At 67.3% G+C, this 57,394-nt stretch carries 54 protein-coding genes (2 of these 54 only partly in view); 11 read left to right on the top strand and 43 right to left on the bottom strand.

All coding sequences use genetic code 11. The annotated features are described in order from the left end of the window. Positions 1-1,022, bottom strand: the 5' portion of a protein-coding gene (locus WS61_RS09575; RefSeq protein WP_059500244.1) for an amidase. It extends 463 nt beyond the left edge of the window; 1,022 of the gene's 1,485 nt are visible here — the first part of the coding sequence; it begins with the start codon at positions 1,020-1,022; the stop codon falls past the left edge of the window. Between the two features lie 342 nt (positions 1,023-1,364). Between WS61_RS09575 and WS61_RS09570 the strand changes: the two genes are divergently transcribed. The 4 genes from WS61_RS09570 (at position 1,365) to acnB (ending at position 6,148) form a co-directional block, all read left to right on the top strand. Continuing rightward, entirely contained in the window at positions 1,365-1,799 is a 435-nt protein-coding gene (locus tag WS61_RS09570) for a universal stress protein (protein WP_059500243.1), read from the top strand. A gap of 478 nt (positions 1,800-2,277) precedes the next feature. Then, positions 2,278-2,526, top strand: coding sequence for a hypothetical protein (locus WS61_RS09565; RefSeq protein WP_059500242.1), 249 nt, complete (start codon positions 2,278-2,280; stop codon positions 2,524-2,526). Positions 2,527-2,650: 124 nt separating this feature from the next. After that, positions 2,651-3,124 (top strand): nuclear transport factor 2 family protein, encoded by a 474-nt coding sequence (locus tag WS61_RS09560; RefSeq protein WP_059500241.1) that lies wholly within the window; start codon positions 2,651-2,653, stop codon positions 3,122-3,124. Positions 3,125-3,562: 438 nt separating this feature from the next. Then, a complete protein-coding gene (gene acnB / locus WS61_RS09555; RefSeq protein ID WP_059500240.1) occupies positions 3,563-6,148 on the top strand; it encodes a bifunctional aconitate hydratase 2/2-methylisocitrate dehydratase in 2,586 nt (861 codons plus the stop codon). A 161-nt stretch (positions 6,149-6,309) separates the two neighbouring features. Here acnB and WS61_RS09550 read toward each other — a convergent pair whose 3' ends face one another. From WS61_RS09550 to WS61_RS09475, 16 genes are all read right to left on the bottom strand, one after another. Beyond that, positions 6,310-6,723: a PPC domain-containing DNA-binding protein gene (locus WS61_RS09550; RefSeq protein ID WP_059500239.1), complete on the bottom strand. Its 414-nt coding sequence runs from the start codon at positions 6,721-6,723 to the stop codon at positions 6,310-6,312. Positions 6,724-6,796: 73 nt separating this feature from the next. Then, positions 6,797-7,348: a GNAT family N-acetyltransferase gene (locus WS61_RS09545; protein WP_059500238.1), complete on the bottom strand. Its 552-nt coding sequence runs from the start codon at positions 7,346-7,348 to the stop codon at positions 6,797-6,799. Between the two features lie 170 nt (positions 7,349-7,518). Beyond that, the gene (locus WS61_RS09540) at positions 7,519-8,919 is read right to left on the bottom strand and encodes an MFS transporter (protein WP_059500237.1); all 1,401 of its coding nucleotides are present in this window, start codon (positions 8,917-8,919) and stop codon (positions 7,519-7,521) included. A 37-nt stretch (positions 8,920-8,956) separates the two neighbouring features. Further along, positions 8,957-10,201, bottom strand: a complete 1,245-nt coding sequence (locus WS61_RS09535; protein ID WP_059500361.1) for an NAD(P)/FAD-dependent oxidoreductase — start codon at positions 10,199-10,201, stop codon at positions 8,957-8,959. Beyond that, positions 10,201-11,160: a VOC family protein gene (locus WS61_RS09530; RefSeq protein ID WP_059500236.1), complete on the bottom strand. Its 960-nt coding sequence runs from the start codon at positions 11,158-11,160 to the stop codon at positions 10,201-10,203. The genes WS61_RS09535 and WS61_RS09530 overlap by 1 nt, the downstream gene beginning before the upstream one ends. 18 nt (positions 11,161-11,178) lie before the next feature. Next, on the bottom strand, positions 11,179-12,669 hold the full coding sequence (locus WS61_RS09525; protein ID WP_059500235.1) for an aldehyde dehydrogenase: 1,491 nt from the start codon (positions 12,667-12,669) through the stop codon (positions 11,179-11,181). 72 nt (positions 12,670-12,741) lie between these two features. Beyond that, a complete protein-coding gene (locus tag WS61_RS09520) occupies positions 12,742-13,569 on the bottom strand; it encodes an aspartate dehydrogenase (protein WP_059500234.1) in 828 nt (275 codons plus the stop codon). Beyond that, the gene (locus WS61_RS09515; protein WP_059500233.1) at positions 13,562-15,229 is read right to left on the bottom strand and encodes a thiamine pyrophosphate-binding protein; all 1,668 of its coding nucleotides are present in this window, start codon (positions 15,227-15,229) and stop codon (positions 13,562-13,564) included. Before WS61_RS09515 ends, WS61_RS09520 begins: the two co-directional genes overlap by 8 nt. Beyond that, positions 15,222-16,019: an SDR family oxidoreductase gene (locus WS61_RS09510; RefSeq protein ID WP_059500232.1), complete on the bottom strand. Its 798-nt coding sequence runs from the start codon at positions 16,017-16,019 to the stop codon at positions 15,222-15,224. Before WS61_RS09510 ends, WS61_RS09515 begins: the two co-directional genes overlap by 8 nt. Continuing rightward, entirely contained in the window at positions 16,016-16,873 is an 858-nt protein-coding gene (locus WS61_RS09505; RefSeq protein ID WP_059500231.1) for an IclR family transcriptional regulator, read from the bottom strand. Before WS61_RS09505 ends, WS61_RS09510 begins: the two co-directional genes overlap by 4 nt. A 100-nt stretch (positions 16,874-16,973) precedes the next feature. Further along, on the bottom strand, positions 16,974-17,870 hold the full coding sequence (locus WS61_RS09500) for an alpha/beta fold hydrolase (RefSeq protein ID WP_059500230.1): 897 nt from the start codon (positions 17,868-17,870) through the stop codon (positions 16,974-16,976). Positions 17,871-17,888: 18 nt separating this feature from the next. Further along, positions 17,889-18,416 carry a cupin domain-containing protein gene (locus tag WS61_RS09495; protein WP_034204576.1) on the bottom strand — a complete coding sequence of 176 codons (528 nt, stop codon included), beginning with the start codon at positions 18,414-18,416 and terminating at the stop codon, positions 17,889-17,891. 34 nt (positions 18,417-18,450) lie between these two features. Further along, the gene (locus WS61_RS09490; protein WP_059500229.1) at positions 18,451-19,221 is read right to left on the bottom strand and encodes an SDR family oxidoreductase; all 771 of its coding nucleotides are present in this window, start codon (positions 19,219-19,221) and stop codon (positions 18,451-18,453) included. Beyond that, positions 19,214-20,284, bottom strand: a complete 1,071-nt coding sequence (locus tag WS61_RS09485; RefSeq protein WP_059500228.1) for an aromatic ring-hydroxylating dioxygenase subunit alpha — start codon at positions 20,282-20,284, stop codon at positions 19,214-19,216. The genes WS61_RS09490 and WS61_RS09485 overlap by 8 nt, the downstream gene beginning before the upstream one ends. A gap of 54 nt (positions 20,285-20,338) precedes the next feature. Next, the gene (locus WS61_RS09480; RefSeq protein ID WP_059500227.1) at positions 20,339-20,650 is read right to left on the bottom strand and encodes a recombinase-like helix-turn-helix domain-containing protein; all 312 of its coding nucleotides are present in this window, start codon (positions 20,648-20,650) and stop codon (positions 20,339-20,341) included. A 1-nt stretch (position 20,651) separates the two neighbouring features. After that, positions 20,652-20,969, bottom strand: a complete 318-nt coding sequence (locus WS61_RS09475) for a non-heme iron oxygenase ferredoxin subunit (RefSeq protein ID WP_006489883.1) — start codon at positions 20,967-20,969, stop codon at positions 20,652-20,654. 435 nt (positions 20,970-21,404) lie between these two features. Here WS61_RS09475 and WS61_RS09470 point away from each other — a divergent pair, with 435 nt between their 5' ends. Then, positions 21,405-22,484, top strand: a complete 1,080-nt coding sequence (locus WS61_RS09470) for a porin (protein ID WP_059500226.1) — start codon at positions 21,405-21,407, stop codon at positions 22,482-22,484. Between the two features lie 123 nt (positions 22,485-22,607). On the opposite strand, the gene WS61_RS09465 is transcribed toward WS61_RS09470, so the two are convergent. The 17 genes from WS61_RS09465 to WS61_RS09385 form a co-directional block, all read right to left on the bottom strand. After that, on the bottom strand, positions 22,608-23,501 hold the full coding sequence (locus WS61_RS09465; protein WP_027780959.1) for an IclR family transcriptional regulator: 894 nt from the start codon (positions 23,499-23,501) through the stop codon (positions 22,608-22,610). Positions 23,502-23,789: 288 nt separating this feature from the next. Further along, on the bottom strand, positions 23,790-24,269 hold the full coding sequence (tecA, locus tag WS61_RS09460) for a type 6 secretion system effector deamidase TecA (RefSeq protein WP_059500225.1): 480 nt from the start codon (positions 24,267-24,269) through the stop codon (positions 23,790-23,792). A gap of 99 nt (positions 24,270-24,368) precedes the next feature. Continuing rightward, positions 24,369-24,854 (bottom strand): hypothetical protein, encoded by a 486-nt coding sequence (locus WS61_RS09455; protein WP_059500224.1) that lies wholly within the window; start codon positions 24,852-24,854, stop codon positions 24,369-24,371. Then, the gene (locus WS61_RS09450) at positions 24,851-26,293 is read right to left on the bottom strand and encodes a Do family serine endopeptidase (protein WP_059500360.1); all 1,443 of its coding nucleotides are present in this window, start codon (positions 26,291-26,293) and stop codon (positions 24,851-24,853) included. Before WS61_RS09450 ends, WS61_RS09455 begins: the two co-directional genes overlap by 4 nt. Positions 26,294-26,396: 103 nt before the next feature. Then, positions 26,397-26,759: a hypothetical protein gene (locus WS61_RS09445; protein WP_059500223.1), complete on the bottom strand. Its 363-nt coding sequence runs from the start codon at positions 26,757-26,759 to the stop codon at positions 26,397-26,399. 40 nt (positions 26,760-26,799) lie between these two features. Next, a complete protein-coding gene (locus tag WS61_RS09440) occupies positions 26,800-27,696 on the bottom strand; it encodes a hypothetical protein (RefSeq protein ID WP_059500222.1) in 897 nt (298 codons plus the stop codon). 8 nt (positions 27,697-27,704) lie between these two features. Next, complete coding sequence (locus WS61_RS09435) at positions 27,705-28,595, bottom strand: peptidylprolyl isomerase (protein ID WP_059500221.1); 891 nt, start codon at positions 28,593-28,595, stop codon at positions 27,705-27,707. 47 nt (positions 28,596-28,642) lie between these two features. Then, the gene (locus WS61_RS09430; RefSeq protein ID WP_257127226.1) at positions 28,643-29,062 is read right to left on the bottom strand and encodes a hypothetical protein; all 420 of its coding nucleotides are present in this window, start codon (positions 29,060-29,062) and stop codon (positions 28,643-28,645) included. Further along, entirely contained in the window at positions 29,059-29,631 is a 573-nt protein-coding gene (locus tag WS61_RS09425; protein WP_059500359.1) for a YbjN domain-containing protein, read from the bottom strand. The genes WS61_RS09430 and WS61_RS09425 overlap by 4 nt, the downstream gene beginning before the upstream one ends. 59 nt (positions 29,632-29,690) lie before the next feature. Then, entirely contained in the window at positions 29,691-30,362 is a 672-nt protein-coding gene (locus WS61_RS09420) for a hypothetical protein (protein WP_059500219.1), read from the bottom strand. A gap of 12 nt (positions 30,363-30,374) precedes the next feature. After that, positions 30,375-32,186, bottom strand: coding sequence for a putative porin (locus WS61_RS09415; RefSeq protein WP_082741781.1), 1,812 nt, complete (start codon positions 32,184-32,186; stop codon positions 30,375-30,377). A 92-nt stretch (positions 32,187-32,278) separates the two neighbouring features. After that, positions 32,279-32,977, bottom strand: coding sequence for an energy transducer TonB (locus WS61_RS09410; RefSeq protein WP_059500218.1), 699 nt, complete (start codon positions 32,975-32,977; stop codon positions 32,279-32,281). Between the two features lie 2 nt (positions 32,978-32,979). Further along, positions 32,980-33,390, bottom strand: a complete 411-nt coding sequence (locus tag WS61_RS09405) for a biopolymer transporter ExbD (RefSeq protein WP_027780971.1) — start codon at positions 33,388-33,390, stop codon at positions 32,980-32,982. A gap of 19 nt (positions 33,391-33,409) precedes the next feature. Further along, positions 33,410-35,215 carry a DUF2341 domain-containing protein gene (locus tag WS61_RS09400; protein WP_059500357.1) on the bottom strand — a complete coding sequence of 602 codons (1,806 nt, stop codon included), beginning with the start codon at positions 35,213-35,215 and terminating at the stop codon, positions 33,410-33,412. A 65-nt stretch (positions 35,216-35,280) separates the two neighbouring features. Beyond that, positions 35,281-36,936, bottom strand: a complete 1,656-nt coding sequence (locus tag WS61_RS09395; RefSeq protein ID WP_257127225.1) for a ShlB/FhaC/HecB family hemolysin secretion/activation protein — start codon at positions 36,934-36,936, stop codon at positions 35,281-35,283. A 151-nt stretch (positions 36,937-37,087) separates the two neighbouring features. Next, positions 37,088-37,735 (bottom strand): adenylyl-sulfate kinase, encoded by a 648-nt coding sequence (cysC, locus tag WS61_RS09390; RefSeq protein WP_059500217.1) that lies wholly within the window; start codon positions 37,733-37,735, stop codon positions 37,088-37,090. After that, entirely contained in the window at positions 37,732-38,907 is a 1,176-nt protein-coding gene (locus WS61_RS09385; protein ID WP_059500216.1) for a TIGR03032 family protein, read from the bottom strand. The genes cysC and WS61_RS09385 overlap by 4 nt, the downstream gene beginning before the upstream one ends. A gap of 601 nt (positions 38,908-39,508) precedes the next feature. Here WS61_RS09385 and WS61_RS09380 point away from each other — a divergent pair. Then, positions 39,509-40,072: a hypothetical protein gene (locus tag WS61_RS09380; RefSeq protein ID WP_059500215.1), complete on the top strand. Its 564-nt coding sequence runs from the start codon at positions 39,509-39,511 to the stop codon at positions 40,070-40,072. A gap of 32 nt (positions 40,073-40,104) precedes the next feature. Beyond that, on the top strand, positions 40,105-41,100 hold the full coding sequence (gene gspK / locus WS61_RS09375) for a type II secretion system minor pseudopilin GspK (protein WP_059500355.1): 996 nt from the start codon (positions 40,105-40,107) through the stop codon (positions 41,098-41,100). 72 nt (positions 41,101-41,172) lie between these two features. Here the strand turns inward: gspK and WS61_RS09370 are convergent, their stop codons facing one another. Further along, positions 41,173-42,825: a transposase gene (locus WS61_RS09370; protein WP_059500214.1), complete on the bottom strand. Its 1,653-nt coding sequence runs from the start codon at positions 42,823-42,825 to the stop codon at positions 41,173-41,175. A gap of 182 nt (positions 42,826-43,007) precedes the next feature. Here WS61_RS09370 and WS61_RS09365 point away from each other — a divergent pair, with 182 nt between their 5' ends. Beyond that, complete coding sequence (locus WS61_RS09365; protein WP_059500354.1) at positions 43,008-43,820, top strand: hypothetical protein; 813 nt, start codon at positions 43,008-43,010, stop codon at positions 43,818-43,820. A gap of 142 nt (positions 43,821-43,962) precedes the next feature. On the opposite strand, the gene WS61_RS09360 is transcribed toward WS61_RS09365, so the two are convergent. From WS61_RS09360 to gspG, 6 genes are all read right to left on the bottom strand, one after another. Further along, a complete protein-coding gene (locus WS61_RS09360) occupies positions 43,963-44,223 on the bottom strand; it encodes a DUF4880 domain-containing protein (protein ID WP_257127224.1) in 261 nt (86 codons plus the stop codon). Between the two features lie 263 nt (positions 44,224-44,486). After that, positions 44,487-45,482 (bottom strand): FecR domain-containing protein, encoded by a 996-nt coding sequence (locus tag WS61_RS09355; RefSeq protein WP_059500353.1) that lies wholly within the window; start codon positions 45,480-45,482, stop codon positions 44,487-44,489. 11 nt (positions 45,483-45,493) lie between these two features. Continuing rightward, positions 45,494-46,042: an RNA polymerase sigma factor gene (locus WS61_RS09350; RefSeq protein WP_059500212.1), complete on the bottom strand. Its 549-nt coding sequence runs from the start codon at positions 46,040-46,042 to the stop codon at positions 45,494-45,496. 6 nt (positions 46,043-46,048) lie between these two features. Continuing rightward, positions 46,049-46,795, bottom strand: coding sequence for a secretin and TonB N-terminal domain-containing protein (locus WS61_RS09345; protein ID WP_059500211.1), 747 nt, complete (start codon positions 46,793-46,795; stop codon positions 46,049-46,051). 194 nt (positions 46,796-46,989) lie between these two features. Continuing rightward, positions 46,990-47,496 (bottom strand): GspH/FimT family pseudopilin, encoded by a 507-nt coding sequence (locus WS61_RS09340; RefSeq protein ID WP_059500210.1) that lies wholly within the window; start codon positions 47,494-47,496, stop codon positions 46,990-46,992. Positions 47,497-47,503: 7 nt separating this feature from the next. After that, positions 47,504-47,983 carry a type II secretion system major pseudopilin GspG gene (gene gspG / locus WS61_RS09335; protein WP_059500352.1) on the bottom strand — a complete coding sequence of 160 codons (480 nt, stop codon included), beginning with the start codon at positions 47,981-47,983 and terminating at the stop codon, positions 47,504-47,506. 64 nt (positions 47,984-48,047) lie between these two features. On the opposite strand from gspG, the gene WS61_RS09330 reads away from it, so the two are divergent. Next, positions 48,048-48,494, top strand: a complete 447-nt coding sequence (locus tag WS61_RS09330; protein ID WP_095211654.1) for a general secretion pathway protein GspC — start codon at positions 48,048-48,050, stop codon at positions 48,492-48,494. 8 nt (positions 48,495-48,502) lie between these two features. Here WS61_RS09330 and gspF read toward each other — a convergent pair whose 3' ends face one another. After that, complete coding sequence (gene gspF / locus WS61_RS09325; protein WP_059500209.1) at positions 48,503-49,720, bottom strand: type II secretion system inner membrane protein GspF; 1,218 nt, start codon at positions 49,718-49,720, stop codon at positions 48,503-48,505. 663 nt (positions 49,721-50,383) lie between these two features. On the opposite strand from gspF, the gene WS61_RS09320 reads away from it, so the two are divergent. Both WS61_RS09320 and WS61_RS09315 read left to right on the top strand, forming a co-directional pair. Next, positions 50,384-51,682 carry a substrate-binding domain-containing protein gene (locus tag WS61_RS09320; protein ID WP_059500208.1) on the top strand — a complete coding sequence of 433 codons (1,299 nt, stop codon included), beginning with the start codon at positions 50,384-50,386 and terminating at the stop codon, positions 51,680-51,682. 148 nt (positions 51,683-51,830) lie between these two features. Continuing rightward, positions 51,831-53,171, top strand: coding sequence for a substrate-binding domain-containing protein (locus WS61_RS09315; protein ID WP_059500207.1), 1,341 nt, complete (start codon positions 51,831-51,833; stop codon positions 53,169-53,171). A 332-nt stretch (positions 53,172-53,503) separates the two neighbouring features. Here the strand turns inward: WS61_RS09315 and WS61_RS09310 are convergent, their stop codons facing one another. After that, positions 53,504-57,394: the 3' portion of a filamentous haemagglutinin family protein gene (locus WS61_RS09310; protein ID WP_095211653.1), read on the bottom strand. The gene runs 8,892 nt beyond the window's last position; only the last 3,891 of its 12,783 coding nucleotides appear in the window; its start codon lies off the right edge, out of view; its stop codon occupies positions 53,504-53,506.

Here is a 57,394-nt window from a genome sequence, read left to right as displayed (position 1 = left end):
AGCCCGCCGCCCGACAACAGGTGCCGGTGCGCGAGCCACAGGCGCCAGATCCGGTCGGGCGCGAACGCCGGCAGCGCCGCATCGACGTCGCAGCCGATCTCGCGCAGCGTCGCCAGCCCGCGCTCGCACTGCGCGAGCACGCCGGCCTCGGTCGCGAGATAGCCGTTCCAGTCGCCGACCCACGCGACGCGCTTGCCGCGCAGGTCCGCGTCGAGCGGCTGCGCGAACGCCGCCGGATCGTCCGCGAGCGACAGCGGATCGTTGCGATCGTAGCCGGCCTGGATTGCGAGCAGTTGCGCGACGTCGCCGACCGTGCGGCCCATCGGCCCTTCGGTGCCGAGCTGCTGCATGAACACGTCGACGCCCGGCCAGCGCGGCACGCGGCCCTGCGACGGACGGAAGCCGTAGATGTTGCAGAACGCGGCCGGATTACGCAGCGAACCGCCGAAATCGCTGCCGTCCGCCACCGGCAGCATCCGCGACGCGAGCGCCGCCGCCGTGCCGCCGCTGCTGCCGCCCGCGCTCTTCGTCAGGTCGTACGGGTTGCGCGTCGCGCCGTAGACCTCGTTGAACGTGTGCGAACCGAGCCCGAACTCGGGCGTATTGGTCTTGCCGATGAAGATCGCGCCGGCCGCGCGCATCCGCGCGACGCCGACGGAGTCGGCCTGCGGCACGTTCTCGCGGAAGATCGGCGAGCCGTAAGTCGTGCGCAGCCCCTTCGTCATCGCCAGATCCTTCGGCGCTTGCGGCATCCCGTGCAGCCAGCCGCGGTACTCGCCGCGCGCCAGCTCCGCATCCTTTTCCGCGGCTTCCGCCAGCAGCGCATCGCGCTCGCGCAGCGCGACGATCGCGTTGACCGCGCCATTCACGCGCTCGATGTGATCGAGATACGCACGCATCGTCTCGACGCACGAAACCGCCTTGCCGCGGATCGCCAACGCAAGCTCGCCGGCCGACAGGCGCACGATCGGATCGACGGAAATGGAAGCGGGAGCGAGAAACTGCGGGGCGCCGTGCGGCATGCGGGTCTCCTGGGATGCGGTATCGGATGGCGCGCCGCCGGGCGGCGGCCGACGCTCTACTCTACGCGACGCGCCCCGGGCGACCTCCGATATTTTGCGGCGCAATTCATTGCGGATCCGACTGAATCGCGCTCGCGGCGAGAGTCCGCACCGACCGGCCGGGGCCGGCGCTACCGCTCGCTGCCGTTTATGCGCATAAACTTAAATTTCTTATATTTTTAATCGGTGCGTCACGGGGCTGCGTGCGTTAACGACATTTTTATGCGGCCGGCCGATCTCTTTAGATCGTTTCGTCCGGCCGCCCGCTACGCTGGAAGCACTTCGTTTCCGGGTTCATCATCCATGCTCAAGCTGCTGGTTCCGGTCGGCCATTCGCCGCGCTCGCTTCAAGCCGTCCGGCACGCGACTTTTCTGTATCGCGAGCGCTGCGCGTCGGAGGTCGTGCTGGTCAACGTGCAGGCACCGCTCGAATCGACGCGGCTCGAGGCCTATCACCCGCTGTCGCGGTTGCGCGCGATCGAGACACGATTCGCGACCGACGATCTCGCGATGGCCGAGCGGCTCCTGCGCGATGCGGACGTGAAATACAGCGTCGTGATGAAGGTCGGGCCGGTGGCCGATACGATCGCGGCCACGGCAGCCGAAACCGGGTGCGACGAGATCGTCGTGGCCGTGCCGGGACGCGATCCGCTGCACGCGTTGATGTCGGTGTTTCGGCGCAGCGTGATGGCCCAGCTGTTGCGGATTTCGAATGTGCCGGTAACGGCGGTGCAATGACGGGAACGGCGCGTCACGCGTGCGCACCGTGCGCACGCGGTCGCGCGCGGCGCTCACTGGATGACCTTGCGCCAGAACACGAAATAGGCGGCTGCCGAAGACGCCAGCAGCAGGATGGCCCACATCGGAGCAAGACTGATCAGGACGGACGAGACGTTCAACATTTGGATTCCTCACTATTTCGACAGCGATCTTCAACACCTGCCTGCTTGCCGGACCCGATGCGTCGACCTTGCATCGCGTTCCGTCAAATCATGCATTCATGCTATCGCTTTGAACGGCCGTGCGACCGCCGCCGCCAGCCCGCACCCTGACATTCGTCAAACTCGCGTGCATTACCCGGCCATCGCACGGCGACGGAAAAACAGGACAGGATCGTCCTGCCTCGCCACCGCTTTCAGCAGACGTTTACCGGGGGAAGCCCCAAGTGCTTCGTCGAACGTGTCCGCGTTACGCTTGAGCAACGAGGAGACGAACCATGAGACGAGCCGTACATATCGCCGTTTTCGCCCTGCTGGCCTATCTCATCGGCGATCGCGCGATCCTGCACGCGCAGGGCCGCGACGCCAGCCCGCTCGCGTGCGAGCAAGGCGCCGCGCAGGTGAGGGCCGATGCGCTCGGTCGCGGCTTCGGCGAAACCGCCGCCGGCAGCCAGAGCGAGGCCTTCATGTCGGGCTGCCTGGTGACGGGACGGAGCGATCAGGCCGTCGCGATGGCCGCCCGCTGACGCGTATCATCCGGCAGCGAGCCGGCTACGCCCGACGTCGCGAGCACGGGCGTCGGTTCACGCTGCCTCCCACTGTCCCGATACGGACGCCACCGTCCACCCTCCCTGCACCGTTAGCCCCGACATGACCGATCCGAACACCGCGTTGATCCAGCGCTTCTACACGGCCTTCCAGCAGCGCGACATCGACGCGATGCTCGCGTGCTATGCCGACGACGTCGTATTCAGCGATCCCGCATTCGGCGAACTGCGCGGCGAACTCGCACACGACATGTGGCGGATGCTGGTCGCGCGGGCGCAGGAATTCTCGCTGACGTTCGGCGAAGTTGCCGCGGACAACCAGGCCGGGCGCGCGAAGTGGAGCGCACACTACCGGTTCGCCGCGACCGGACGGAGAGTGGTCAACCGGATCGATGCGCGATTCCGATTTCGCGACGGACGCATCGTCGAGCATCGCGACCATTTCGACCTGTGGCGCTGGGCGCGTCAGGCGCTCGGGACGAAAGGCGCCCTGCTCGGCTGGACGCCTTTCATGCAGCGCGCGATCCGCGCGCAGGCACGGAAAAATCTCGACGCGTATCGCGCCAAGCACAAGTAAACCGCGCCCCTGCGCTACGGCTTCATCGTCGCATCGATCGGGCCGCTGGCCATGTCGGCAACGCGTCAGTCGTCCGGATGCTCGAGGCCGTTCCGGCGATGCCCGCTTTCATCGGCCTACGGATGCGGGCTCGCGAGCCCGCCGCGCCCCTTGCCGTAGCGGTGCGTGGCGGCTGCGATGTCCGGCCGTCGCTGGCCGGGAGCATCGCACCGTCCCGATAGCAGATCCAGCGCCTTTTCCTGCACCATACGACCGGCAACACGGCCTCGTTCCATGCATTCGTGCCCCTCGTCTTCCGCGCCTCAACTCTTATATAAGACATAAGACATTTGACGTTGCACCCCGTTGAGATTAGAATTCCGCTCAAAGCAGTGCCTGGAATCGCCCCGGAGTGCCGGCAAGGCCTTCCCCTCAAACGCAATATCAGCAGGTCTCCCCATGCTTGAAAACTTTCGTGCTCACGTGGCCGCCCGCGCCGCGCTCGGTATTCCTCCCCTGCCGCTGACGGCTCAGCAGACCGCCGAACTGGTCGAATTGCTGACGAACCCGCCCGCCGGCGAAGAGCAGACGCTGCTCGAGCTGATCACCCATCGCGTGCCCGCGGGCGTCGACGAAGCCGCCCGCGTGAAGGCCGGCTTCCTGGCCGCCGTGGCCAAGGGCGAGACCGCCTGCCCGCTGATCTCGCGTGCGCGCGCCACCGAGCTGCTCGGCACGATGCTCGGCGGCTACAACATCCAGCCGCTGATCGAACTGCTGTCCGACGAAGCCGTCGCCGCAGTGGCCGCCGACGCGCTGAAGAAAACCCTGCTGATGTTCGACCAGTTCCATGACGTGAAGGAACTCGCCGACAAGGGCAACGCGCACGCGAAGTCCGTGCTGCAAAGCTGGGCGGATGCCGAATGGTTCACGAGCCGCCCGGAAGTGCCGGAAAGCCTGACCATCACCGTGTTCAAGGTCACGGGCGAAACCAACACCGACGACCTGTCGCCGGCGCCGGACGCCACCACCCGCCCGGACATCCCGATGCACGCGCTGGCGATGCTGAAGAACGCGCGCCCGGGCATCACGCCGGAAGAAGACGGCAAGCGCGGGCCGGTCAAGTTCATCGAATCGCTGAAGGAAAAGGGCCACCTGGTCGCCTACGTCGGCGACGTGGTCGGCACCGGCTCCTCGCGCAAGTCGGCCACCAACTCGGTGCTGTGGTTCACCGGCGAAGACATCCCGTTCGTCCCGAACAAGCGCTTCGGCGGCGTATGCCTCGGCGGCAAGATCGCCCCGATCTTCTACAACACGATGGAAGACGCCGGCGCGCTGCCGATCGAGCTCGACGTGTCGCAAATGAACATGGGCGACGTGGTCGAACTGCGCCCGTACGAAGGCAAGGCGCTGAAGGACGGCAAGGTCATCGCCGAATTCCAGGTGAAGTCCGACGTGCTGTTCGACGAAGTGCGCGCCGGCGGCCGCATTCCGCTGATCATCGGCCGCGGCCTGACCGCGAAGGCGCGCGAAGCGCTGGGCCTGCCGCCGTCGACGCTGTTCCGCCTGCCGCACCAGCCGGCCGACAGCGGCAAGGGCTTCTCGCTCGCGCAGAAGATGGTCGGCCGCGCATGCGGCCTGCCGGAAGGCCAGGGTGTGCGCCCGGGCACGTACTGCGAACCGAAGATGACCTCGGTGGGCTCGCAGGACACCACGGGCCCGATGACCCGCGACGAACTGAAGGACCTCGCGTGCCTCGGCTTCTCGGCCGATCTCGTGATGCAGTCGTTCTGCCATACCGCCGCGTATCCGAAGCCGGTCGACGTGAAGACGCACCAGACGCTGCCGAACTTCATCAGCACGCGCGGCGGCATCGCGCTGCGCCCGGGCGACGGCGTGATCCACTCGTGGCTGAACCGCATGCTGCTGCCCGACACCGTCGGCACCGGCGGCGATTCGCACACGCGCTTCCCGATCGGCATCAGCTTCCCGGCTGGCTCGGGCCTCGTCGCGTTCGCGGCCGCCACCGGCACGATGCCGCTGGACATGCCGGAATCGGTGCTGGTCCGCTTCAAGGGCAAGATGCAGCCGGGCGTCACGCTGCGCGACCTCGTCAACGCGATTCCGCTGTACGCGATCAAGCAAGGCATGCTGACGGTCGCCAAGCAAGGCAAGAAGAACATCTTCTCGGGCCGCATTCTCGAAATCGAAGGCCTGCCCGACCTGAAGGTCGAGCAAGCGTTCGAGCTGTCGGATGCGTCCGCCGAGCGTTCGGCCGCCGGCTGCACGGTGCGCCTGAACAAGGAACCGATCATCGAGTACCTGAACAGCAACATCACGCTGCTCAAGTGGATGATCGCGCAGGGCTACCAGGATCCGCGCAGCCTGCAGCGCCGCATCGCGGCGATGGAACAGTGGCTGGCCGACCCGCAACTGCTCGCGCCGGATGCCGACGCCGAATACGCGGCCGTCATCGAGATCGACCTTGCCGACATCCACGAGCCGATCGTCGCGTGCCCGAACGATCCGGACGACGTGAAGACGCTGTCCGACGTCGCAGGCGCGAAGATCGACGAAGTGTTCATCGGCTCGTGCATGACCAACATCGGTCACTTCCGTGCCGCGTCGAAGCTGCTGGAAGGCAAGCGCGACATTCCGGTCAAGCTGTGGGTCGCGCCGCCGACCAAGATGGACCAGAAGCAACTGACGGAAGAAGGTCACTACGGCGTGTTCGGCACGGCTGGCGCACGCACCGAAATGCCGGGCTGCTCGCTGTGCATGGGTAACCAGGCACAGGTGCGCGAAGGCGCGACGGTGATGTCGACGTCGACCCGCAATTTCCCGAACCGTCTGGGCAAGAACACGAACGTGTATCTCGGCTCGGCGGAACTGGCGGCGATCTGCTCGCGTCTGGGCAAGATCCCGACCAAGGAAGAGTACATGGCCGACATGGGCGTGCTCACCGCGAACGGCGACAAGATCTACCAGTACATGAACTTCGACCAGATCGAGGACTTCAAGGAAGTGGCCGACACCGTGCAGTTGTAAGCACGCAGTCGGGCTGCGGCGGGTGGTCGACGTCGCAGCGCACCGAAAGGCGCCGCGGGCCGACAGGCCGCGGCGCTTTTTTTCATGGATTGCGTCTTGCGGAATGAGCGGTAACGGGACGCGCTTCGATGACCGGCGATTCTAGCGCCGCGTCGCGACACTCATGCGGCGGCGCCGCCCGGCTCGCGACGAATCGCCAGTTCGTTGAAGCCGGTGCCCGCATCGGGCTCGCGCGAGAAACGATGCGCGGGCAGCAGCGCGAGCAGGATCTCGGCCGTCGTGCGCACCACGCAGCCGGGCGCAACATGGCCGCCCGTCACGCGGCCGTCCGCGTCCGAGACCGACATATGCAGATGCGCGCCGTCCGGCGACACCGAGCCGGCCAGCGTCAGGATTTCGAGGTCGCCGCGCAGCTCGGCCGGCTGGTCGGCGCCGGCGAAGCGCAACTGCGCGACGCTCAGGCTGCCGATGCCCTGGATCACGAAGGCCGCGTGCGATTCCTGCCGATGCAACGCTGCTTCGATGGCGCCGCGCAGATCGTCGCCGGGGGAAAGGCGTAGAGGATGGGCTTGCATGGTCAATACCTGCGTTCGGGCCGTGGATTCGACCAAGGGTACGTTCGGGCGAGAAATCCGGCAAGCCGGCCACTTACGCACCGCGATCGCTCGCCAGCAACCCGTACAGTGCGCTGTCCGACACTTCGTCGCCGACGATCCATCGTTCGCGCAGCAGACCTTCCCGGACGAAACCCAACCGTTCGAGCAACCCCGCCGACGCGACGTTGCGCGGATCGATATCGGCCTCGAGCCGGTTCAGCCGCAGCGTGCCGAACGCATGATCAATCATCGCCGACGCCGCTTCGCGCATGTATCCGCCGCGCCAGAATGCGCGCCGCAGGCAAAAGCCGATCTCGGCGCGCCGGCATTGCGCGTTCGCATGGAACAGCGCGCATTCGCCGAGCGCTTCGCCGGTTTCCCGCAGTTCGAGCACGCAGACCAGGCTCTCCCCGCTCGCGGACGTCTGCACGTTGCGCGCGACGCGCGCCTCGGCCTGCTCGATCTCCGTCATCGGCGAGAACGAGAAGTAGCGCATCGCTTGCGCATCGGACCAGATCTCGAAGAAAGTCGGTGCGTCGGCGTCGCGAAGCGGCCGCAGGACGAGGCGGGAAGTATGCAGCGTGACGGGTTCGAACAGGGGCATGGCGACGGTCTGATGAAAATCGTGACCGTGAATTAGAACACGCGAGCCGTGTGGCAGCCGTGGCGCCCGTTCGCGGCGCCCGACATGAAACGACCGGATCGCCGTGAAATGAAGCGGCCCGGGCAACATCCGCCGGGCCTATGCACATCATCCGTGACTACCGGCCGCGCTTACGCTTCGAGCGCCTCCAGCACCTTCCCCTTCGTCTCGATCCCGACGAAGTGCACGGTCAGCGCCGCGATCAGCGGCACCACGCCGATCAGATAGAACGCCGGCGCGAGGTTCCCGCCGATGATCGCGTGCGGCACGACCATCGGCGCGACGAACGACGCGATCTTCAGCCACGCGCTGCCGAGCCCGCAGCCCGACGCGCGGATGCTCGTCGGATACTGCTCGGGCGTATAGACGTACGCGGTGATGAACCCCGACGCCATCAGCCCGAGCGACAGCGAACAGAAGACCGCGACCACATACACCGACGACGCGTGATAGATGCCGGCGAGCGCCAGCGACAGCGCGCACAGCACGAACGACCACACGATCACCGGCTTGCGGCCGAGCTTGTCGACCAGCAGCGCGGAGGCCAGCGACCCGAGCACGCCCATCACCGAGCCGATCACCGCGAGGTTCAGCGCGAGCTGCAGCGGTGCGTGATAGAAGTTCTTGTAGATCGTCGGCAGCCACGTCGACAGCCCGTACTGGATGAACCCGCAGGTCGCCCACAATGTCGCCACCGCGAGCGTGCGCTTGCGATACGCGGCGCTGAACAGGTCGCTCATCCTGCGCTTCGGATGCTGGCGCACCATCTCGTCGAACGCGGCCGCTTGCGTGACCGGCGGCAGCTCGCCGCGCACCGATCCTTCGAACATGCCGACCGCGCGCCCGGCCTCCGCGAGCCGCCCGCGCGACGCGAGCCAGCGCGGCGATTCCGGCACGAGGCGCGTGAGCACGAGCGACAGGATCACCGGCAGCCCGCCGACGAAATACATGATTTCCCAGCCGAAGCGCGGCACGAGCCACGCGCCGAGCGCCATCGACACGAGCAGGCCGATCGGGAACACGATCTCGTACAGCAGCACGAAGCGGCCGCGGCCATGCGCGCGCGTGATTTCGTTGATGTACGTGGCCGCGACCGGCAACTCGCCGCCGAGCCCGAGCCCCTGCAGGATCCGCAGCAGCACGAACACCTCGAACGTAGGCGCGAAGCCGCACGCGATACTCGTGATGCCGATCACGGCCGAACTCCACGCGATGGCCTTCACGCGGCCATGCTTTTCCGCGAGCGCGGGAAAGAGGAATGCGCCGATCAGCTGGCCGATCGCGCCGGACGCGATCAGCATGCCGATCTGCGTCGGCGACAGCCCCCATTTGTGAATCAGCAGCGGCAGCGTCGCCGCGATCGTGATCACGTCGAAGCCGTCGAAGAACGTCGCGGTGCCGATCAGCACGCGTGCGCGGATCTGCATCGCGTTGGCCGGAAGCCGCTCGAGCCGCGCGATGATCGCGCCGGGCGTGGAGGCGGCAGCTTCCATCGTGGCCCTGCCGGCCACGACGTTGTCGAAAGTGCTCATGCGGGGTGTCTCCTGGGTCTCTTTCCGGTTGGGCCGGTCAGGCAAGCGCTTGGGTCGTGTCTGCCAGGGCTTCCGTATCCACTGCCCGGCCCTGGTTCATCCACTTGCGCGCGAGCTTCAGCTCGCGTGCGTTGTTCACGGCGACGACACCTCTCACATGTCCGTCGCCCACGAAAAACAGCGTCGCACGATGCGCGGCGAGATCGCCGCGCACGACGAGCTGCGCATCGGCCGGCAGATCGCCGAGGATCTGCAGGTTCACGTCGTACTGATCGGACCAGAACCACGGAATCTCCGCGTACGGTACGCGCACGCCGAGCACGGCTTTCGCGGCCGCGATCGCCTGGTTCTGCGCGTTCGCCCACGATTCGAGCCGCACGCGCCGCTTCAGCCAGCCGTTGTGATGGTTCGCGACGTCGCCGCACGCGAAGATCGCGGGGTCGCTGGTCGCGCCGTATTCGTCGACGACGATGCCGTCGTCGACCGCGAGCCCCGCGTCGCTCGCCAGCGACGCATTCAGCGCGAGACCGATGCCGGCCACCGCGAAATCGGCGTCGATCGTCGTGCCGTCGGCGAGCGTCGCGCGTACCTTCGACGCGTCGTCCGGCTGCGGGTCGAGCGACGCGAGCGCCGCGCCCATGCGCACGTCGACGCCGTTCGAACGATGCAGGTCGAGCAGGAAGTCGGACACGATCTGCGGCACCGAACGCCCGCACAGCCGCGGCGCGCCTTCGACCACGACGGCGTCTACGCCGAGCTTGCGCGCGGTCGCCGCGACTTCGAGGCCGATCCAGCCGCCGCCGATCACGAGCACGCGCCGGCTCGCCCGCAGCTTCTCGCCGAGCGCGGCCGCTTCGTCGAGCGTGCGCAGGTAATGCAGGTTCGGCGTGTTGACGAGCGCATCGGGCAAGCGGCGCGACGTGCCGCCGGTCGCAATCACGAGCCGGTCGTATTCGATCTCGCGGCCGCTTTCGGTCCTCACCACGCGCCGCGTGCGGTCGATCGACGCCGCGCGTTCCGGCTGCCATGCCTCGACGTTCAGCGCGTCGAATTCGTCGGGACGCACGACGCGCACGGTCTCGATGTCGGCGTCGCCGGCCAGCACGGCCTTCGACAGCGGCGGGCGCTCGTACGGCAGGTGCGGCTCGTCGGCGATCATCACGAGACGGCCCGCATACCCTTGCGCGCGCAACGTCTTCAACACCCAGCCGGCGGCCTGGCCGCCGCCGATCACGACCACCGTGCCCGGCGCGGGCTGCGCGGGCGTATTCGCTTCGGGCATCATTTGCGCTCCGTCATGAACTTGCCTTCCGGCGCCTTCGCGTTCTTCTGCCGGCGCGTGTTGCCGTCCAGGCCGCCGTCGACCGCCCACTCGGCGAACACGGTCGGCCCCGGTTCGAATTCGCGCGGTTGCCAGTCCGGCGTCAGCACGTCCTCGTCCGCGTAGTACTCGATCAGCCCGCCGGCCGGATTCTGGAAGTACCAGAAGTACGCGGACGACACCGGGTGACGCCCCGGGCCGAGTTGCGTTTCCCAGCCGCAGCGGTCGATGTGCATGCCGCCGCCGAATACTTCGTGGATGTCGCGCACGGTGAATGCGACGTGGTTCAGGCCGCGTTTGCCGTTCGGCAGCGCGAGCAGGAACAGGTCGTGATGGCCGCCGTGCGGCGCGCAGCGCATGAACGCGCCGCGGCCCGGATACCGGTCCGACGTCTCGAAGCCGAGCAACTCGTGATAGAACCTTTCCTGCGCGTCGAGGCAGTTCGTGAAGAACACGACATGTCCGACCTCCACCGGCTCCGCACGCGCATAGATCGGGCTCGGCTGGTCCACGCGCAGCGTCCGGCCCCAAACGTTCGACGGCGAGCCCGCGATGTCGAGTGCGCGTTTGCGCGTGACTTCGACGCGAATCGCCATCCCGTTCGGGTCGATGCAGCCGAGCGCATCGTCCTGCGCGTAATAGCCAGGCTGGCCGGCCAGCTTCGTGCGCAATGCGTCGAGTTCGCCCTGCGTCGCGACGCCCCACGTGACTTCCCGCAGCGTCGGGCCCGCTTCGAACGCGGGCGGCAGCGACGGATCGTCGGCTTTCACGACCAGCACGGTGCAACCGTTCAGCGTCTCGAAGCGTGCACGCGTGTCGTCGTGCGCGACTTCCTTCAACCCCCAGTCGGCGAAAAAGTGCCGGCAGGTGGCGAGGTCGTCGACGCCGTACGTGATCTGCTCGATTCCCAAAATGCTCATTGCGTCATTCCCCTTCGCTCAGTTCGCCCACGGCAGCGGCGCGTCGTTCAAGCCCCAGTAGAGGCTCTTCTGCTGCATGTATTCGCGGATGCCGAGACGCCCCTTCTCGCGCCCCATCCCGCTCTCCTTCCAGCCCGAGAACGGCGTGGAGATCGAGAACAGCTTGTACGTGTTGATCCAGACGGTGCCCGTCTCCAGCGCGCGCGCGATGCGCCACGCGCGCTTGTAGTCGCGGGTCCAGATGCCCGCAGCCAGCCCGAACACACTGTCGTTCGCCTGTGCGATCAACGACGCTTCGTCGTCGAACGGCATCGCGACCAGCACCGGCCCGAAGATTTCCTCCTTGCAGATGCGCGCGCTGTTCGGCAAGCCTTCGAGAATCGTCGGCTGATAGAAGAAGCCGTTCTCGCGCCCGTCGCCCGCCGGCCGCTCGCCGCCGCACAGCAGGCGGCCGCCTTCTTCCAGCCCGAGCGCCACGTAGCGTTCGACCGATTCGCGATGCTTCGCGGTGATCAGCGGGCCCATCTGCGTGTCGGGTCGCGTCGGGTCGCCCACGCGCAGCTTGCGTGCACCGGCCACCAGGCGCTTCATGAATTCGTCGTATATCGCGCGCTGCACGAACAGTCGCGAACCCGCGATGCACGCTTCGCCCGACGAGCTGAAGATGCCGTACAGCACGCCGTTGATCGCGTGGTCGAGATCGGCGTCGTCGCATACGATCGTCGGCGACTTGCCGCCGAGTTCGAGCGACACGGGCATCAGCTTCTCGGCCGCGATGCGCGCGATACCGCGACCCACTTCGGTGCCGCCGGTAAACGACACCTTCTTCACGAGCGGATGACGCACGAGCACGTCGCCGATCACCGAGCCCTTGCCCGGCAGCACGCTCAGCACGCCCTTCGGCACGCCCGCTTCCTCGCAGATGCGCGCCAGCGCGAGCGAGACGAGCGGCGTGACCTCGGCCGGCTTGAGCACCACCGAGTTGCCGCCGGCCAGCGCCGGCGCGAGCTTCTGCGCGTCGGACGCGATCGGCGAATTCCACGGCGTGATCGCTGCGATCACGCCGATCGGCTCGTACACGCTCATCGTCAGGTAGTCGCCGCGCGACGGCGTCAACTCCTCGTCGAGCGTTTCGAGGCAGGCCGCGAAATAGCGGAACGTGTTCGCGGCGCTGGCCACCAGCACGCGCGTCTCGCCGATCGGCTTGCCGTTGTCGCGGCGCTGCAGGTTCGCGAGCGCCTCGTGGCGCTGCATGATGAGATCGGCGATACGGTACAGCACCTGCGCGCGCTGGTGCGGCTTCAGCCCGGCCCAGTCGGCGCGGCGCCATGCGGCGTCGGCCGCCACGACGGCGTCGGCCGCGTCTTCCGCGTTCGCCGTCGATACTTCCATGTTCGGCGACTGGTCGGCCGGATAGATGCTCGTGTAAGGCGCACCGCGGCCGCGCCGCCACTCGCCGCCGATCAGGATGTCGCCGTCGGGTACGAGGCTCGTATCGAAAGGAGTCATGTCACAAGTCCCACAAATCTGTCTCTGCACATCCGCCCTCGCCGTGGCGCGGGCGGACGCTCGATGGTCCGGTCAGATCACGCAGCGGGCCGCGCGGTTGCGCAGCGCACGAATCGCGCTGTACGCCGTCAGCGCGGACGTCTTAGGGTTGTCGGGCAGCGGCTTGCCGCTCATTTCCAGCGACATCTCGCCGAATGCGCCGCGCGCGGTGATCCGGTGCACGTTGCGCGCGACCGCCGGATCGGCGATCAGGCGCACGTGCGTCGCGTCGAGGCCGAGGCCCGCGAGCGCGACCGTCGCCGCGACGTTCGCATTCTTCGGGTACAGCCGCGCGGCGTCGCGCGCGGTGCCTTCGAAGATCACCTTTTCCTCGGTCATCGCGCGCAGATCGCACAGTTCCTCGGCCGGCGTGCCGAGCCAGCCGAGCGGCGGCTTACGGCCGACGTACAGCACTTCGTCGAGGCCGCCCTGCTTCGCGGACGCCAGCGCGTCGATGCCGCCGATCGCGCCGGACAGCAGCGTCACCGTCGTGCCGCCTTCGTCGGCCGCTTGCGACAGCGCGTCGAGCAGCGCGAGATCGGACAGCGCGCCGATCGACGCGACCGCGCAATCGGTGCCGGCCTTCAGCAGCGGCACGACGTGGTCGACGAGCGCGCTGTGGCCCGCGCATTCGAGCGCGAACTCGGGGCGGCGGGCCAGCGCGTCGACCGACGACACGACTTCCACCGCGCCGCCGAGCGCGTCCTGCACCGCCGCGCGCTGGTGTTCCGGCACGATCACGTGCGCGACGCGCAGCGACGCATCGTGCTCGACCGCGTGGTACACGGCCGCGCCGATCGCGCCGAAGCCGATCATCGCGACGTCGACGGGGGCATGCGTCCGCTGTTGCCCGTTACGCATACTGGCGCTCCGTCGGCGCTTCCTTCTTCACCGGCGGGCCCGCGAATGCCGATGCGAACGAGCCGACCGACAGCATGTCGACCTCGACCATCACCGGCCCTTCCTTCGCGAGCCCTTCGCGCACGATCGCGTCGGCCTGGTCGAGCGACGTGATCCGGTAGTGCGTGAGGCCGAAGCTCGCGCAGAACTGCGCGAAATCGGGCTGGTGCAGTTGCACGAAACAGCGGCGGCCGCCGTAGTGCGCGTCCTGGATGTTGCGGATCACGCCATAGCACTGGTCGTTCATCAGCACGATCATCACGTTCGCGTTTTCCTGCACGGCCGTCACGAGCTCGCCGACGTTGACCATCAGGCCGCCGTCGCCGACGAGGCAGACCGTCTTCGCCGCCGCGCCCGCGAGCGCCGCGCCGATGCCCATCTGGATGCCCTGGCCGATGCCGCCGCCGAGTGCATGCACGCCCGAGCGCGGCTCGAAGATCTTCAGCAGGCGGTTGCCCCACGTGCTGTTCGAGATCGTCACGTCGCGCACCCAGTTGTAGTCGCGGCCGACGGCGCCCTGCAGCGTGTCGACGAGCTTCTTGTACGGCCCCAGGCCCTTCGCCACGTCGGCCACTGCCGCCTCGCGGGCCGCCGCGAGATCGGCCGCGAATTGCGGATCGACCGACAGGCGACCTTCGAGGCGATCGGCCAGCTCGGCCAGCACGCGCTTCGAATCGCCATGCACGAACAACGCGTTGCGATAGCCGCGATTGTCGGCGAGCGCATCGGCATCGATGCGGAACAGCGGCTGCGGCAGCGCGAGCTTGTACTTCAGCGTTTCGTTGCCGCGCAGGCGCGAGCCGACCACGACGAGTGCGTCGCAGGTCTTGTAGAACGCTTCGACCGACGCGTGCACGTTGAACGCGCCGAGCGTCGCCGGATGATCCTCGGGCAGCACGCCGCGGCCCTGCACGCTCGTCACGACGCCGAAGCCGAGCTTCACGAGGCGTTCGACTTCCGCACGTGCGTGACGCGCGCCGCCGCCGAGCCACAGCAGCGGGCGGCGCTTGGCCGCGAGGGCGTCGGCGAGCTTCGCGACGCGGGCTTCGTCGTGCTCGCGCACCGCGACGTGCGCGGGGGCGAGATCTTCCGGCCATTCGATCTCGGCCGCCTGGATGTCGATCGGGATCTCGACGGACACGGGGCCCGTAGGCGCGGTCTGCGCGATGCGCACGGCTTCGCGGATCGTCGGCAGCACGGTTTCGACGGTGCGCACGCGGAACGCGGCCTTCGAGATCGAGTCGAGCATCGACAACTGGTCCGGCGCTTCGTGGATGTACGCGAGATCCTGGTCGAGGTACGGCGTCTCGATCTGCCCGGTCACGTGCAGCAGCGCGGTGCCGGCCGTCAGCGCCTCGACCATCGCGCCGGCCGCGTTGCCCGCCGCCGTGCCCGTGCTCGTGAATGCGACGCCGAGGCCGCCCGACACGCGGGCCAGCCCGTCGGCCATGTTCAACGCCCCCGCTTCGCCGCGCGCACCGACATACCGGATGTTGCCGCGCGAGTGGATCGCGTCGAGGATCGGCATGTTGTGGATCGAGATGACACCGAATGCGGTCTTCACGCCGCACTGCTCGAGAAAGGCGGCAATCAGCTCGCCAACCGTGGTTTTTTCAGACATGGCGTGCAAAGCCTCCAGAAACGTCGATATGGCTGCCCGTCGTGTAGGACGACAGATGCGTTGCGAGATAAAAAAGTGCCCAGGCGGCCTCGTCGGGCTTGCCGAAGCGATTCAGCGGAATGTTCTTCTTGCGGGCGAGCGCGCCCGTCCAGTCCTCCCAGCTTTCGCCGGGCTGCGCCTGCGTGTCGTAGCGGCGGCGCCACTGCCCCGACTCGACGATGCCGATCAGGATCGAGTTCACGCGGATCCGCTGCGGCGCCAGCTCGGCTGCGAGCGACTTCACGAGGCTCAGCACGCCGGCACGCGCCGACGACGTCGCGACCATGTGCGGCTCCGGCTGCAACGCGAGCAGCGAATTCACGCAGGTGATCGTCGGCGCCTGCGCGTCGCGCAGCAGCGGCAGGAACGCGCGCGTCGGGCGGATGATGCTGAAGTACTTCAGTTCGAGTTCTTCGCGCCACGCGTCGTCGGTCGTGTCGGCGAAGGTCGATACGCGGCCCTGGCCGGCATTGTTGACGAGCATGTCGGCGCGGCCGAAACGCGCGGACACCGCTTGCGCGAAGCCGGCCACGTCGGTTTCGTCGAGCACGTTGCAGCGCGTGGCCAGCAGTTGCGCATCGGCGTACTTGTCGCGCAGCATCGCCTCGGCGCGTGCGAGGCGGTCGCCGTCGCGGCCGCAAATCGCGACCGACGCGCCCGCCTGCAAGAACCGTTCGGCCGTCGCGAGGCCGATGCCGGACGAACCGCCCGTCACCACCGCCACCTGCCCGGTGAGATCGATCTGAATCATCGGAGTCCTAAAGCCTTGAGAAACGTGTGCTCGTCATCCGAGCGGTAATTGAGCCGACGCGACAATTCCGCCGCCGCGCGCTGCACCTTGTCGATCAGCCCGTCGGCGATCAGCGCCGCGTCGATCTCCGGACGCGGCACCGTCACCGTGATGCACGCGACGATCCGCTGCGTCTCGTTGCGCACCGGCGCCGTGACGACCGAGATCCCGCGCTCGAACGACGAATTGCTGACGCCGTAGCCGCGCAGCGCATCCTCGCGGATCACTTCGTACAATGCATCGACCGTTTCCGGCGTCGCGCTCGTCATCCGGCTCAGCGCGCCTTCCGGATACAGCGCACGCAGCTCCTTCAGCGACAGGTCGCCCATCAGCACGTGGCCATGCGTCGTCGCGTGCGCGGGCAGCCGCGTGCCGACGTTCACGCGGATCGAGCTGAACACCGGCGACTGGCTCTGCGCCTTCGCGACGAACACCACGTCGCGGCCGTCGCGGATCACGATGTGCGTCGTGAAGCCGGTCGCATCGCGCAGGCTCTCGATCACCGGCAGGCCGAGATCGGTCAGCTCCAGCGAGCTCAGATATTCGAAGCCGAGCCGCAGCACGGCGACGCCGAGCCTGTAGTTGCGATCCTTGTCCGCGCGTTCGAGAAAGCCGAGCGATTCGAGCGTCTGCAGCAGACGGAACACCGTCGTGCGCGGAATGCCGAGCCGCTTCGACAACTCGGGCGCGCCGAGCACCGGCTCGCGCGGCGAGAATTCGGCGAGAATGCGCAGCCCGCGCTCGAGGCCCGGCACCACGTAGCTGGCTTCGGCCTTCGCGTTTTCGGATGCGTTTCGTTGCAGCGGTTCGCTCATGATGCCTCCCGCCGGGCCGCCCCAAGCTTAGATGGACATGCTCTCTGGGGATGGGGGGGCTGCGCCCCCCCAAGCGAACGAATGTGAGCGTGGGGGCAATTCATGCCAGCCCCCGCTGCGTATCGCACTGACGGCAGAACGTATCGATCAGCGCCGAATAGGCGGCCGGCGCCTCCACATAACCCGCATGCCCGGCCCGCGGAATCACCTGCAGCCCGACATGCGCGGCCGCGGCAATCCGCTCGCACGCGGCGGGCGGCGTGATCGCGTCGTTCGCACCGACGGCCACGGCCGTGCGGCCGCGGAAGCCGGCGAGATCGGCCGCGAGATCGGCGTTCGCGAGCAGATGCGTGGCCTGCGCATAGCCGGCCGGCACGATGCGCGCCATGTTCCAGCGCACCCATGCCCGTGCCTCCTCGTTCGCGAAACCGGACAGCATGTTGCCGCTGCGCTGCTCGGCGAGCCCGGCCGGGCCGAGTTCCGCAAGCATCGCGAGCCGCGCGTCGCGGCGCGATTCGCGCGTTTCGGCCGGTGCGCTGCCGTAACCGCCCGCGGGCGAGATCAGCAGCAGGCCGGCAATGCGCGCGGGCATCACGCGGGCCAACCCGCCCGCGACGATCGCGCCGAGCGAATGACCGACCAGCACGCAGCGTTCGATGCCGAGTGCCTCGAGCCACGCGTTCAGCGATGCCGCGTAATCGGCGGCGGCCGGCGACGCGCCGTGCACGGGCGTCGACACGCCGTAACCGGGCGCATCCCATGCAAGCACGCGTCGTGACGCGCCGAGCGTGTCGAGCTGGCGGACCCACGACGCGGCGCCCGAGCCGATCCCGTGCAGCAGCACGACGGGCAGCGCGCGGCCCGCATGCTGCGCGCCGGCCTCGCGGTAGCCGATCGTGCCCGCCGCGCCGGCTGCGCAACGCTGTTCGGGAAACTGCCCGAGCAGCGCGGCGAACGCCGCGGTGCGGTCGCGTTCACGTTTGTCGATGACACTCATTGCTTCACCCACTCCGTCTCAACGCTTGATCTTCGCGAGCGGCGAATCGGGCGGATACGTCGGCGTGATCGGCTTCGGCGAACCGAGCATCACGCACATCAGCGCATCTTCCTCGCCGATGTTGATTTCCGTGCGATACACGCCCGGCGGCACCGAGATCAGGTCGCGCTCGCCGAGGATCGCTTCCCACGTCTCGCCGTCGCGCTCGCAGATCACCTTCATCTTGCCGCGCAGCACGAAGAAGATTTCCTCGACGTCGACATGGATGTGGCTCGGCCCGATGTTGCCGGCCGGGATGACCATCGTCGAGAACGTGAAGTTGCCGGCCGGCACCGTGTTGACGTCCTTCGCGACGCCCGTGCCGCCCGTGCCGACATAGCGCATCTGCGCACGGCGGTACTTCGGGTCGTAGTCGGCCTGGAACTTCAGTGCGTCCCAGTCGTAGCGTCGCGTCGCGTAGCGCGCGACGCGCCCTTCCATCCAGTCGTTGAAGCTTGCGCCTTCCGGCTGGTCCCACGACTTGCGTTCGAGATCGGCGTCCGCCATCGTCCTCTCCTTCATTCCGAGTGAAAACTTCGATTCAATTCATTACGAAGCCGCCGTTCACCGGCAGCAGTTGCCCCGTCACGAAGCGCGCGCCGTCCGACAGCAGGAACAGCACGGGGCCCGTCACGTCGTCGGGCACCTGCGTGCGTGCGAGCGCGCGGCCCTGCAGGTAGAACGCGTGGCGTTCCGCCGGCACGTACGCGGTCGCCTCGACTTCGGTCAGCCCCGGCGCGATCGCGTTGACCGTCACGCCGTGCGCGCCGAACTCGCGTGCCTGCGCGTGCGTCATCGCGATCACCGCGCCCTTGCTGGCGACGTACGCGAGCAGCTTCGGCGCCCCCCACAGCGCGGTGTCCGACGCCAGGTTCACGATCGCGCCGCGCCCCGACTGCGCAAGGTGCGGCAACGCCGCATTGCTGACGAGCCACACGCCGCGCACGTTCACGTTCATCACGGCGTCCCACGTCGACACGTCCAGCTCCGTGGACAGCCTGCCGCCCGAGTTCGTGATCGCCGCGTTGTTGATCAGCGCGTCGATACCGCCGAGCGCCGCCGCGCCCTGCGCGACGAAGGCGTCGATGCTGGCCGGGTCGGCGAGATCGAGCGCGAAGAAATGCGCGGTGTGGCCGGCGCGTGCGAGCTGCGCGGCCAGCGCGCGGCCCTCTTCCGCCAGCACGTCGCCGAACGCGACCTGCGCGCCCGCTTCGACCAGCGCCTTCACGAACGCGGCGCCGAGACCGCGCGCGCCGCCCGTGACGAGCACGCGGCGACCGGGCAGCGCCACGACCGGAGCGAACTCAGCCATTCGCCGGCTCCGAAGCGGCGTGTGCCGCGCGATGCGCGTCGAGCGCGGACAGATGCTCCTGCGCCCGCTGGCGCAGCATCCGGCGCACGCGCGTGATGCCGACGTCGTGCTGATACAGGTATTCGTGATCGCGCGCATGCGGCGCGAGGCTTTCGAGAACGTAGCGATCCTGTTCGAGCACGTCCCAGTGCAAGCCTTCGAGACGGTTGCGGTACATGAAACGCCACACGTCGCGCTGCCAGCCGCTGACCTTGCGGGTACGCCAGAAATAGACCTGGCAGTGGTCGCCGTCGACCGGCGTCGCGAAGCCGATGATCCCGAAGTTGCCGCCGGGGCCGAACTTCTGCTTGTACGGAATCGCGAGACGCATCCACAGGCAGCCGGTTTCGCCGAGCTCGACCCAGTCGAAGTTCACGTCGCGCTGGCCGATCTTCTCGAACATCAGGCCCGTATCGGTCTTGCGCACGCGCATGTCGGCCTGCTTGTCGCCTTCGGCCATCGAGTGCGACGTCGCGTGCAGGTACGCGCCGTGCATCGGGTCCATCACGTTGTCGATCGCGTACTGGTAATTGCACTTCCAGTTCGACACGCACAGGAAATGGCCGTACTCGTCGGCCACAAGCTCTTCCGGCAGGTTAAGCGGCGCCGGCTCGCCGTGCGCTTCGTCGCCGAACCACAGGAAGATCGCGCCGGCCTTCTCCTCGACCGGATACGACTTCACGCACTTCGTGCCTTCGAGCGGGCAGTTCGACACGGCCGGCACGCGGTTGACCGTGCCGCCGCCGTCGACTTCGATGCCGTGATACCAGCATGCGATGTTGCCGCCGAGGTTCCAGCCGAGCGACAGGCGTGCGCCGCGGTGCGGGCAGCGATCTTCCAGCGCATGGACTTTTCCTTCGTGATCGCGCCACAGCACGATCTGCTCGGACAGGCGCGTGAGGCCGACGGGTGCGTTCGACACCTGCCAGCTCGGCGCGACGGGATACCAGTAGTTCTTGATGCCGCGGTCGAGATAGTCGCGGACCGGGTCGCGTTGGGCTTCGTATTGTGCGGGGGACGTCATCGATGTGCTCCGGATGCGGTTGTCGTCGGGTCGGCGGTCACGCAGCGCGCGCGCTCATTCCGCCAGCGAGGCCATTTCGGCGCGGAAGCGCTCCGCGGTCCACGCAGTGCCGTCCGGCGCGCGGAAACCGATGCGGTTCAGGCCCGCGACGACATCGTCCAGCTCGGTCGCGCCGCTCTCGAATACGCGTTCGAGCGCATCGCCGAGGTCGTTCTCGTACTGGGTCGGTTCGGCCTTGCGGTTCTGCCAGACCTGGTTCTCGACCTGGCCGGGAATCTCGATCTGCCCCTTGCCCGCGACGTTGTTCGGCTGCGGCGCCAGCCACGGCTTCAGGAAGGGATTGAAGTTGACGGTCGCTTCTTTCATGTCATTCCACCTTGATCTGGATTTCCTCGCCGGCAAGACGCACCGCGTACTGCTTCAGCGCACGTCCGCCCGGCCCCTTCAGGCATTCGCCCGTCTTGATGTCGAACACCGCCTCGTGCAGCGGGCATTCGACCGTGCCTTCGTCGACGAACCCCTGCGTCAGCAGCGCGTACGCATGCGGGCATACGTTCTCGAGCGCATACACGTCGTCGCCGACGCGGTAGATCCCGATTTCCACGCCGTCGGTCCGCTTGAACTCGATCGGCGTGTCTTCCGACAGCGCGCCGGCGTGACCGGCGCAAATCCATTGCTCAGACATCTCGCACCCTTCCTTCTGATCGACTCTCGGTTTGTTCCATATCAGGAACAACAGTTTATGGATGGTGATTATAGGAGCGACCTTCCGCGAGTAAAACAAAAAGCTGCATGTCCTAGGGAAAACACCGACCGGCGGGTCGAAGATCGCCACGGCCTATCTCGTCAAATGTGATTTTTTGTTTTGTTGCGGGGATTTAGGTCCGTTTTTCCGGATTCTCGAACCCATGTTGCAGATCAGCGCCCACCCGATCCGGCCCGATAAATTTATTTTTGACCACCCGTCGGACACCTCTATACTTCATTCCATTAGAGGCACATTGTTCCTTATATGGAACATAAAAATACCCACTCGACGATGAACATGCGCGACGGCCGGCCGTCCCTGCGCAGCCCCGTCACAACACGTTTTCATCAGGTTGGAGAGTCAGGAGACAAAATGGTCAAGCATGCGGTAGCAGCGGCAGTCATCGGAATGGGCGCCGCGTCGGGCGCATGGGCGCAGAGCAGCGTGGTGCTGTACGGCAGCCTGGATGCGGGTGTCGCGTACGTGAACAACGTCGGCGGACACGCGAAGTGGGCGATGATCCAGGGCAATACGCAGCCCGATCGCTGGGGCCTGAAAGGCAAGGAAGATCTCGGCGGCGGGCTGTCGGCGATCTTCCAGCTGGAGAACGGCTTCTATACGAACAACGGCCAGTTCGCGACCGCGAACACGATCTGGAACCGCGCGGCGTTCGTCGGCCTCAGCGCCGAGCGCTACGGCACGCTGACGCTCGGCCGCCAGACGCCGCTGGCGTTCGACTATCTCGATCCGCTCAGCACCGCGTACCTCGCGATGAGCTGGTACGCGTTCCACCCGGGCAACATCGACGGGCTCGCCGCGACCGGCAACGTGCCGTACAACAACGCGATCAAGTACCGTTCGCCGAGCTTCGCGGGCTTCTCGGCCGCGGCGACGCTCGCGCTCGGCAACACGACGAACTTCTCGACCGGCAAATCGGTCGGCGTCGCGCTGAACTATGCGAACGGGCCGTTCAAGGCGTCGGCCGTCTACTCGAACGAGCACGATCGCTCGATCCTGATCGGCCAGACGGGCATCGCGTCGTTCCAGGGGCAGAACACCGCGAACGGCTACCTCGCGAACAAGGTCGAGAACATCGGCGCGGGCGCGTCGTACCAGATCGGCGACTTCCTCGTGCACGGGCTCTACACGCGCGTGAAGATGCAGTCGAACGGGTTTTCCGACACGTTCCAGAGCTACGACGCGGGCGTGAACTACCGCAGCAGCGCGTTCAACACGATCGCGGGCGGCGCGGCGACCACGACGCTGGCCGGTCGCCGCTGGACTCAGGTCGAACTCGGCGACATCTACGCGTTATCGAAGCGCACGCAGTTGTATGCGAACGTGCTTTACGAACACGGTTCGGGTGGCGCAAAAGCCGCGTTCTTCACGGCCGGCGCGTCGAGCACCGCGAACCAGGTGATCGTGCTGACCGGCATCCACCACTCGTTCTGAGCGACGGCGGACGCGCTTGCCCGATGCCGGAAACGAAAAGAGCAGCCCGCGGGCTGCTCTTTTCTCGTTGGCGACGGGTTGCCGGCGAACGGCGCAGCCGCGCGATGCGGCGCGTTCGGTGGATCAGAACATCGCGACCTTGTGGCGCGCATGCGCGAACGTCGGGTCGCTTTCGAGCGGTCGATAGTTCAGCCGTTGCGACAGATCGACCGCCGCGCCGCACACGGCTTCGACGAGCCGCTCCTTCTCGCCGGCGTCGCCGATCTCCGAGCGCGGCACCGTCGCGGTGATCGCCGCGACGATGGAACCCGAGTGATCGCGCACGGGCGCGGTCACGGCCGAAATGCCGCTCTCGAACGCCGCCTCGCTGACCGCGTAGCCGAGCCGTGCGTAATGACGCACGCGTTCGTACAGTTCGTCCACGGTGCCGGGCGTGCGCTCGGTGAACTGTTCGAGTTTCTTCTCCGGATAGAGCTGCCGCAACGCGTCGCGCGTCAGGTCGCCCATCAGCACGTGGCCGTGCACGGTCGCATGCGCGGGCAGGCGCGTGCCGACGTGCACCTTCACCGAACCGAACATCGACGCATTGCTCTGCGCCTTCGCGACGAACACCACGTCACGCTGGTCGCGGATCAGCAGGTGCGTCGACAGGCCGGTGGAATCGCGCAGCCGTTCGAGCACGGGCGCACCGAGATCGGTCAGTTCGAGCGAATTCAGGTATTCGAAGCCGAGCCGCAGCACGCCGACGCCGAGCCGGAAATAACGATCGCCGTTCACGCGTTCGAGAAAACCGAGCGCTTCGAGCGTCTGCAGCAGGCGGAACGTGGTCGTGCGCGGAATGCCGATGCGCTTCGACAGCTCGGGCGCGCCGAGCACCGGCTCGCGCGCGGAGAATTCGGCGAGGATACGCAGCCCGCGTTCGAGGCCGGGCACCAGATACGACGACGCGCCGCCGGACGGCTCGTCGTCGCCGGGCGCTGCCGGATCGGGTGCATCGCTCATCGTTGTCTTGACCATGTGGACATGGACGGAAGGAAGTCGGTCACGAAACAGGTCATGGATCGTCGTGGATATTCGGTCATGCTACCTCAGTGCGCGCATGGCTCGCACCGGTGCGCGGCGCCGCGAGGCGGCATGCGCGCCCACGCCGCCATGACGCGTCATTCAAGGTCGAGAGGATAGCAGCGTTGGACGGCGCGACGCCATGCGGATATCGCCGAACGGCGGGAAAGCGGCCGCGCGGCGCCGGCGCGCGGCCGCCAACGGGTAATGACGGAAACGGCGCGAGATTCGACGCCGGACAGCCTACAGGCGCGACAGATAAACGCGAATGGTCGTGCGATCGTACGTAAAGCCGCCGGCCGGATCCGGCTGCAGCACCCGTGCCAGATCGACCGGATGCAGCCATCCGGCGCCCAGCAGGCCGCCGTTGATCCCGCGGATCCGGGTGCCGCCCACGGCGATCGCGGCGTGAAAGACATTGGCGCCGCGGGCGAAGCCGATCGCTGTGCCCGCCGGAATGCTCGCGCGCCCGTCCCATTGATCGCCGGTCTCGAAGTTGAAGCGCGTCCTCCACTGCTGACCGTTCGTGTCGAGCAGCGCACCGGGCGCGATCATCGCGTCGGCGCGCAGCAGATACCGGACATACGCCGCAGCGTCGTAGCAAACGCCGCCGGACACGTACTCGTCGATGTTCGCCATCCCGAACATCAGCGCTTGCGCGTGTTTTTGCCGCTCGGCGATGCCGGATTGGGCGACATGCCCGCCTAACTGGGTCAGTTGCACGGATAGCTCCTCTCAGGAAAGCGGGGCATCATTGTCCCGCCGATGCAATATCGTCATATCTTATTACGATATCCGCCAGCGTCTACCCGGTCCGGAACGTCATGGCATGCGCGCCGCCGACGCCGGTGCGGCGGCCGCCGCGTCGGGATTGGGTGCGAGCCGCAGGCGCACGCGCAGCGGCTGCAGCATGTCGGGCGGCGGCGGCTCGCTCAGCGGGCCGGCCGTCAGCAGTTGTCGCAGCGTCGCGTCCGCATCCGGATCGCCGAGCGACGCGAACTCGACGCGCGTGACGACGCCGTTCGCGCCGATCCACGCACGCACGACGATCGCGGGCGGCGGCGCATCGGCGCGCGCGTTCAGCACGCGCGTCTCGAGATAGCGGTGGAGCCGGTCGGCCGCGTCGCCGTCCGCTTCGAGCCACGTCTGGAACTGCTGCCCGGCGAGCTGTCCGTAGCGGATCCACGCTTGCGGCACGTCGGCCGTCTGCGCGACGGCCGGGGCCGGGGCCGCGCCCGCGGCCAGCGCCGACGCGACGACGATCGCACCCAGCCATCCCGATGCGCGCTGCTTGCGCATTCGCTTCATCCCGCCTCCCGTTTCGACGACGAATCCGCCCGGCCGATCTCGATCGGCACATACAGCCGCGTGCCGCCACGCTGCACCAGCAGCGCGACGTTGCCGTGCGCGGCATCGATCCCGGCCATCAGCGCGCCGATGCTCGCGACCGGCACGCCATTGACCGACAGCACGGCATCGCCGGGCTGCAACCCCGCGCGCGCCGCCTGGCCGGTCGCCTGTTCGACGACGAGCGCCTGGCCGACGCCGAGCCGCCGGCGCTCCTGCTCCGTCGCGGCCCGCAGCGCGAGCCCGAACCGCGCGGGCCCCTGTTCGCCGCCGGCAGATGCCGTGCCGCTGTCGAACGCGCCGACCGTCGCGATCGCGTGCATCGCCCGGCCCGCACGCCACACGAGCAGATCGGCTTGCCGGCCCGCCCGCATGGCCGCAACCATGCCGAGCAAATCCGCCGATTCCGCGACCGGCTTGCCGTCGACCGCGAGCACGACGTCGCCCGCCTTCAGGCCCGCGCGCGCGGCCGGGCCGTCCGGCTCGACCATCGTGATCAGCGCGCCGTCCGGGCTCGCGAGACCGAACGAACGCGCGAGCGCCTGGCTCACTTCCTGCAGGGCCACGCCGAGCCGGCCGCGCGTGACCTTGCCGGTGCGCAGCAACTGATCCTTCACGTCGAGTGCGATGTCGATCGGAATCGCGAACGCGAGCCCCTGGTAGCCGCCCGTCTTCGAGAAGATCATCGAGTTGATCGCGATCACGCGGCCGCTCAGATCGAACAGCGGGCCGCCCGAATTGCCGGGATTGATCGGCACGTCGGTCTGGATGAACGGAATCGCCTGTTCGCCGGGCAGGGAGCGCGATTTCGCGCTGACGATGCCCTGCGTGACGGTATTCGCGAACCCGTACGGCGACCCGATGGCCATCACCCAGTCGCCGACCTCGGTGCGCGCCGGATCGCCGGTCGCGACGACCGGCAGGTCGTGCGCATCGATGCGGATCACCGCGACGTCGGATACGGGATCGCTGCCGATCACCCGCCCCTTGAACTGGCGCTTGTCGGTCAGCTTCACGTCGATGGCGACCGCGTCGCCGACCACGTGCCGGTTGGTCAGGATCACGCCGTCCGCGCTCACGATGAAGCCGGAGCCGAGGCTCACCTCCTCGCGGTTGCCGATCACGCGCCGCGCGAGAAACGGCGCGAGCGGATGATCGGGCGCGATGCCGGGCGGCAACTGGATCCCCATCTGCGTGACTTCGCGCGTGACGCTGATGTTGACGACCGCCGGCCCGACGCGCCGCACGAGCGCCGCGAAGTTCGGCAGCGCAACCGTGGGCGCGCCGGCCCCCTGCACCGCGCGCTCGGCGCCCGTGGCCGCGCCGCATGCGCAGGCGAGCGTCACTGCGAGCCCGGCCGCAAGCGCCGCCACGCTGCCGATGTGCTTGCCCGATTTCACGTTGCTGCTCCTCGTCGGTTCGCGCCGGTGCGCCACCGGCCCGTGCCTGTTCCCAAACCGTTGGTCCGCCGCACCGTTCGCGCGCCGCGGCTGCGCAAGCGCTTCACTTCGGCGGCACGGCAACCGGCGCATTCGGCCGTTGCGGCGTAACGGATTTGCCCCAGTTCGACCCGAAGCGGTTCCGCTCGGTCGACAGGTTGAACGTGCCGAGACGGTTCGACGGTTGCTTGGACAACCGCTCCGAATCCGTCTGCGACGCGCCCGCCTGAGGCTCGGCCTTCGGCTTCAGTTGTTCGCTCAGGCAGTCGTACGACAGCGCGCGCTTGCCGTCGACTTCCGCGTCGACGCACACCGGCTTCGCGGCCGAGCCGGGCTCGGCCGCCGCCGCGCGGCCGCCCTGCGCGTGCGCGCCGGCCGCCAGCAGCACGCAGGCGATCGCCGCGATGCCGTTTCGTCGCCTCTTCATCCGCGCCTCCCTCGGTAACGACGCCATCGCGCGCATGCCTTCATGCTCCCGCACCCGACCCCGGCGCGCGGGCCAGAAAGCGCCCGAACGCCGCGCGATCGGCTGCGTCGACGGCCGGTTCGCCCGCATCGACATATCGCGCCCACGCATCGCGCATGCCGTCGACCGGTTGCCATGCGTGCACCTGCGCGCCGGTCGGATACGGCGTGACGAGCGGCTCCCGGTAGTCGACGCGAAACAGCGGCGACGCGTCGTTGCCGGCCGTCCACAAATCGCCGACGTCGCGCACGCTCGCGTCGAACCAGAAGCGCACCCAGCGAACGGCCGGCGTACCGGCAGCGGGCATATGGGTACCCGGCATACCGGCTTCGGGCGTACCGGCTCCGGGCGTACGGGCTTCGGGCATACGGGCACCCGGCGCAGCGGTGCCCGACACATCCGGCACGCGCAGGAAACCGGCCAGTACGAGCAGCACGGCGGCGAGATCGTCTTCGCGCAACGTCCGGTACGACCAGAGATCCGCGACATCCGCGCACGAGATCACCGCGATGAAGCGCCCGATCGTGAGCGCGGGCCACGCGCGTCGCATCAGCGCGTAATGGCGCGGCCACTGCGCAATGAAGCGGTCCCGATGACGGGCCGCGACCTGCACGTCGCGCGAGCCGCGAATCGTCGGCTCCTCCGGTTGATACTGGCGTGTGGTGAGTACGCACTGCGCGGAACAGCGCGCGCTCCGGTGCCGCGCATAGCCGCCCGCGCCGGGCAGCGGCTCCAGCGCGCCGAAGCAAAGCGGGCAATGCGTCGGCCACTCGCCGGGCCGGCCCGGCCACGGGTTCGCCTTCGGCATGCGCGGACGATCGGAGGCGGCGGAGCGACGACGCGCCGGCGTACGCGCGTCGGGCGCCTCGACGCGCGGCGTCGAACGGAGCGTGGCCATGAGCGCGCCTACCGAGCCGACGCGAGCGCTTTCTTCAGCGCGTCTTCGTTGATCGGTGCGTTCGCGGCCAGCTTCGCGAGATACGCCTGTGTATTTTGCTGCGTGCGCTGGGCGCGCAGCATCGCGCGCAGCTGCTCCTTCACGTCGGCCAGCGGACGCGGCGCGGCCGCGCGTATCTCGATCAGCTTCACGACGTGAAAACCGGCCGGCGTCTGGATCGGCGCGGATACCTGGCCCGGCTTCAACGCGTCGGCTGCCTGACGGACCGCCGGCACCATCAACTGCTCGGGCACGAAACCGAGATCGCCGCCGTTCGCGGCGCTCGCCTTGTCCTGCGAGTTCGCCTTCGCCAGCGCCGCGAAATCGCCGTTGCGCGCGCGGCTCGCGAGATCGGCGGCCTGCTTGCGCGCCTTGTCGAGCGTCGCGGCATCCGCGTTCGGCGGCACCGCGACATAGATCTGTGCGACATGCAGCGCGCGCGGCGCCGTGAACGCCGCGCGGTTCTTGTCGTAGGCGGACTGGAGTTCCGCGTCCGACGGGTAGTCGGCCGGCGGCGCATTCACCGACGCGAGATAGCTGCGCACGACGATTTCGCGCTGCGCCTGCTCGACGGCTGCCTGCACCTGCGGCTGCCGGTCCCAGCCTTTCGACTTCGCCTCGGCCAGCACGGCCTTCTGCGCGAGCGTCGAACGCACGACCTGGTCCAGCGCCGCGGGATCGGCCGCGAGACGCTCGCGTCCTTCCGCGCTCACGGTCTTCAACAGCCCGGCGATGTCGGCCTGCGTGACCGACGCCTGTGCGGCATTCGCGATCACGTCGTCCTGCGCGCATGCCACGAGCGGCGCGCCCAGCACGAGACCGCCTGCCACCATCGCCAGCATCTTCATCTTCGTCATCATCGTTCGACTGCCCTCTGGATTGCTTCTTTTCAAATACGGACGCCGTATCAGCGTGCGCCCGTCAGCGCCACACGCAGGACGAGCGGTTGCGCCATCCCGCGTGGCGGCGCCGTGCCGATCTCCCTGCCGACAAACGCTGCGTGCAGTGCGACGTCGAGCGCCGCCTGCCCGGCCGCCGCACTGTCGACCCGCGTCACCCGCCCGCGCCGGTCGAGCCACGCTCGCACCGGCAGTACGGGCCCGTCGTCGCCGGCATCGGCCCGCGCGTCAGCCCAGCGCTCGATGTCCGCGCGCAGGCGGCCCGCGGCCGCATCGTCGCCATCGAGCGCCGTCTGCAGCCATTGCGCGACGTGTTGCGCGTACGTGCCCCACGCGGCAGGCGTGTCACCCACGGCCGTCGCCCCGGCTCGCGTGCGGCCCGGCAGCAACGCGCGCAGCGCGGCACCGAGCCGGTGCGCGACGATCACGATTGCGCGGCCGCTTCGACGGATGCGGCCGTGGCGTGCGGTTCACCGGCCGCCGCCCGCGCCGCCGCTTCCTGCTCGGCCATCGCGGGGCGGTTGCGCAGGTGCAGCAGGAATTCCTGGATCAGCCGATCCCACAGCTCGACCGTCGAACGCAGATAGCGCTCGGACACGCCGCCCGCGACGACGACGTCCATCTCCAGCGCGAGAAACTGCCCGTGGCTCGCGAGACGCGCGAAGCGCTTGGTGCGGTTCCAGTCCGCGACGAGTTCGGCCGGCAATTCGCCCTGCACTTGCAGCACGCACGACATCGTGTAATCGATGTACGGCAGCGCGGCGAGCGGTGTGTCGGCGCCCTGCGGCGCGAGCGGCGCCGCCGGGTTGCCGAAGCGCACCGCGAAGCCGATGCCCTGGCTCGCGCTCATCAGTTGCACCGAGCCGTTCTGCTCGGCGGCCGTCACGCGGTAGCCCGCACGGCGCAGCACGTCGGCCAGGTGGTCCGCGCTGATCGCTTCGATCGGCGCGTCGTGTGCCGCGCGTTCGGCGCCGGCGTTCGGTTGCTTGTCCTGCATGTCGAGGTTCCCCCTGTTCGACGGATCGATGGATTCCAATGCGGTATCGGGCGACACGCTCACGGCGCGCTCGCCGCCGATGCCGGCGCCGCGGCGGCCGCACGCGCGGCCGGATCGTACTTTCCCGCATACAGCGCATCGCCGTAGCGCTGCGCGAGATCGTCGTACTTCACGCGGGCCGACTGGGCGAACGGCTGCCTCGACGAGAGGAACGTGCCGATCCCGACATGCTCGTACGCGTCGAGAATCTCGTGCCCGACGCGATACAGCTCCGCATTGTGTGCCTGGCAGGTTTTCAGTTGCGTGTCACGCGCGGCAACGTCCTTCTGCAGTTGCGCGTGCTGCGCATCGCGGGCGCGCGACACGGCGAGCAGGTCCTCATAGGACGCCTTGTATTTCGCGAGCGACTTCGCGTCCTGCTCGCGGCCGGCCCGCTCCTGCGCGAGCGCGCGCTTCGCGGCCGCCTCGGCGCCCGAGTCGCCGCGCGCCGCCGCAAGCTGCCCCTGCATCGCCTTCAGTTGCGCGAGCGCATCGTCGCGCTGCTTCTCGGCCGCCGCCTTGTCGCTCTGCAACTGCGCCTGGCTGTCCTGCAACTGGCGCAGCTCCTGCACGGTCGAGCGCAGCTGGCTGCGCAGCTTGTCCTCGATGCTCTGCGCGTGCGCGCCGACGGTTGCGAACAACAGCGCGGCGGCGACGGCGACCGCCGGCATCGTGCGAGTGATCGTATTCATGCGCGGCTCCGGTCAGAAGCGAGCATTGAGCTCGATCTGCAGCACGTCGATCGATACCGGCGGCCCGTACACTTCCTTCGAGCTCAGGTAGCGGGCCGACACCCACGTGTCGCGCGCGACCGCATAGGCTGCGCCGATCACGTAGCCGCGTGCGTTGGTGCCGCCGAGATGGAAATCGGGATCGTTGAACGCGTCGAGCACGGCGTCCGGCTGCAGGTACTTGTACGCGATCGAGAAATTCCACTGGCCCTTCTCGCGCGGCTCCGGCTCGCCGACCGTCGCCTTCGCGAGGAAGCCGTTCGGGCCGCTGCGATAGTCGGCGCGCGTCGCGTTCACCGACGTCGCTTCGTAGTTGTTGACCGGCAGCGACGCCGCCGCGAACGCCTTGTTGTCGTTGTACGCGAGGTTGCGCACGTATTCGCCGTCCAGGCGCAGCTTGAAGCGATCGGCCACGACGGTATCCCACTGCGCCTTCAGGTCGAGCAGCCGATAGTTGTATGCGAGCCCGAAGAGCTGCGGCTGCGGCGTCATCCCCGGCGCGAGGTTCGGGTTCTGCACGATGTTGCGCAGCGCGATCAGCGTGTTGCCGCCCTGCATGAACGCGGGCGCCTCGTTGTCGGTGCTGCAGTTGGTCGCGCCGAGATACAGCGCGCACGGCGACGACAGCGTGCCGCGCATGTTCTGGAAGTCGTAGTACGCGACCGCGCCGCGCAGCCGGTTCTTCGCGTCGATCTTCCAGTCGGCGCCGAACTGCGCGCCGAACATCCACTTCGTGTCGCTGCCGGCCTTGTCGGTGCTGTTCGACGGGAAGTTCTCGCTCGTGTACTGGATCGGGAACACGCCGAGCGTGCCGAACAGCGTGACGTCCGGATTCCACGGCAACGCGTGGCGCAGGTTCGCGGCGAGCCCGTCCATCATCAGGTCGTCGGAGAACACGAGGTCCGACTTGAAGAACGGATTGTCGAAGCGGCCGGCCGTCAGGTTCAGCCACGGCGCCGGCTTGTACGCGAAGAACGCCTTGTTCAGCCAGATGTTCTTTTTCGCGAAGCCGCCGCCGGCGGTGGCCGTGGTCGACACCGGCCCGTTGTCGTTGCCGCTCGCGAGCTGGATGCCGGCCGTCATTTCGTCGGACAACGTCGCGGTCACGCCGAGCCGCGCACGGTAGCGCAGCAGGTTGTTGCGGTTCTGCGTGGTGTTCTGCGTCGGCAACTGCGTCGTGTTGGTGTTCGGGTTGATGTCGAACCCGTTGCCCTGGTTGATCGCCGCGAAATTCGTGACGTTGTTCGCGTTGCGGCTGCCGTAGAAGTGATACTCGTCGCGCACGCGCAGGTCGCCGTCGAGCTTGATCCGCGATACCCAGTCGGGGAACGTGTTCGGCTGCGCCCAGTTCTCGGCCTTCGCCTGTGCGATCACTTCCTGCTTCACCTGGTCGCGGATCTGATCGCGCACGAGTTGCGGCACGTACGGCACCGCGACGTCGCCCGGCTGGGTCGGCGGATTGACCACGCCGCCCGCGACGACCGGTGCGCCCGACCCGCGCGCGGCCCGCGCCTGCACGGCCTCGGTGCGCGCCTCGCTGATCAGCTCGTTCGCGTTCTGCTGCGTGAGCACGCCGCGCTTGACGAGCAGGTTGATCAGGTTGATCACCACGCTTTCCGTCGGCGCGGCCTTCCCCGATGCCGCCTGCGCCTCGAGCGATTGCGCCTGTGCGACGGACGCGCACGTCAGCCCCAGCGTCAGCACCGCCGCGCCGACGCGCGACAGGCGCGCGGGCGGCGCGCCGTTGCAGGGCACCCCGCCCCGTCCGTTCATCTTCCGAATCATCGAAGCACTCCGAACAATTTTCGTTTCTTTTCCGGCAGGATCCGTGCGACGGACCTGCCCCATGATTCTTTCGTGGTCCCTCTCGCGCATCGTCATGCCGGCTTGCGGCCCTGGAGCTTGACGAGCACCGGGTACGACGTCGCCGGCGGCGGCGCTTCGTCGACCTTGCCGAGCGTCTCGACCGCCGCAACGACGGCCGCGTCGATCTTCGCGTCGCCGGTCGACTGCGCGACCGTCACCTTCGTGATCCGCCCCGACGCATCCATCCACAGGTTCAGGCTGCCGGCGAACCGCGCGCCGCCGGCCTCCTGCACGCCCTTGTCCTGTTCGATCGCACGCTGCAGCACGTACACCATGTACTGCGCGTAGCTCGCGTTGCCGAACTTGCCGCCCCCGCCGCTGCCGACCATTCCCGAGCCGTCGCCCGCGCCGATGTTGAAGCTGTCGGTGCCGGCCTGTGCGGGCGCATTCATCGTCATCTGCTTCGGCTGGTTGTCCGACGGCTTCGGCGCCTCGGACGGCTTCGGCGCGACGGTCGGCTTGTCGACCGGCGTCTTGACCTCTTCCTTCACCTTCTCGGGCGGCGGCTTCTGTTTCGGCGGCGGCGGGGGCGGCGGCAACGGGATCACCGTCGTCACCTGCGGCGCGCTCGCGCGCTTCACGCCCGCGGTGTCCCCCGCGAAATGCCAGATCAGCGCGGCGAGCCCGGCGAGCACGAGCGCGATCGCAACCGGCTTCACGAAGCGGCCGGGGCCTTTCTGCGGCGGGCCGCCGTTGTAGGTCATTTCCATCGCTAGCCGCCCTGCTTCGCCTTGCCGGTCACGAGCCCGACCTGCGACAGGTCGAGCCGGCGCAGCAGGTCGAGCACGTCCATGACCTTCTGGTACTGCACGGCCGCGTCGCCCTTCAGCACGATCGGGAATTCCGGATTGGTCGCCTTCTCGGTGCGCAACCGGCTTTCGAGTTCGTCCATCGTCACGGGATACGCGTCGAGGAACACCTGCCCCGAATCGGCGACCGTGATTGCCTTCGTCTTCGGCTTCGCGAGGCTCGCGGACGAGCTCGCCTTCGGCAGGTCGACCTTGATGCCCTGCACCGACGCGGTCGTCATGATGATGAAGATGATCAGCAGCACGTACGCGAGGTCGAGCATCGGCGTGATGTTGATGTCGTCGTACGGCTTGTCGTCGTCCTGAACCTGCATGGTGGTCTCCTGCGTGCGTTCAGTCGGCCAGCACCGCGTGGTCGGGCGCGCGGTGCGCTTCGGCCAGGCGCGTGACGAATTCGTCGACGAACACCTGCATGTTCGCGGTCACGTTCTTGTTGCGGATCAGCAGGTAGTTGTAGCCGAACAGCGCGGGAATCGCGACGAACAGGCCCGTGACGGTGGCGAGCAGCGCGGCCGCGATACCCGGTGCGATCGCGTTCACGTTCACGTCGCCGGCCGCCGCGATCGCCGCGAACGTGATCATCACGCCGACCACCGTGCCGAGCAGGCCGAGGAACGGGCCGCCCGAGATCGCGATCGTCAGCAGCACCATCGATTTCGACAGTCGCTGGTTCTCGCGCACGAGCGTCGCATCCATCGACGCGCGGATCGCCTCGATCGATTCGGACGTGATCACCGTGCGGCCGTTGCCGTCCACGCGGCTGTGAATTTCATGCACGCCGGCCTTGTACAGCCGGTACAGCGACGACTGGTACAGGCGCCGCCCTTCCGCGCTGCCTTCGTCGACGTGTGCGAGGCCGACCAGATGGCGGCCGGCCACTTCGCGGAAACGCTGCACGAAATACTGGTTCGCCTTGTCGACGGTGCCGACGTAGCGTGCCTTCGTCCACATCACGATCCACGACACGAGCGCCATCCCGAGCAGGATCGTGATCACGACCCACGCATCAACGGTCACCGACTGCACGATCACGCCGAAGTAGCCGAAGCCGAAGCCCGACTGCTTCTCGTCGGCGCCGTACGCGACCAGCTTCGATTCCGAGCCCTGCGCGAGCGCGTCGACCGCGAGCGCGGCGGGCGAACGCGCGATCTTCGAAAGGCGCAGTTCGTCGAGCGCGCCCGCATACGCGGCGAACCCGGCCGGTGCGCCGGCGACGTCCGCGCCCACGACCGCCGCGCCGGTCAGCGCGGGCAGCGTCGCCGCGACCTGCGCGGCCTGCTTGCCGTTCACGTAGACGGTCAGGTTCTTGCCATCGGCCGTGACCGCGAGATGGGTCCACTGGTTCGCGGCGACGGGCGGCGCGGCAGGCGTGCGCACCGGCGCGGGAGTGCCGGCCGCACCGTCCACTTCCGCGAACGGCACGCCGTTGTCGAGGCCGATCAGCAACGCATTCGCGCCGTCGCGGCGGCCGTACAGCAACGTGTTCGGCGCGAGCGCCGACGGCTTGACCCACGCGCTGAACGTGAAGCTGCCGCCGGCCAGCACGTTCAGCGACGGGCTCGCCGGCAACGTCAGCGACCCCGTGCCGTCGAACCGCGCGCCCTTGCCGACGATGCCGTCCTCGATCGTGCGGAACGACGCGTTCTGCGCGTGGTTGCCGTACGCGGTCGCGTCCTTCGGCGGGGCGCCGGCCGCACCGTTGAAGTGATAGACGAGCGTGTAATCGGCATCGAACGTCTCGGCCGGCTTGCCGCCGTCCGGCGCCTTCTTGTTGCCGTAGTACATCCAGATCGACTCCGCGGCGCCCGCCGGCATCTTCGGCACATCGACCCAGATCAGCGCGACGCCGAGCACCGGATCGTATTGCTCGACATGGAAATTCAGCGGCGTCTTGTCGTCGGCCGCGACGAAGCGGATGTCGGCGCCGTTGTCGGCCAGCCCGTCGAACTGGAAGTTGCCCGAATGCAGGCGAATCAGCAGCGGCACGCGGCCGGCCGATTCCGCGAGGTTCGCGCCCTTCGGGCTCGCGTCGATCGTGATCGCCTTTCGGTACGACCAGTCGTTCTGCCACCATGCGTTCGCGATGCCGGGCAGCACGCCGAGCATCACCGCCAACAGGAAAAACAAGACTCGCTTCACGATCCACTCCCCGAATGGGCGGGCGCCGCGCTCGTCGCATCGCCCCGCCACGATCAAAAAATCCGTCAGAAACCCAGCCTTACGTAGAAATCGAACCGCGGGCTGTACTGCCGCGTGTAGACGCCGGCCTTCAACGGCCAGCCGGCCTCGAAATCCGCGCTCGCGTATTTCATGAGCTGCAGCCGCGTGCCGACGCCGACGCTCATCAGGTTGAAGCGCGACGTCTGCTCCGGCAGCGGGCTCAGCAGCCACAGGTGCGCCGCGTCGAAGAACGCATGGAAGCGCCATTCGTTCACCCGGCTGCCGACCGCGCCGCCCAGCCACTTCGACAGCGACGGGCTGCGCAACTCCAGCGACGCGATCACGCCGCTGTCGGCCGTGTCTTCCGCCTGCATGTAGCCGCGCACGCTGTTCATCCCGCCGGCGGCAAACTGCTCGCTCGACACGAGCGGCGAGTTCGAGATCTGGGCGCTCACGTGCGCATTGGCCTGCATGTCGTTCGCGAAGCGCTGCGTGTGATTCACGTCGAACTTGCCGTACACGAAATCGGGCGTCGCGTTGTAGCGCTTGTTGTCCCATGCGCCCCAGTCGCTGCCGAGGCCGCGGATGTTCGTCGTCAGCGATGCGGAGAACGACGTCTGAGAACTCTTCAGGCTCAGCTGGCCGTTGTACGACAGCGTCACCGGCACGTAAGTGAGTGGCGCCGTCGAGCCGCCCTGGCCCGGCAGCGACACGTCTTCGTCGTAGTGCTTGCGGTCGATCTCGATGCTGACCGTATGCGCGTAGGTCTCCGTCGCCGGCAGCGAATAGATCGCGGTGAAGCCGTACGTGGTGCCCTTGCCGAGCACGTTGGTGTTGCCGACCGACGCGACGTTGCTGTCCGAATGCACGACCGTCGCCAGAAAGCTCCAGCGCGAATCCTTGATCGGCGCGAGATACGAGAACGCGTAGACGCGCGCATCGTTCGGATGCTGCGGCGCGATCACGTAGGTGCCGGAAATCACGTGGCCGAGCTGCCACAGATTCGAATAGCTGAGGCTCGCGGTCGTGCGCAGCGTCGACGTGCCGGGGCTGTTGTCGTTGTTCAGTTCGAGCGAGCCGTGCAGCGGGCTGTGATCGTCGACCTTCAGGTCGACGTCGACCGTCTGCGGCAGCGTGCCCGGCTTCAGCACCGGAATCACCTGGCGGTCCGCCGAGCGGTTCAGGTCGGTGAGCTGCTGCTGGGCCTGGTTGAAATCGGGTACCTTGCCTTCGGCCAGCGCGGGCACCGCGTCGCGGATGTTCTGCGGCGAGTTGTATTGCGCGCCGTCCACGCGCAGACGCCCGACCTTCGCCTCGGTCACCTGCAGCAGGATCACGCCGTTCTTCACCTGCTGCTGCGGCAACTCGACGACGACCGACTGGTAGCCGCGATCCTGGTACGCCTTCTGCAACGCATCGCGGGCCGCGTTCACGTCGGCGAGCGTGCGGCCCGGCCCTTCGAACGGATACACGGCCTTCTCGATTTCGAGGGTCGGCAACGTCGTGTTGCCGCGCACCACGAAGGCATTCACGTCGAACGACTGCGGCGCGGCGGGCGCCGCCTTCGCGGCCGGCGCGGCAGCGTCCTGCGCATGAACGCCCGGCGCGACGCTCAAGCCTCCGGCCAGCACGGCACCGGCCAGGCATCGGCCATTCAGCCGCCATCGTTCGCGTGACTTGCGGTCTACTCTCGGCGGCATGCGCCATTCCCCTTTGTTGTTCCGGACCGCAGCGAAGCTGTCGCGACCCCGTCGCTCGCCCCGCTATCAGTTGCCTGTTTCACTTTGATGACGATTGATTCGCCATCCTTATCATGAACCGCGCAATGCTCTTTATGCCGTCGAACCGAACTCAGCCGTGATGTGTCGGCACCGCCTGCGCATCCGCATGAAAGCCGAACTGCGTCACGGCGAACTGCAACAGCGTATCGACGCACGTCGCGAGCGATGCGCGGCCGGTATCGAGCGTGAGATCGGCTTTCACCGGCGGTTCGTACGGCGCCGACACACCCGTGAATTCCGGCAGCGCGCCGCGCCGCGCCTTCGCATACAACCCCTTCGGATCCCGCGCCTCGCAGCACACCAGCGGCGTGCTCACGTACACTTCGCGGAACGCCGGCCCCACGATCGCTCTCGCCGCATCGCGCATCGCCGCGAGCGGCGAAATGACCGCGACGATCGCCAGCGCGCCGGATTCGCTCGTCAGTGCCGCGACTTCGGCGATGCGCCGTACGTTTTCGAAACGATCCTGCACCGTAAAACCGAGATCCCGATTCAGCCCCGTGCGCAGCCGATCACCGTCGAGCACCACCGCATGCATGCGTCGGTCGCGCAGTCGCGCCGCTACCGCGTCGGCCAGCGTCGTCTTGCCCGCGCCGGACAACCCGGTGAGCCACAACACCCCGCCGGCCCGCTGCGGCGACACGCGCCGCTCGTCGCGGGGCACGTCTACCGATAAGGACGAAACGACGTCGGGAAACCCGCAACGATCGATCTTCATCGTGCACGCTCCGCCGCCTTCGCCGGTTCGTCGTCCTCGCGCGGACGCGTCTGCCAGAAGCCGCCTTGCATCGTCACGATCGACGGCGTCTCGGCCCATTGATGCGGGCTCAGGATTTCGGCACGCCGCACGTTCGGAATCACCTGCACGTCGAAAATCTCGTCGACGCCGTTGAAGAACTGCAGGATGCCGAGCACGTCGCCGGTGTTCGCGTCGAGCGCGGCGACCCCCGCGACCAGCGCATCCGATTCGCTTTCGATCGGCAACCCCTGCGGGCCGCGTTTGTCGCGCAACTTCGACAGCCCGACGAACAGCACGCCCCCATACTCGGCGAGACCGTGCGTGAAACCCGGCAGCTTCGCGAGCACGCGCCGCGCGCCGGACTGCGGATCGATCTGCAGCACGTGGCCGCGACCGCCTTCGAGCACGTGCAGGCGGGCGCCGATCACGCGCGGCGAATGCGGCATCGACAGCCCCGATGCGACGATCCGGCCGGACGGCACCTCCATCACGATGCCGCCGGCGGCCATCCCGCTGCGCCAGCCGAACGGCTCGTTGCTCATGCCGAGCGCCGTCGCGAACCGCACCTTGCCGTCGGCGAACGCCATGCCGTTCAGGTGGCAGCGATCGTCTGGCGTCGTCTCCGTCACGAACGGCGGCTGCCAGATCGGCGTGAAGTTGAAATAGCCGTCGATCACGCTGATGCAGGAATAGCGTGTGTTGACCGCGAGCAGCACGTGCTTGTCGAACGCCATGTCGTGCAGGTCGAGATCGCCCGTGTAATAGGACATGCGCGGCACGAACATCGCGTCGTAGTGATCCGGTCTGGCCGGATAGTGCGGCGCGAGCGTCGATACGTTCGCGAACACCATCAGCTCGTGCATCGTCGCGATCGCGAGCCGCTTGCCCGACACGGCCATCCCCATCGAGCGCGGCAACAAGCATGCGGACAGCGTGGGCACGCCGTCGTCGACGCCGATCACGGCCACGCCGGACGGGCGGCGGCTCACGGCGAACGAGCACCCGAGCGCCTCGAGCACCTGCAGGAAGCGCCCGGTGTCGCGCAGGTTGATGACCGGCGACAACGCTTCCGCCTGCCGCGCCGATACGTCGTCCGTCGGCGCATCGGTTTCGCCCGCCGGCCGGGTTTCCTCGAACTGTTCCACTGTCATGCACCTGTCGGCTTCACGCCGCCTGATGAGAAAAAATGCTCGCTTGCCTGCCGGCCCGTCGGCCCGGTGCACGCGCATCGGTCGCGAACGGGGCCGCGTACGGCGCACCAAGTCGCAGCTCCCACCTACCTAGACGGAATGAAGCGCGCATTGCCGCAATGTTTTTTGCGTGACGTCGACCGATCCGCCGGCACGGGCAGCGGTCGACGCAAGCGGCCTGCATGCGTGCAGCCGCTCGCCCGCGCGAGACGCGCGAGATGCGGCGCATGACCTTGCGTGGCCCCCATTTCGTATACATGTCGTTGCCCGGCCGGCGCGCGGCGCGTAGGCGGCTCGCCGGCAAACGAGTCGCCGTCCGGCCGGCCCGCGCGCGAGAACGCGACGGCCTGCGTGCGGCCCGACAATCCTCCGGTTTCAACCGGGAAGTTTTTGTGACATTCGACTGAAGATATTCACGAAACACGCGCAAACCACGGGGTGCGATCGTCGGGACCGTTTACGCCGCACCGCACGCCGCGAGCACGTACGAAATCCTGCGGCTTGCAGCCGCCCGCTTCGTCCTAGCTATTGAGAACGGAACATGTCAACGACAGGACACTCCATGTCATTCGCCACGATGCTCGTACGGTGGCTCGCCGGGCGGTTGGCCGGCGCCGCCGGAATGCCGGGCCAGCTGCGTCCGCGCGCCGCTCGTGCCGCGTCGAATCCGCCGCTGCGCTGGCGCTCGCCGTGGCTCGCGTGGCAGCTGCTGTCGTGGTCCGTGCTCACGCTGCTCGCGCCGCCGATCTGGACGATCGGCACGCTGCTGCTGATCAATCCGTCGAGCGATCAGCCGCTGTTCTGGGCGCTCGCGATGGCGATCGTGCCGGTCGCGAACGGGGTCGCGATCGTCGCGACGAACCAGCGGCATCACCGCACGCCGTTCACCCGCCGCCCCGCGGTTGCAGCCCACACGTTCGCGATCGCGATGACCGTCGGCTGCACGCTGTTCGTGCTGCTGCTGTGGCGCTCGCACGCGATCGCCGACCTGGTCGGCCCGCTTGCCGACGACGGCATGCGTCCCGCGACGCTCGCATGCTGGGTCGCGGGGCTCGCCGCGCTGTTCGGCGTCACGTCATCCGCGCATGCGAGCATCGCGCATGCGTGGCTGGCGTTCGAGGTGTGAGCGCACCGCGCCGACACTGCGAGGGCACGCGGATGCATCGATACGGGACAGGAAGGACGGCGCACGCGCGGCGCGAACGCGGCATCGCGATCGTGACGGTGCTGCTCGTCGTCGCGCTGGCGGCCACGCTCGCGGCCAGCGTGCTGTGGCGCCAGCAGGTCGCGACGCGCGACGTCGAGAACCAGCGGCTCGCGACACAGACGATGTGGATCGAGCGCGCCGCGGTCGAATGGGCACGCGCGACGCTGCGCGCGCAAAGCGCGACGTCGAACGTCACGTTCGTCGGCCAGCCATGGTCGGCGCCCGTCGCCGACGTGCAGCTCTCGGACCTGCTGCCATCCGACGCGCTGGCGGTCAATGCGGAGCTGTCGCGCGCGTGGATCTCGGGCAGCGTCGAGGACGCGCAGGCGCGCTTCAACCTGATGAACCTCGTGTCGCGCGCCGCGCCCGGCAAGCCGTGGCAGTCCAACGGCGAAGGCGTGCTGGCGTACCGGCGCCTGCTCGGCCAGTTGTCGCTCGATCCGGCGCTCGCGCAACCGACGGCCGACTACATGCTGCGCTCGCTGCGCGACGCGAACGGCCCGGGCGGCTGGCCGCTGCAGCTCGTGTCCGTCGACGATCTCGCACGCATTCCCGGCTACGACGCGCATGCGATCGAAGCGCTCGCGCCGTACGTCACGATCCTGCCCGACCTGACCGTCGTCAACGCGAACACCGCGACCGAGCCCGTGCTCGTCGCCGCGATCCCGACGCTGTCGGCGAGCCAGGCGAAGCGGCTCGTCGACCGGCGCGCGAGCGCCTACTTCGTGAGCACCGGCGACATCGCCGAATACCTGCTGCCCGCGCAGGGCGGCAACCCGACTTTGCCGGACGGCTCGGCCGTCGGCGTGAACAGCGGCTACTTCATCGTGCATTGCCGCGTGCATTCGGCGCGGATCAACGCGCGCGTGGACACGCTGATCGCACGCTACGGCAGCGGCAATTTCGCGTGGACGTCGGTGATCTGGGTGCGGCGGCTGACGAGTTGAAGCCGGATGCGGCAGAGACGGACGCGGCGAACGGCGAGCCGGGCCGAGCCGGCAACGTGCCGGCGGCGCCGACTAATTCAGCGACGACTCGCTCAACGTCACCGGTCGCTGGCCCGGCGACGCCGCCGCATCGAACGACAAGCGCGTGAAGCTCGTCTCGCGCACTTCGCCGAGCAGCCGGTTCCAGTCGTCGATCGACACGAGCAGCGCGATCGGCCGGTTGTACTTGGTGACCATCACCAGCGCCTCGCCGGCGTGCCGCAGCGCCTTCGACGGATTGCTGCTGAAGTCGCGCGTCGCCATCGCGATCGTGCGCAGGCTGAACACGTTCGCGGCCGGATCGTCGCCGTTGTCGTGCAGCAGGCACTCGAGCGTCGCGGCGCGCAGCAATGCCTGCGACTTCGACGACAACCTGCTGTCGCGGCGGCGCCGCCGTTCGCTGCGCGGGTCGACGTGCACGGCGAGCATCCGCACGATCTGGCCGAGCGCCGTCGCGGGCAACCGGTCGTAACGCTGCCACCAGTCCGGCGGCAGCGCGATCATCATGCCCGCATAGGTGGCCGTGACGCCGTCGGCGATCAGCGACGGCAGGCGCGCGGCGTCGCGCGCATCGAGATCGAGCGCGCCGCCGACGACGCGCGTCATCGCGCTGAACGCGTTGTAGGCGAACGCGGCGATCCCGCTCGCCAGCAACGCCGCACGCGCGGGCACGGCGCCGAACGGCGTGCCGCCCGTCACGGGCTCGAGCGCGAGCGGCAACGCGTCGCGCCAGCGTCGGCGCGACAGCGCCACGATCTGCGGCGCGTCGAACCGCTCGGCCGACAGGTCGGTCAGCAGCGTGACGCTTTCGCCGGGCGCCTCCGCGCGTTCCCATTCGATCTGGCGAAACGTGTCCGACGCGCCGCCTTCGCCGGCCATCCCAACGGATCGTTCGCGAACGCGCCCGGTGCCGAACACGCCGGCGTCCTGCCAGTCGCCGAGCGGCCGGCAGGCGGCCGAGCGGCCGTATTCGCGCAGCACGAACGCGCCGCCGCGGCGCGGCCAGCCGGACAGGATCGCATCCGTATCGAAGCGCCCGTCGACGATCCACAGCTCGCCGGGCCGGACCGCTTCGAGCAGCGCGCCGACGAATGCACGCTCGTGCGACCGGCCGCGCTCGCAAGGCAGCAGGTCGACGATCATCCCGAGCTCCGGGTCGTACACCGGCAGGACGCGCGCACCGCCTGCCGCCGCATCGCGCGCCGGGTCGTCGCACGCGCGCCCGCAGTCGCAACCGTCGGCTCGCGGCGCACAGGCCTCGCCGGCGCCGTCCAGCACGCGCAGCCGCATCCCGTCGACGGCGCACGCCCCGTCGACGGCGCACGCCCCGTCGACACCGCGCACCGACGCGACCGGCAGCAGCAGGTCGACGCTGTCCCTGGCCAGCGCGCGCCCCCAGCCGGACCGCCACCGGCTCATGCAATCGTGCAGCGCCGTCACGGCCGCGCCGAACCCCGGCGCGACGGCGCCGGCGGCATCCGACATCCGCCGCCACGCGGCAATCGCCGCGATCGCGTCGACGGCAACGGCAAACAGCGCCTCGCGGATCGACTCGCCGTCGGGCTCGTCGCCGGCACCCGCCGCGGCGTCGACCCAGTCGTCGTGCAGCGCGCATTGCAGGACGAGCCGCGCCATGATCGTCATCGGGCTCTGCTCGACGAAGCGTTCCACGACAGCGCGCATCATCGGGTTACCTCACACTGTCCTGTCGATCGTGCGGGCCGCCGCAACGGCATACGCTCGCGCGCGTCGCAACGCGTTCGCACTTGACGCAGCGCGAGCGACCCCGCAGCATCGTGAGCGACCCGCTCCGCGCGACGCCGCGCCGTCGCGGCGAGCCATTCGCAATCAATGCACGAGGCACCGGCATGTACGTAGATCCCCGCGTGGCGCACGGCCGCGCCCGGTTCGACCTGAGCGGCTCCCCGCGGCTCATCGCCGACGAGCGCCGCTGGGAGATCAGCGACATCGTCACGCGCGGCCTCGACGATTTCAAGGGCGTGCGCAATCGCCGCAACCTGCTGCGGCTGCTCGAGCGTCAGATCGCGCCGAAACTCGTGCGCCTCGGGCTCGAACCGTACGTCGGCGCGCTCGGTCACGCAGAGGGGCTGTTCGTCCATTTCTCGACGATGAGCGCCGAGCACGGCTTGCGTGAATTCCAGCTTCAACTGACGGTGCCCGACCTCGTGCTGCGCAGTTTCGCGTCGAACGCGATCCGGCCGCACGCGGTCGCGCGCTGCATGCAGCGCAACGGCGTGATGTCGCTTGCGGAAATCGAGCACGAGACGCGCATCGCGTTCGTCGCGGCGCGCGTGATGCGCTCGCTGGCGATCGCGGAAGGCTGGCAGCAGATCGGCGTGCCCACGCCGCACGGGCTGTTCGTCGGCACGCTGACGCAGGCGCGCGACGTCGCGATGAATACCTATTTCCGCCCCGGCGACAACGACCGCCCGTCGCGCTGGAGCGGCTTCTCCGCCCTCTTCTCGACGATGCCGGACTGGCGTCCGGAACAGGTCCGGCACGGCGGCGAACTGCTGCAATGGATGGTCAACCATATCGTGGCCCTGCAAGAATCCGCACCGTTCGTCGAACGCTTTCCGTTTCTGCGCGAGCCGCTGCGCGATGCCGACGATCCGCTCGATGCCGCGTGGACCGGCGCGCGCGCCGACCACCGTGCATGACGGGTGATCCGGGGGCCATTCCGGCCCCCGTTCCCCGGTCTCCACGCCATCGCCCCTCTTCACGGCCCCTCGCTCTCTCATATACAAGGTCGCAGCGGCCCCGCCTAACCCGCAAACTTTCTTGCAACGCCGATGCGGCGCGTCAATGCGTGCGCGTGGACCCACCCGGCTCGCCCGGCTCCGGGCGGCCGACCGTCTCCAGCACGGCCCACATCCAGATCAGCTCGCGCACCGTGCGTACATGCTCGTCGCTCTGCGCGCGCCACCGCCCGAAAGCGTCGCGTTCCCGTTCAGTCGTGTCGCCGGCGCGCAGCCACAGCAGCCAGCGCACCGCGCCCTCGCGGATCGCATCGGCGCGCGTGTCCGCGTCGCCGGAATCCGTATCCCGTTGCGATTCGTTCATGATCACGCCACCGCCCGAAGCTCCCTCGACACACATCCCCCCGCCGCGCATCGCTGCGCGGCCGGGGCGCTTGCCACCCACGCCTCGGGTCCGACGACGCCCCACCGGGCCGTCACGCGTGACGGCCCGGCGTTTGCCGGCCCTCATGGATAAGGTCGTATCGACGCGCCGTAACCCGCAGCGCGGGCAGCACCGCGGCAGGCGGAGCAACGGCCGGATGGAAACGGGAGAAAGGAAGGAAAGCGGAACGCGGGGAAAGCAGCTCAGCTCAGCAGCACGATGTTGCCGGGCAGGCGCGTGATGTGCGCGCCGTACAGGCGGCCGACCATGTCGATCACGTCGTCGAGCCGCGTGATCGGAAACTGCGCCTGCATTCGGTTCGCGCCGAGCGACGCGCTGCGCAGGATGACCTTGCCGCGCCGGTAGCGGTTGATCTCGTCGACGACGTCCGACAGCGGCACGCCGTTGAACACCAGCATGCCGCGTCGCCACGCGCTGACGGCGCCCGGATCGGTCCGCGACACCGGCTGTACGCCGCGGTCGTCGTAGACGACCTGATCGTCGGCGCTCAGCGTACGTGCGCCGCGCGGATGTTCGAGCGTGACCGTGCCGGACAGGCACGTCACGCAGACCTGCGAGCCCGTACGCCGCACGTTGAAACGCGCGACCAGCGCCCTCATGCGGCCGCCGCCCGCCACCACCGTGACCGGCTGGATCGGCGTCGCGCGGCCGGCCGGCGGCGCGATAGCGTCGATCTCCGCCTCGCCCGCGACGACTTCGACGCCATGCGCGGCATCGCTCGCCGGCAGCACGTCGAGGCGCGTTTGCGTATTCAGTTCGACCGTGACGCGCGACGACAGCGCGACGCTGCGCTGCTCGCCGGTACCCGTGTGGTAATCGGCCGCGATGTCGCCGAGCGACGGCCATAGCTGCAGCGGCGGCCGCACGGCGAGCCACGACGCGCCCGCGGCGACCGCGAAGCCGATGAACGCGCGCCGCCCAGTGCGCATCGTGCGTTCGCGCCTGGCGACCTGTGCCCAGGCCGCGGCCGTGCGCTCCTCGTGCGCGAGTTCGGTCGCGGCCGTGCGCAGCGAGCTCCAGGTGCCGCGCAGCAGATCGGCGGCTTGCGGACGATCCTTGCACCAGCGTTCGAACGCATCGGCGTCGTCCTGGCTCGCGTCTCCCGAGCGCAGACGCAGCAGCCACGCACTCGCTTCGTCGAGTTCGTCGTGGGCAGGTTGGGCCTGGGCTTTCGTCATCGTCCGGATGCTCAAAATTTGCGCGGGCCGCCTCGCGTGCCCGTGTACGAATCGCCGTCTTCCTGCATCCGCTGCAGGCAGTACTTCATCGCCGCGCTCAGCTCGCTTTCGACGAGCCGCAGCGAAATGCCGAAATGCTCGGCGATCTCGCGATTCAGCAGGCCGTCCACGCGGGCGGCCAGCAAAATCGCGCGACGCCGCGGCGGCAGGCCGCGCAGCACGTCCTTCAGCGTCTCGACCTTGCGGCGCGCCGCGACGATCCGTTCGGGATCGGCCAGTTCGTCGGGCACCTCCAGCAGCGTCTCGACGTCGTCGTCGTGCAGATGCCGCCGTTCGCGCCGATGCTGGTCGATCGCGACATTGTTCGCCATCCCGAGTATATAGGCGTCCGCGTTCGTCACCTGCGTGGAGACGTTCGCGTTCTCGAGGCGCAGCCAGGTTTCGTGCAGCGCGTCGGCTGCGCCGTCCTTCGACCCCGTCACGCGCTCGAGCCGCCTGACCAGGTACGCGTAGCGCGTCGCCAGCAGATTCCGGAGCCCGGAGCGGTTGCTGTCGGACATGATGGCCTAGCCCCGAACGGCCGGCTGCGGCGCCGGACAACGGAAATGCACGCCGTTGCCGGCCGGGCGCAGCAGGATCGTGACCGGCTGCGGCAGGTCCGCAGGCGGCGCGCCGTCCAGCTTCAGCGCGCGCAGCGCGCGCATCACCGCCGCGTCGCGGGCGGCCGAACCGCTCGATGCCACCATGTTGACCGCCACCACCGCCCCCCTGTTGTCGATGCGCATCTGCGCGACGAGTCGATAGCTGCCCGGCACCGCCGCCGGCTGCGCGCACAGCGCATCGATCAGATGCGCCTGCAGCAGGCCCGCGAACGCGCGCCGATCGCCGGAATCGCCGATCCCGTCGATCGGCAGCGCCGCATCCGCCGGCGTGTCGGCCGGGGCGGGCGGCGCCTCGGCGGCCGGCTGCGCGACGATGATCGCCTCGTCCGGACGCGAGAATTCCGCACGCAACCCCGTTCCGGCCAGCATCCGCTCGAGCGCATCGCGCGGCGCGAAATCGCCCTGGACCGGCACACTCGTGCGCCCGTCGAGCAGCGGCGCCGGCGCGAGCACGATCATCTCGGTGAGCCGCGCGAAATCCTGCAAGGTCTTCGCGAGCGGCTGCGCGGGCAGATCGAAATGCACCGCGCTGCCCGGCTGGCGGCCGATGGAACCGGTCTCCTGCGCGTGCACGCCGCGCATCGACAGCACGACCAACACGAGCCACGCGACGAGCGCCAGGACACCGGTCGGCGCCCGTGAACGAGTCATGAATCCCTGGACGGAAGTGGAGTTGCACGCCGCGTGCCGAAGCGTGCATCCCCGTGAGCGGCTCCGTCGCAAGCGAACGACAGATTGTGAGCGGGCACTGTGACAGTCCGGTGAAGCGTATCGCCGCGCGACACGATCGCGCCGCACCGCTTTCGTGCATCGCCGGCGCGCACGTGGACCATGACGCGTGCCGCTCAGGGCCGGCGCACGACGAAGTTGCCGATGCCCGTGCCGACGACGGCCATCCGCACGTCGCCGGACCACAGCGTGATCGTCACCGGCACATCGATGCTTTCGCTGCCGAGCACGATCCGCGACGGCGCTTCGCCGCCACCCGTGTAATGCACCGATACGCCCGTCACTTCGCTGCCCCAGCGGCGGGCGCGATACAGGTCGTCGGTCATCGGCGCCCAGCCGCCGCTTTCGGTGCGCTGCACGAAGCGATAGCCGCCGCCGACCGGCTGCCATGCGATCGGCATCGCGCGCACCTGCGCTTCGTCGCCGGCCGATTCGAGCAGGTTCGCCAGGCGCTGCGCCTCCTCCGCCAGATCGGTGCGCCGGTTGCGCGACGGCGCGAGCGTGACGACCGCGACCAGCAGCCCGACGATCACGAGCACGACGAGCATCTCCAGCAGCGTGAAGCCCGCCGCCGTGCGACGTGCGGCGCCCGCGCGCCGGCCGCGCCCGTTCAGGATGCCCATCGTTCCGTCACTGCCACGAACCGATGTCCGCATCGTTGCCCTCGCCGCCCGGTTTGCCGTCCGCACCGTAGCTGAACACGTCGATAGCGCCGTGCGCGCCCGGGCTCAGGTATTGATACGCGTTGCCCCATGGATCCTTCGGCAAGCGCTCCAGGTAACCGCCGTCCTTCCAGTTGTTCGGTACCGGATCGGTCGTCGGCTTCTGGATCAGCGCGGCGAGCCCCTGCTCCTGCGACGGATAACGGCCGTTGTCCAGGCGATACAGGTTCAGCGATTGCATCATCGTGCCGATGTCCTGCTTCGCGGCGATGCGACGCGCCTCGTCCGGACGGCTCATGATCTTCGGCACGATCAGCGCCGCGAGAATGCCGAGAATCGCAACCACCACCATGATCTCGATCAGCGTGAAGCCGCGTTGCGTATGGCGACGCGTTCGTCTGCCCGCCTGGCCGGCGTACGACGTTCGGGTTTCGTTGAGGCCCGTCATCATGCATTCACCCTCGCGGCAAAGAATGGAAAACGTCTTCTGTCCATCGCATCGACCCGTCGCCATGAAACCATTCGACCTGCTTCGCATCACGCCGTCCCGCACCGATCTCGTGCCGCTCGCGGCGACGCTCGCCGCCGCCGCGGCACTCGCCGCCGTGTCGCTGTGGGCCGTGCGCGTATTGAGCACCGCCGATGCGCCGGTCGCGGCGCTTGCACCGCCGCCCGCGCCGATCGACGTTGCGGCCGGCGCGCGGCTGTTCGGCGCGAAACCCGACGACGGCCGCGATGCCATCCAGTTGCTCGGCGTGCTCGCGTTCGATGCACGTCGAGCGGCCGCGATCGTCAGCGTCGGCGGCGAAGCATCGCGCGTCGTGTCGCTCGGCTCGGCGATCGGCGAAGCCGCGAAGCTCGCCGAGGTTCGCGCGCGCTCGATCGTCGTCGACCGCAACGGGCTGCAACGCGAAATCGCGCTGCCCGCCGCGGAGAAGGCCAACGCGTTCGTGCGCTGAACCGCGCATCACTGCACCATGTTGTTCAGCTCGATGATCGGCATCATCACCGCCAGCACGATCACGAGCACCACGCCACCCATCGCGAGGATCAGCAGCGGTTCGAGCAGGCTCGTCAGGAACATCGTGCGGCGCTCCAGCTCGCGCGATTCGCCTTCGGATGCGCGGTCGAGCATCGTCGTCACGTCGCCCGTCGCCTCGCCCGAGCGAATCAGGTGCACGAGCACCGGCGGAAACGTCTTCGTATGTGCCAATGCGCGCGACAGCGCCGAGCCTTCGCGCACGCGGACGATCGCGTCGTCGACGTTCGCGCGCATCGCGCGGTTCGACAACGTCTCGCCGGCTGCCTGCAACGCGCGCAGGATCGGTACGCCGGCCGCCGTGAGAATGCCGAGCGTGCTCGCGAAGCGCACCGTGTTGTAGCCGCGCACGAGCTTGCCGGCGAGCGGCGCGGTGAGCACCCACGTGTCGAACCTGAGCCGCGGCGCATCGCGCGACAGCACCTTGCGGATCGCATAGACGATCGCGACCGTCGCCGCGAGCGACGCCCACCACCAGTGCCGCACGAAATCGGACAACGCCATCATCACGACCGTCAGCGTCGGCAACTGCTGCTTGGTGCTGGTGAACACGTTCGCGACCTGCGGCACCACGTAGCTCAGCAGGAACGTGACGATGCCGAACGCGATCAGCGTGACGATGCCCGGATACGTGAACGCCAGCAGGATCTTCTGCTTCAGCGCGTTGCTTTGTTCGATGTAGTCGGCCAGACGCGACAGCACGACGCCGAGCTTGCCCGTGTGCTCGCCGGCCGCGACGAGCGCGCGATAGATCTCGGGGAAATCGCGCGGATGCTGGCTCAGCGCATTCGCGAACGAATGGCCGCCGACGATTTCCGCGCGGATCGACGCCATCAGCTCGCGCACGTATTCGCGTTCGGCCTGCTCGCTCAATACCCACAGCGCTTCGTCGAGCGGCAGCCCCGCGACCAGCAGGCTCGCGAGCTGGCGCGTGATGATCGCCTGCTCGCGCTGCGACAGCTTGCGGCCGAGCGACAACCGTTGATGGCGCTCGCCGTGCAGACGCTGCGCGGCCAGTTCTACGACGAGCGGCGTGAGCCCCTGCGTGCGCAGATGACTGCGGCCGGCGCGCGCGCTGTCGGCTTCGAGCACGCCTTTCAGCGTGCGGCCGGTGGGATCGATCGCTTCGTAGCGGAATGCCGACATGTCGGTGCTCTCCTGTCACGTACGCGACTGCTTTCGATGGCGTCGCGCTGCATGCCGGACGGAGTCGCCGGGGAAGACTACGGAGCAAACCGGCACAAATTTGTGACGGATGTTGGGCTACCTTTTTTGACGTGGCTTATTACCTGCCGTCGTTATTCTTATAACGTAAAAACGATTTCAAGCTTTTCCGGACAATTAATCGATCGCACATTAAATACAATGCGACCTTGCTCGACCTTCCATTTACAGATTCGTGCGACAAGCGAAAAAATACATCGAAGTGGAAGATATTCATCGACGTGCGCAATGTTCCGTAACATCCGCCACGAAACCGTCGTGAAGTTGGGGTAGCGCTGCCTGGACCCGCGTGCTACGTCAACAGCTTCCATCAAGCCTGACGCGGGTTCTCGTGCGCAATCCGTCGAGCGACTCCGGCCAAATCCCAGTATATGGGCGCTCCAACTCATGCCGAATGACGCTCCGATAGGCGCTTTATCAATTCGAATAACGCAATGGCTTGATCGATAAAAATGTTACGCACCATTCGTTATGAAAAATTCACACGCGCCATTCGAATTACCTCCTACATTTACCCGGCGGTCCATAAGCATTCCAACCGCAGTAGCAGGGGTTCCCGTTTATCTTCGTTCAAGGAAATTTCTCATGAAATCCAGCAAGCGCAAGATCTGTCAAGTCCTCGCTCTCGTTGTTTCCGGTCTGGGCGCCACGGCCGCGATGGCCGCGGACATCCACGGCGGCGGTTCGTCGCTCGTCGCCCCGACCATCGGCGCGATCGGCAACACCGCGACCGAAATCGGCCTGTTCGGCACGGCCGAAGGCTCGTTCACGTATTACTCGGTGGGTTCGGGCGCCGGCCAGAACGCGTTCCTGAACAACCAGCCGACGTTCTTCGGCGCGGGCGTCACGGGCACGGTCCACTTCGCGAACAGCGATGCGGCACTGTCGACCGCCCAGCTCACGTCGTACAAGGCCGGCCTCGGCGCGACCAACGGCCCGCTGATCCAGATCCCGTACGTCGTTACGCCGATCACGGTGCCGGTCGTCAACGGCCCGGCCGTGACGAGCACGACGACGCCGCAAACGACGCCGAATCAGGCACATAGCATCGCGCTGAACGACAACGACCTGTGCGGCGTGTTCTCCGGCAAGCTGACGAACTGGAATCAGGTCACCAACCCGGAAACGGGCTCGGTATACGCGCTGAGCGCACCGATCAAGGTCGTCTACCGTTCGGACGGCAGCGGCACGACCGAACTGCTGACCCGCCACCTGGCAGCTGTCTGTACGACCACCAATACGGCTGCCGGCGTGACGTTCGTCGATTCGCTGACGTTCACGGCTTCGTTCCCGAGTGGCGTACCGGCGAACTTCACGGCTGCCTCGGGTAGCGGTGGCGTGCGTACGCAACTGGTGAGCTACCAGTCGGCCGGCACGGCCGCTGTCGCTTACCTGAGCCCGGACTACACGAACACGTTCCTGGCTCCGCAAAGCACGGTCGTGACGTCGGCCAGCGCATTCCAGCTGCCGGTGGCAAGCCTCGTGAATGCAACGAACGGCGTGTACTACGCGCCGACGTATGCGAATGCGTCGACCGCGCTCGGTACGGTCAAGCCGCCGGCACTCAAGGCCGGAGCCTCGGATCCTTCGCAATGGGTGCCGGCCGCCGGCAACCCGGTGTCGGGCTACCCGGTTTCCGGCACCAGCCAGATCATCCTGAGCCAGTGCTACAAGGATGCGACCGTCAAGACGGCCGTGCATGACTTCCTGAACAGCCACTACACGAACGCCAGCTTCGCGGCGATCGTTCATGGCAACGGCTTCGACACGGTTCCGTCGAACTACCAGACGGCCATCTCGAACGACTTCCTGAGCAACGCGAGCGGCTTCAACCTCGACATCGGCAACGCAAGCGTCTGCACGGGCACGGTGGTCGGCCGCTAAGCGACCGGCAATCAGCTTAACCTCGTCGGAACGGCTGCGCCCCCGGAGATCCGCGGGCGCAGTTTTTCACTTGTCCTCGATTTGTCCTCGGTCGACGCACCGTTGACGTCAGTCCGGCGTGCCATCTCTTCTCCTCGGAAATTGCCACATGCGACTTCATCAACACCGCAGGCTCTGCCAATCGATCGCTCTTGCTTTCTCCAGCCTCGGCGGTATTGCCGCGATGGCCTCGCCTAACGTGCAAGGCGGTGGCTCGTCCCTCATTGCTCCGGCAATCGGTACGATCGGCAACCCCGCGACCGAAATCGGCCTGTTCGGCACCGCCGAAGGCTCGTTCACGTATTTCTCGGTGGGTTCGGGCGCCGGCCAGAACGCATTCCTGAACAACCAGCCGACGTTCTTCGGTTCGACGGTCACGGGCACGGTCCATTTCGCGAACAGCGATGCGGCACTGTCGAGCGCCCAGCTCACGTCGTACAAGGCCGGTCTCGGCGCGACCAACGGCCCGCTGATCCAGATTCCGTACATCGTCACGCCGATCACGATTCCGGTCGTCAACGGCCCGGCCGTCACAAGCACGACGACGCCGCAAACGACACCGGGTCAAGCGCACAGCATCGCGCTGAACGACGACGATCTGTGCGGCGTGTTCTCGGGCAAGCTGACCGACTGGAATCAGGTCATCAACCCGCAAACGGGTTCGACGTACCTCTCGTCGACCACGACGCCGACCAGCAGCCCGATCAAGGTCATCTACCGGACGGACGCCAGCGGCACGACCGAACTGCTGACGCGCCACCTGGCTGCTGTCTGTACGACGGCCAACACGGCGCCCACGGGCGTGACGTTCTTCGATTCGATGACGTTCACGGCTTCGTTCCCGGGCGGCGTCGTGCCGCCGAACTTCATAGCTGCTTCGGGTGACGGTGGCGTACGTAGACAGTTGGCGAGCTATGTGTCGGCCGGTATGGCCGCTGTTGCATACTTGGCTCCAAATTACACGAACACGTTCCTCGCCCCGTCGAGCACGGTCATGACGTCCGCCGGCGCGCTCCAACTGCCGGTGGCCAGCCTCGTGAACCATACGAATGGCGTCTACTACGCGCCGACGTACACGAATGCGACCATGGCGCTTGGCTCAATCACTCCGCCCGGGCTAAGAGTCGCCGCTGCGAATCCGACAAATTGGGCGGAAACTGCTCAGAGCAGTGTTCGCAATCCTGCTTCGGGCTATCCGGTTTCCGGTATGAGCTACATCATCCTGAGCCAATGTTATGCAGATCCGGCAGTCGGAACAGCCGTGCATGATTTCCTGAACGCTCATTACACAAACCCCAGCTTCGCCTCTATCGTTCATGGCAACGGCTTCGACACGATTCCGACGAACTTCCAGACGGCCATCTCGAACGAATTCCTGAGCAACGCGCGCACGTGGAATCTCGACATCGGCAACCCGAGCGTCTGCACAGGTACGGTGCTCGGTCGATAAGTCATCGCATACTGACTACAGGGATCCAAACCGCTGCGCCCCTCGGTTACTGCGGGGCGCAGTTTTTTGGTAGCCCAGCCTATTCATCAGGCGACCCGTAACTTCCTGACCCAAGTCGTTGCAATCAGAGAGGCCGCTTCGTCTCGCGACATGTAAAGAGTCCGGCGAACGACCGTCAATACGGCTCCCGCTTCCCACTCATCGAACAACAAGGATCCGGATCACGGAGACACTCATCCCCTCTCTGATCGAACGATCCATGCAGCGCCCGCCCACAAAAAAACGCGAGCGCCGATACTACCGGCAGCCCGCGTCGTGCACATTTCGCTCGATCAGATCTTGCCCAATCGATTCCGCTCCTCCGATGTCAACGTGGCACGTTGCGTGGCTCCGGGTTGACCGAAGCCAAGAATCGACACCGCGTTCGACGAATCGTAGCCAACCTGCTGCTTGTGCTTCTTCGCGCCGTCTCCGCCAGCATCGCCGAACCCTTCGACCTGCACCGAAATCGTCCAGCGCCGCACCGCCCCTCCGGGAGCGTTGTTCTTCGCGATATCCTGCGCGACCTGCGTGGCAGCCGATGCAGCAGCACTCGCGGCCGTCAATGCACCGGTATTCACCGCCTGCACGAGCGGGATGCCGGTTGCCTTGCCGGTCACTTGAATGTTGTCGGCATTCACCACACGCAATGCCGCAACGTTCAGATTACCGGCACGAATACCGGCATCGCCCGCGTCCACCGTACCGCGCGGTGCGATGAGGTTGATCGTACCGATCGGCACACCCGGCACGCTTTGCAACGTTGCAATGCCCGCGCCCGTGACCTGTCCGCGCGCGTCGACCGTGCAATAGTGGTTCGCGTCGCACACGTATTGCGGCGCCGGTGTGTCGGCCGACGACTTCGCACCCTTGCCCGCGTTGATATCGCCGTTCGAGCTCCAGATCGTCATGTCGCCGCCCTGCTCGGTGAAGATCCGGCTCTGGGCGAGCAGCACGCTGCGGTCCGTAAAGATGTTGATGTCACCCTTCTCGAGCGTGAGGACACCCATTGTTCCGGGCCCGGCAATCGTCTTGCCGGTACCATTGCTGACGATCTGAGGCGGTGCGGACGTACTCCCGATCAGCGCCTGCCCGCCCGGGCCAAGGATCGATACGTTACCGCCCTGCTGCGTCTGGATGGTCGTGCTGCGAATGTCCAGGTCGCCCGTATCGATCAACTTGTTCGCACCGTTGCTGCCGCCGCCGAGATTGTTGGCCGTGTAGCCCAGCGAAGCGGGAAACATCGTATTGAGCGCCTCGTAGCCGCGCGCGTATTTCTGATAGTACGGACTGGCGGGATTGTTGTAATCCTCGCCGACGCTGGTCAGGACCTTGAACAGCACCTGCTCGGCAAAGAGCTGCTGGACATATTGCGGCAGCGCCTTGAATTTCGCCCAAGCCTCGTCCGCGCTCAACGACTTGATCGCCGGCTGATCGTTGACCAGCCCCGTGTCGACCGAGAGTCCCGCCTCGTATTGCTCCATGAACGTAACGAGCGCGGGCGTCGCGCTGGAAACACCCGGCACGGACTTCGCCGGATCGACGTACGTGGAGACGAACGAGGCGGTGTCGATGCCTGGCCCAACACCGAACAGCACATTGATGCTCGCACTTTCATGGGGCAAATACGGGTTGTTTGCATTCCCGATTGCGTCAATCCCCGTCGGAATCCCCTCACCGGTGTAACTTCCGTCACCCAGCGCCGCATAAGCTTGCGCCTGACTCGTCAACGGGCCGATGTTTCGACCAGCCTGGATATCAAGTGTCCCAGGCCCGCCTAGCGCCAGCACCGGTATAACCGCGTCGACGTTATGTATGAGCGGTGTGTCGTAGATATCCCGTCCTGCGACGATCCGCGTCACATCCGACTTGCGCAGATTTTGCCCGAAAAACGACAGGTTCACGATGTCACGCCCTGCCTGAACCAAAGCGGGTTTGTCTATCGCGACAGGCACCAGATTTCCGTAGAAACCAGCGTTAACATCGGTCGCCTGCAGAACACCATCGACGATATCGCCGTTCAAACTGTAGATTCGCGCCGGTACCGTATCGTCGCCATGCAGGGCAACCGGATCATGAGCCGTCGCCGATGGAACCGTCGGCCTCGCGATGGCAACATTCGGCTTCACCGGTGACGGCATCGCGGACGGGTCGACGTCGAGCATGCCGAACGCAGGAAACCCGTTGGCAACCAATCCGTTGACCGTCGACAGATTGATCGACTGGTCGGCGATCAGGCTCAGGTCGCCAAGGGCCGACGGATAGAGCATCCCGCTCGCCGCCACCGTGATGCCGCCGGAAAGCGCAGTCAGGCTCATCGACGCCGGCAGCACGGACGACAAGTCGTTCAGCCCCGGCACATTTGAATTGTGCGCCCCGCCGCCGATCAGGCTGACCCCCGAGAGCGTGCCGATCGCAACGTCACCCGTCGTCGACACGATGTTGACGGCGGACGTCGACGAATAGCCCTTCATGTCGGCCTGCTGCTTGTACGCAGACAACAGCGCATCGCTCTGCGCATACGACGGATCGAACACGCGCCCGATGCTGACGCCTTGTCGCGCGCTTATGTCGAGCACGCCGTCCTGTGTCGCCAGCAGCGTATCCATCGTTACGGGAAGCTGGCCGTCGAATGACGAAGGCACCGCAATATCCGACCCGATCTTCCCGCCTGCCGTGATCGTTCCTGTTCCCTTCGCGACGAAATAGCCGCCGCTCAGAATGTCCCCTGCGGCTCGCACCGACAGGTTGCCGCCCCCGACCGTATTGACCGTGGGATTGTCTGTATTGGAACCGGTCAAATACCACGTGGTCGGCAGCGACACCGAGAGGTCGGAGATATTCCCTCCAGCCGACACGGACACGTTGCCACCCGCGCTCAACACGCCTTGATCGAATGCGCCGAAGTTGATCGACGTCTGTACGGTCTGCGATACGGGATTGGTCGCCCCGACCATCCCGGTCGGATTGCCGATTTGCATCCACTGCCACCAGAACGGGCTGATGTTGGCGCCCGAACGTCCGGTCACGGTGCCGTTCACATCGGTCAAATACTCCGCGCCCTTGATATCGCCCTGCGCATGAATCGTGATGTCACCGGCCGAGTCTGGATTGACGGCGGACGTGACCAGAATATCCGGATTGTTGTTCAGGCCATGAACGATCGAAAGGCCCGTGCTGGACGCCGGCGCTCCCACCGCCGGTGCGCCGCCGGTGTAAATCACGCCGGGAACGGTGATGTCAGGACTGTTCGGCTGGATCGAACTGCTGTCGAATAGCGCGATGTCATTGCCAGCCGCGATATCGATCGAACCGGTACCGGTGCGTATCATCGTCGGCGCCGGAATTGCCAGACCGTTGCTGTCGACGAACGTCGTATGCCCGTCGAAGGTCACGCTCTTGCCATTCGATCCGCTTCCTGCGGCCCGCGCCTGAAGCGCCAGCGGATTCGTGCTGTTCAGATCCGCCCCTGCCACCACGCGGAAGGAACTGCTCGAGCCGCCCGTCAGCGAAGCAGACACAAGAGGAATTGGAACAGTCGCAACCGACGTCGGAGACGGCGTATTGTCCGTTATTGCCGGCAAGCTAATCGTCGTTGTCGCAATGACAGATACAGGTTGAACCTTTGGTGCGTCGACACTGGTCACCAGTGGCCATTGCTGGTGCTGAACCACAAACTGTACAGAATCGGACAGATACTTCTGATACCGATTCAGATAGATCAGATAGGACGCGGGATTCGATGCCTGCTCGACCGCAGTCGGCGCAACTGGAGCCGTTGGCTGACCGGGTAGCATCGTGCTGGAGTTCGAGGTCCGAATCCCAAAGATAATCTCGACGTTGGTGTCGTTCGGCGACCAGCCTGGTCCCAGCGCCGACGAAAGGCTCGTCGCGGTCTGGTCCAGGAAATTCGCATACGCCGTATAAAGCGCATAGTATTCGGCAACTTCGTCCGGCGCCCCTCCGACCGGTTGCCCCGGACCGGACGCCAGGCCATAGTTCGCCCAAACCGAGAGTCCGTACCCGTAATGCCCCGCCGACGCGCCATAAATCGTCTGTGCCGCTGCCAACGTCGACAACGGCGGCACCGGAATCGTCCCCCCGCCACCCAGCGGGTTCGCGATCTGGAAGAACCCGTCCGACAGGCTCGCCTTCACCTTCACGTTGTTCTCGGCACGCAGCGT

Origin of the sequence: Burkholderia sp. ABCPW 11 (assembly GCF_001523445.1) — a bacterium.
In the GTDB taxonomy this organism is placed as follows: domain Bacteria; phylum Pseudomonadota; class Gammaproteobacteria; order Burkholderiales; family Burkholderiaceae; genus Burkholderia.
The sequence above is the reverse complement of the archived record's forward strand: the minus strand, read 5'-3'. Positions and strand labels throughout refer to the sequence as shown.

Bases quoted from the DNA above. Each gene is read 5' to 3' on its own strand.
- WS61_RS09570 (WP_059500243.1), top strand. From the start codon at position 1,365: ATGCTCAAGCTGCTGGTTCCGGTCGGCCATTCGCCGCGCTCGCTTCAA.
- WS61_RS09565 (WP_059500242.1), top strand. From the start codon at position 2,278: ATGAGACGAGCCGTACATATCGCCGTTTTCGCCCTGCTGGCCTATCTC.
- WS61_RS09560 (WP_059500241.1), top strand. From the start codon at position 2,651: ATGACCGATCCGAACACCGCGTTGATCCAGCGCTTCTACACGGCCTTC.
- acnB (WP_059500240.1), top strand. From the start codon at position 3,563: ATGCTTGAAAACTTTCGTGCTCACGTGGCCGCCCGCGCCGCGCTCGGT.
- WS61_RS09550 (WP_059500239.1), bottom strand. From the start codon at position 6,723: ATGCAAGCCCATCCTCTACGCCTTTCCCCCGGCGACGATCTGCGCGGC.
- WS61_RS09545 (WP_059500238.1), bottom strand. From the start codon at position 7,348: ATGCCCCTGTTCGAACCCGTCACGCTGCATACTTCCCGCCTCGTCCTG.
- WS61_RS09540 (WP_059500237.1), bottom strand. From the start codon at position 8,919: ATGAGCACTTTCGACAACGTCGTGGCCGGCAGGGCCACGATGGAAGCT.
- WS61_RS09535 (WP_059500361.1), bottom strand. From the start codon at position 10,201: ATGCCCGAAGCGAATACGCCCGCGCAGCCCGCGCCGGGCACGGTGGTC.
- WS61_RS09530 (WP_059500236.1), bottom strand. From the start codon at position 11,160: ATGAGCATTTTGGGAATCGAGCAGATCACGTACGGCGTCGACGACCTC.
- WS61_RS09525 (WP_059500235.1), bottom strand. From the start codon at position 12,669: ATGACTCCTTTCGATACGAGCCTCGTACCCGACGGCGACATCCTGATC.
- WS61_RS09520 (WP_059500234.1), bottom strand. From the start codon at position 13,569: ATGCGTAACGGGCAACAGCGGACGCATGCCCCCGTCGACGTCGCGATG.
- WS61_RS09515 (WP_059500233.1), bottom strand. From the start codon at position 15,229: ATGTCTGAAAAAACCACGGTTGGCGAGCTGATTGCCGCCTTTCTCGAG.
- WS61_RS09510 (WP_059500232.1), bottom strand. From the start codon at position 16,019: ATGATTCAGATCGATCTCACCGGGCAGGTGGCGGTGGTGACGGGCGGT.
- WS61_RS09505 (WP_059500231.1), bottom strand. From the start codon at position 16,873: ATGAGCGAACCGCTGCAACGAAACGCATCCGAAAACGCGAAGGCCGAA.
- WS61_RS09500 (WP_059500230.1), bottom strand. From the start codon at position 17,870: ATGAGTGTCATCGACAAACGTGAACGCGACCGCACCGCGGCGTTCGCC.
- WS61_RS09495 (WP_034204576.1), bottom strand. From the start codon at position 18,416: ATGGCGGACGCCGATCTCGAACGCAAGTCGTGGGACCAGCCGGAAGGC.
- WS61_RS09490 (WP_059500229.1), bottom strand. From the start codon at position 19,221: ATGGCTGAGTTCGCTCCGGTCGTGGCGCTGCCCGGTCGCCGCGTGCTC.
- WS61_RS09485 (WP_059500228.1), bottom strand. From the start codon at position 20,284: ATGACGTCCCCCGCACAATACGAAGCCCAACGCGACCCGGTCCGCGAC.
- WS61_RS09480 (WP_059500227.1), bottom strand. From the start codon at position 20,650: ATGAAAGAAGCGACCGTCAACTTCAATCCCTTCCTGAAGCCGTGGCTG.
- WS61_RS09475 (WP_006489883.1), bottom strand. From the start codon at position 20,969: ATGTCTGAGCAATGGATTTGCGCCGGTCACGCCGGCGCGCTGTCGGAA.
- WS61_RS09470 (WP_059500226.1), top strand. From the start codon at position 21,405: ATGGTCAAGCATGCGGTAGCAGCGGCAGTCATCGGAATGGGCGCCGCG.
- WS61_RS09465 (WP_027780959.1), bottom strand. From the start codon at position 23,501: ATGGTCAAGACAACGATGAGCGATGCACCCGATCCGGCAGCGCCCGGC.
- WS61_RS09455 (WP_059500224.1), bottom strand. From the start codon at position 24,854: ATGAAGCGAATGCGCAAGCAGCGCGCATCGGGATGGCTGGGTGCGATC.
- WS61_RS09445 (WP_059500223.1), bottom strand. From the start codon at position 26,759: ATGAAGAGGCGACGAAACGGCATCGCGGCGATCGCCTGCGTGCTGCTG.
- WS61_RS09440 (WP_059500222.1), bottom strand. From the start codon at position 27,696: ATGGCCACGCTCCGTTCGACGCCGCGCGTCGAGGCGCCCGACGCGCGT.
- WS61_RS09435 (WP_059500221.1), bottom strand. From the start codon at position 28,595: ATGATGACGAAGATGAAGATGCTGGCGATGGTGGCAGGCGGTCTCGTG.
- WS61_RS09425 (WP_059500359.1), bottom strand. From the start codon at position 29,631: ATGCAGGACAAGCAACCGAACGCCGGCGCCGAACGCGCGGCACACGAC.
- WS61_RS09420 (WP_059500219.1), bottom strand. From the start codon at position 30,362: ATGAATACGATCACTCGCACGATGCCGGCGGTCGCCGTCGCCGCCGCG.
- WS61_RS09415 (WP_082741781.1), bottom strand. From the start codon at position 32,186: ATGATTCGGAAGATGAACGGACGGGGCGGGGTGCCCTGCAACGGCGCG.
- WS61_RS09410 (WP_059500218.1), bottom strand. From the start codon at position 32,977: ATGGAAATGACCTACAACGGCGGCCCGCCGCAGAAAGGCCCCGGCCGC.
- WS61_RS09405 (WP_027780971.1), bottom strand. From the start codon at position 33,390: ATGCAGGTTCAGGACGACGACAAGCCGTACGACGACATCAACATCACG.
- WS61_RS09395 (WP_257127225.1), bottom strand. From the start codon at position 36,936: ATGCCGCCGAGAGTAGACCGCAAGTCACGCGAACGATGGCGGCTGAAT.
- cysC (WP_059500217.1), bottom strand. From the start codon at position 37,735: ATGAAGATCGATCGTTGCGGGTTTCCCGACGTCGTTTCGTCCTTATCG.
- WS61_RS09385 (WP_059500216.1), bottom strand. From the start codon at position 38,907: ATGACAGTGGAACAGTTCGAGGAAACCCGGCCGGCGGGCGAAACCGAT.
- WS61_RS09380 (WP_059500215.1), top strand. From the start codon at position 39,509: ATGTCATTCGCCACGATGCTCGTACGGTGGCTCGCCGGGCGGTTGGCC.
- gspK (WP_059500355.1), top strand. From the start codon at position 40,105: ATGCATCGATACGGGACAGGAAGGACGGCGCACGCGCGGCGCGAACGC.
- WS61_RS09370 (WP_059500214.1), bottom strand. From the start codon at position 42,825: ATGATGCGCGCTGTCGTGGAACGCTTCGTCGAGCAGAGCCCGATGACG.
- WS61_RS09365 (WP_059500354.1), top strand. From the start codon at position 43,008: ATGTACGTAGATCCCCGCGTGGCGCACGGCCGCGCCCGGTTCGACCTG.
- WS61_RS09360 (WP_257127224.1), bottom strand. From the start codon at position 44,223: ATGAACGAATCGCAACGGGATACGGATTCCGGCGACGCGGACACGCGC.
- WS61_RS09355 (WP_059500353.1), bottom strand. From the start codon at position 45,482: ATGACGAAAGCCCAGGCCCAACCTGCCCACGACGAACTCGACGAAGCG.
- WS61_RS09350 (WP_059500212.1), bottom strand. From the start codon at position 46,042: ATGTCCGACAGCAACCGCTCCGGGCTCCGGAATCTGCTGGCGACGCGC.
- WS61_RS09345 (WP_059500211.1), bottom strand. From the start codon at position 46,795: ATGACTCGTTCACGGGCGCCGACCGGTGTCCTGGCGCTCGTCGCGTGG.
- WS61_RS09340 (WP_059500210.1), bottom strand. From the start codon at position 47,496: ATGGGCATCCTGAACGGGCGCGGCCGGCGCGCGGGCGCCGCACGTCGC.
- gspG (WP_059500352.1), bottom strand. From the start codon at position 47,983: ATGACGGGCCTCAACGAAACCCGAACGTCGTACGCCGGCCAGGCGGGC.
- WS61_RS09330 (WP_095211654.1), top strand. From the start codon at position 48,048: ATGAAACCATTCGACCTGCTTCGCATCACGCCGTCCCGCACCGATCTC.
- gspF (WP_059500209.1), bottom strand. From the start codon at position 49,720: ATGTCGGCATTCCGCTACGAAGCGATCGATCCCACCGGCCGCACGCTG.
- WS61_RS09320 (WP_059500208.1), top strand. From the start codon at position 50,384: ATGAAATCCAGCAAGCGCAAGATCTGTCAAGTCCTCGCTCTCGTTGTT.
- WS61_RS09315 (WP_059500207.1), top strand. From the start codon at position 51,831: ATGCGACTTCATCAACACCGCAGGCTCTGCCAATCGATCGCTCTTGCT.